The sequence below is a fragment of the Acinetobacter sp. yr461 genome, from assembly GCF_900110445.1.
Lineage (GTDB): Bacteria > Pseudomonadota > Gammaproteobacteria > Pseudomonadales > Moraxellaceae > Acinetobacter > Acinetobacter calcoaceticus.
The window spans coordinates 1-57,671 of the sequence record NZ_FODU01000016.1 but is presented as its reverse complement, the minus strand read 5'-3'; the positions used below and the strand labels follow the sequence as shown (position 1 = coordinate 57,671).

Here is a 57,671-nt window from a genome sequence, read left to right as displayed (position 1 = left end):
TTTCTAAAGAAGAAGGTGGTCGTCATACTCCATTCCTTAACGGCTACCGTCCACAGTTCTACTTCCGTACAACTGACGTAACTGGCGCAATCCAATTACAAGACGGCGTTGAAATGGTTATGCCAGGCGACAACGTTGAAATGTCAGTAGAATTAATCCACCCAATCGCAATGGACCCAGGTCTACGTTTTGCGATCCGTGAAGGTGGTCGTACTGTAGGTGCTGGTGTTGTTGCGAAAGTAACTGCATAAGCATAATATAGTGACGGATTACGTCTCAGGTTGAGGGCTTTGGCTCTCAACTTGCATTATAGGTCAGTAGTTCAATTGGTAGAGCGTCGGTCTCCAAAACCGAATGTTGGGGGTTCGAGTCCCTCCTGGCCTGCCATATTTTCAAATAAAAAGCTTGATGCTGGCTTAGTTGTTCATATAATAAGTCGCGAGTTCTACGACGAGTACAAAAATGTCGAATGATAAATCGCGTGACGCATTGAGCGACGCGCCAATTCCTCAAAGAAATAATTCTGCTGAAGTTGTTCGTTCTGGTTCGCCTCTAGATATTATTCTATGGGTGATTGCGATTGCATTATTGGTTTTAGCTGTTATGGCGAATCAGTATTTGCCAGCGCATTGGGCACCTGCAAACAATATTTGGGTGCGCGTTGGGGCAATTTTTGCTTGTGTCGTTGTGGCTTTAGGTTTATTATACGCCACCCATCAAGGTAAAGGCTTCGTTCGTTTGCTAAAAGATGCACGAGTCGAATTGCGTCGAGTAACTTGGCCAACAAAACAAGAAACAGTCACTACATCGTGGCAGGTTCTATTGGTTGTAGTTGTTGCATCATTGGTTTTATGGTGTTTTGACTATGGTTTGGGTTGGTTAATTAAGTTGATTATCGGGTAAAAGAGCTATGAAACGTTGGTACATTATTCATGCCTACTCTGGCTATGAAAAACAAGTGTTACGTTCACTTACAGAACGAATCCAGCGTAGCGCTGTTGCTGATAGCTTTGGTGATGTCCTTGTTCCTACCGAAGAAGTGGTAGAAATGAAGGATGGTAAGAAACGTAAATCTGAGCGCAAATTCTTTCCTGGCTATGTGTTAGTTGAAATGGAAATGAATGATGATACTTGGCATATCGTTAAAGAATGTCCAAAGGTTCTAGGTTTTATCGGTGGTACACCTGAAAAACCAGCACCAATCACTCAGCGTGAAGCGGATGCGATTCTTGCGCGTGTACGTAATACTGGTGAAGCACCACGTCCTAAGACGATGTTTGAGCCAGGTGAAGAATTACTTGTTATTGACGGTCCATTCACAGACTTTAAAGGTGTGGTGGAAGAAGTTCAATACGAGAAGTCGCGTTTAACGTTGACGATTAACGTATTTAATCGACCAACTCAGGTTGAACTCGAGTTTCGCCAAGTCGAAAAAACGATTTAATCTTAATTGGTTGAAAAACGCCCGATTTTATCGGGCATTGTTGTTGTAATAAAAGTGTAGCGTAAACATTGGGGAGCCTAGCGGCGTTTGTACCCAGAGGTATTTAAAATGGCTAAGAAGATTGACGGCTATATCAAGCTGCAAGTTCCAGCTGGTAAAGCAAATCCATCTCCACCAATTGGTCCTGCATTAGGTCAACGTGGTGTAAACATCATGGCATTCTGTAAAGAATTCAATGCTGCTACACAAAAAGTTGAACAAGGCCTTCCAATTCCTGTAGTGATTACTGTGTACAACGATAAGTCGTTCACATTCATCATGAAAACTCCACCAGCTTCTATTCTTCTTAAGAAAGCTGCTGGTATCCAAAAAGGTTCACCTGTACCAAACAAAACTAAAGTTGGTAAGTTGACTCGTGCTCAGTTAGAAGAAATTGCGACTACTAAAGAACCAGATTTAACTGGTGCTGATTTAGACGCACGTGTACGTACCATCGCTGGTTCTGCGCGTTCTATGGGCTTGGAAGTGGAGCTATAAGACATGGCAAAGTTAACTAAACGTCAAAAAGCCATTGCTGCTGCTGTTGAAGCAAACAAAGTTTACACTTTGGAAGAAGCGGTTCAAGTTCTTAACAGCTTACCTGCTGCGAAGTTCAAAGAATCTTTAGATGTAGCTGTAAACCTTGGTGTAGACCCGCGTAAATCTGATCAGGTTGTTCGTGGTGCGACTACATTACCTGCTGGTACTGGTAAAACTGTACGTGTAGCGGTATTTGCTCAAGGCGCGCAAGCAGAAGCTGCTAAAGAAGCTGGTGCAGACATCGTAGGTTTTGATGACCTTGCTGAAAGCATCCAAGGTGGAAACCTTAACTTTGATGTTGTAATCGCTGCTCCTGACGCTATGCGTGTTGTTGGTAAGCTCGGTACAATCCTTGGTCCACGTGGTTTAATGCCAAACCCTAAAGTTGGTACTGTAACTCCTGATGTAGCGAATGCTGTTAAAAACGCTAAATCTGGTCAGGCTCGTTACCGTGTAGACAAAGCGGGTATTATCCATGCTGCGATCGGTCAGTTAGGCTTTGATGCTGCTGCTATCCGTCAAAACGTTGAAACCTTAGTTGCTGACTTGAAAAAGTTAAAACCTGCAACTTCTAAAGGTGTTTATATCAAAAAGATCACTTTGAGCTCAACTATGGGTCCTGGTCTTACTGTTGATGTAAGCAACGTTTCTAACTAAGTTTTAAACTTAGTCAAGAATTTTAAAGTCCTGATTGAGGGCAGGGTGTAAGAAGTCATAGATTTTTTACACCCATTCAAAGTAATGCTTTGTTTCCTCACTCATCAGGCGGACTTTGAATTGATAAATGTAAATTTATCAGCGTCAAAGACCACAGGCGAAGAGACTTCTTTTGAATATCTTCTTAATAGCCCAGCCTGCGTAGACGCGGTGGTGTGATTTATTCCTCCTCCGCGTGTAAGTCAAATCTTTGTTGACTTGCGAATTGGGAGTGTACTTTTTTGAGTACATAAATCACCGTTAGGAGGTTTTACAATGGCTCTTCTTATTGAAAGCAAAAAACAGATCGTTGCTGAAGTGGCTCAAACTGCTTCTACAGCGTTCGCTGCCGTTGTTGCTGACTATCAAGGTTTAACTGTTGAGCAATTAACTGCTCTTCGTGTTGAAGCTCGTAAACTAGGTGTTGCTACACGTGTTGTACGTAATACTTTGGCTAAACGTGCTCTTCAAGATACGCAATTTGCAATCTTGAATGACAACCTTGTTGGCCCAACAATCTTAGCATTCTCAACTTCTGAAGACGATATGGGTGCAGCTGCACGCTTGTTTGAAGAATTTGCTAAAACTAACAAAGCATTTGAATTAAAAGCTGCTGCATTTGACGGCAAACTTTATCAAGGTGCTGAAGTTAGCGTTATCGCAAACCTTCCAAACCAAGAAAAAGCGCTTACTATGCTCGCATCTGTTCTTCAAGCTCCTATTTCGAAATTGGGTCGCTTACTTACAGCGCTTCAAGAGAAAAACGAGTCAGAAGCTGCTTAAGCTTAAATCTACTTCCACACCATTCAATACCCATTTGGAGTTAATCTCATGGCTTTAACAAACGAAGAAATCCTAAACGCAGTTGCTGAAAAAACTGTTCTTGAACTTGTTGAACTTATTTCTGCTTTTGAAGAAAAATTCAACGTATCTGCTGCTGCTGTAGCTGTAGCTGCTGCTCCTGCTGCTGCTGCTGCTGAAGAACAATCTGAATTCAACGTTGAGTTGACTTCTTTTGGTGCTAACAAAGTAGCTGTAATTAAAGCAGTTCGTGAAGCAACTGGCCTTGGTCTTAAAGAAGCTAAAGACCTAGTTGAAGGTGCTCCTCAAGTTCTTAAAGAAGGCGTTTCTAAAGAAGAAGGCGAAGAACTTAAGAAGAAACTTGAAGAAGCTGGTGCTACAGTTACACTTAAGTAATTGTAAAAGGAGTCGGTTTTTAAATCGGCTCCATAAAATGGCTGATGGCTCTTGGGTCATCAGCCTTTTTGCGTTACAATAATCGGCTCGATTTTTGTTTGTTCTGTACAATAATTGTCGTGTTTTAGAATAATCAGAGTAATTTCAAATGTTTACCAATATTTTTCTTTTTAAAAAATATTGTTAAGCGTTTTAATACCACTAAAAATTGCAGCATTTGTAAACAGTGGTGGCCATATCGGCCTGTGTAATTCCTTCTGAGCCCGTTCTGCAGGCGGGCTTGGTTTACTTTCCGAGGACTCCAGATGGCATACTCATATACCGAAAAGAAACGGATCCGTAAGAATTTTGGTAAATTGCCCCAAGTAATGGAAGCACCGTACTTACTTTCGATCCAGGTCGATTCGTATAGAACGTTCTTGCAAGGTGGCAAATCTCCAAAAAACCGCGAAGATATCGGTCTCCAAGCCGCATTTCGTTCAGTTTTCCCTATAGAAAGTTATTCTGGCAATGCTGCTTTAGAATTTGTTGAGTATAGCCTTGGTAAGCCTGAGTTTGATGTGCGTGAATGTATTTTACGTGGTTCGACTTATGCGGCACCAATGCGCGTAAAAATTCGTTTGATTATTAAAGATCGCGAAACTAAATCTATTAAAGACGTACGTGAACAAGAAGTCTACATGGGCGAAATGCCACTCATGACAGACAATGGTACCTTTGTGATCAATGGTACTGAGCGTGTAATCGTATCTCAATTACACCGTTCACCTGGTGTGTTCTTTGATCACGATAAAGGCAAAACACATTCAAGTGGTAAAGTACTTTATTCTGCACGTATTATTCCTTACCGTGGTTCATGGTTAGATTTCGAATTTGATGCAAAAGATTTAGTTTATGTACGTATTGACCGTCGTCGTAAATTATTAGCAACTGTTGTGTTGCGTGCATTGGGTTATAACAATGAACAAATTTTGAATTTGTTCTATGAAAAAGTGCCTGTATATCTTGATATGGGTAGCTATCAAATTGACCTCGTTCCAGATCGTCTGCGTGGCGAAATGGCGCAATTTGATATTGCAGACAATGATGGCAAAATCATTGTTGAGCAAGGTAAACGTATTAATGCACGTCACGTACGTCAAATGGAAGCTTCTGGTTTAGCTAAGCTATCAGTTCCTGATGAGTACCTGTATGAGCGTATCACTGCCGAAGATATTACTTTACGTAATGGTGATGTGATTCCTGCAAATACATTGTTAAGCCATGAAGTGATGGTGAAACTGGCAGAAGGCGGTGTTAAACAGTTCAATATCTTGTTTACGAACGATATTGACCGTGGTTCATTTGTTGCTGACTCATTACGTGCTGACACAACATCTGGTCGTGAAGAAGCATTAGTTGAAATCTATAAAGTAATGCGTCCAGGCGAGCCACCAACAAAAGAAGCTGCTGAAAACTTATTTAATAACTTATTTTTCTCTTCTGAACGTTATGACTTATCTCCAGTAGGTCGTATGAAATTCAACCGTCGTTTGGGTCGCCCATACGAAGTTGGTACTGACCAGAAGTCACGTGAAGTAGAAGGTATTTTATCGCACGAAGATATCATCGATGTATTACGTACATTAGTTGAAATCCGTAACGGTAAAGGTGAAGTCGATGATATCGATCACTTAGGTAACCGTCGTGTACGTTCTGTTGGTGAAATGACTGAAAACCAATTCCGTGTTGGTTTGGTTCGTGTTGAACGTGCTGTTAAAGAGCGTTTAAGCCAAGCAGAAACAGATAATTTATCTCCGCAAGATCTCATTAACGCAAAACCAGTTGCAGCTGCAATCAAAGAATTCTTTGGTTCAAGCCAATTGTCTCAGTTTATGGATCAAAACAACCCATTATCTGAGATTACACATAAACGTCGTGTTTCAGCGCTTGGGCCTGGTGGTTTAACGCGTGAACGTGCGGGCTTTGAAGTACGTGACGTACATCAAACTCACTATGGTCGTGTATGTCCAATTGAAACGCCGGAAGGTCCAAACATTGGTTTGATCAACTCGCTTTCTGTTTATGCAAAAGCAAATGATTTTGGTTTCTTGGAAACACCTTACCGTAAAGTGGTAGATGGCCGAGTAACTGATGCTGTTGAATACCTTTCTGCTATTGAAGAAGTAGGTACTGTTATTGCACAGGCCGATTCTGCGATAGATAAAGATGGTAACTTAACAGAAGATTTTGTTTCTGTTCGTCACCAAGGTGACTTTGTACGTATGCCACCTGAAAAAGTGACGCATATGGATGTATCTGCACAGCAGGTTGTATCTGTAGCTGCATCACTTATTCCATTCCTTGAACACGATGACGCGAACCGTGCATTGATGGGTTCAAACATGCAACGTCAGGCGGTTCCTACTCTACGTGCGGATAAACCGCTTGTAGGTACAGGTATGGAAGCGAACGTTGCACGTGACTCAGGCGTATGTGTGATCGCAAACCGTGGTGGTGCGATTGAATATGTAGATGCTTCTCGTATCGTTATTCGTGTAAACGAAGATGAAATGATTGCAGGTGAGGCTGGTGTAGATATTTACAACCTCATTAAATATACACGTTCTAACCAAAATACTTGTATCAACCAAAATATTATCGTGAATTTGGGCGACAAAGTTGCTCGCGGTGACATTCTGGCAGACGGTCCGTCAACAGATATGGGTGAGCTTGCGCTTGGTCAAAACATGCGTGTAGCGTTCATGACGTGGAATGGTTACAACTACGAAGACTCGATCTTATTATCTGAGCGTGTACTTCAAGAAGACCGTTTAACTTCTATTCATATTCAAGAATTATCATGTGTAGCGCGTGATACTAAGTTAGGTGCAGAAGAAATTACTGCCGATATTCCTAACGTAGGTGAAGCTGCACTTTCTAAACTTGATGAATCGGGTATCGTTTATATCGGTGCGGAAGTTACTGCTGGTGACATCCTTGTTGGTAAAGTAACGCCTAAAGGTGAAACTCAGTTAACTCCTGAAGAAAAATTGCTTCGTGCAATCTTTGGTGAGAAAGCAGCTGACGTTAAAGACTCATCTTTACGTGTTCCATCTGGTACTAAAGGTACAGTTATCGATGTTCAAGTCTTCACTCGTGATGGCTTAGAGAAAGATGACCGTGCGATGGCAATTGAAAAAGCACAGCTTGACGCTTACCGTAAAGACTTGAAAGAAGAATACAAGATCTTTGAAGAAGCAGCTCGTGAGCGTGTAATTCGTTTGCTTAACGGCCAAGAGTCTAACGGTGGTGGTTCGACTAAACGTGGCGACAAGCTCGTTGCAGATATGTTGTCTGGTTTAGAACTTGTTGACTTACTTGAAATCCAACCTACAGACGAAGCAATTGCTGAACGTTTATCTCAAATTCAAGTGTTCTTGAAAGAGAAGAGCGCAGAAATTGATGAGAAGTTTGCAGAGAAGAAACGTAAGCTTTCAACTGGTGATGAGTTAACAACTGGCGTTCTGAAAGTTGTTAAGGTTTACCTAGCAGTTAAACGTCGTATTCAGCCTGGTGATAAAATGGCTGGTCGTCACGGTAACAAAGGTGTTGTATCTAACATTTTACCTGTTGAAGACATGCCACACGATGCTAACGGTGTGCCGGTAGATATCGTATTGAACCCATTGGGTGTACCATCTCGTATGAACGTGGGTCAGATTCTTGAGACTCACTTGGGTATGGCAGCTAAAGGGCTTGGTGATAAAATCGAAAAAATGTTGAAAGAACAGCGCACAGTTTTAGAACTTCGCGAATTCTTAGACAAGATTTATAACAAAGTCGGCGGCGAGCAAGAAGATCTTGATAGCTTAACTGATGCTGAAGTCTTAGCTCTTTCTGGCAACTTACGTGCTGGTGTGCCTTTAGCTACTCCTGTATTTGATGGTGCTGAAGAAAGCCAAATTAAAGACTTACTTGAATTAGCTGATATTTCGCGTACTGGTCAAACAGTATTGTTTGATGGTCGTACGGGTGAGCAGTTTGATCGTCCTGTAACTGTAGGTTACATGTACATGCTCAAATTGAACCACTTGGTTGATGACAAAATGCATGCGCGTTCAACTGGTTCTTACTCACTTGTTACACAGCAACCGCTTGGTGGTAAAGCACAATTCGGTGGTCAGCGTTTCGGTGAGATGGAGGTCTGGGCACTCGAAGCTTACGGCGCAGCATATACACTTCAAGAGATGTTAACTGTTAAGTCGGATGACGTTGAAGGTCGTACACGCATCTATAAGAATATTGTAGATGGCAACCATTATATGGATCCGGGTATGCCTGAATCGTTCAACGTATTGACCAAAGAGATCCGTTCTTTAGGTATCAACATTGAACTGAAAAATGGTGACTAAGTCGTAAGACTCACGATTTTTTAGGAAAAAACAATATTTGTGACCCAGTCGGGTAAGCGTTGCTTCCCGACACACGGAGAAAAAAATTGAAAGACTTGCTCGATATCATGCGTAAGAAAACGGACTCAGATGGTCATGCACCAATTGAGTTTGACCGTATCCGTATTGGTCTTGCGTCACCAGAAATGATTAAGTCATGGTCTCATGGTGAAGTTAAAAAACCTGAGACAATTAACTACCGTACTTTCAAACCTGAACGTGACGGTTTGTTCTGTGCCAAAATTTTTGGTCCAGTAAAAGATTACGAATGCTTGTGTGGTAAATACAAGCGTATGAAATACAAAGGCGTCATTTGTGAAAAATGTGGCGTTGAAGTAACTACAGCGAAAGTTCGTCGTGAACGTATGGGTCACATTGAACTCGCTTCTCCAGTTGCACATATCTGGTTCTTAAAATCGTTACCATCTCGTATCGGTTTATTACTTGATATGACGCTTCGTGATATCGAACGTGTATTGTATTTCGAATCATACGTTGTAACTGACCCAGGTATGACTCCGTTTGAAAAGTATCAACTTTTAACAGACGAAGAATACTTCAATGCACTTGAAGAGCACGGTGATGAATTCACTGCGAAAATGGGTGCAGAAGCGATTCAGGACTTATTAAAAGATATCGATCTTGAAGCTGAAATCGCACGTTTACGTGAAGAAATTCCTCAAACAACTTCTGAAACGAAGTTGAAAAAAGCGTCTAAACGCTTGAAATTGATGGAAGCATTCAACGATTCAAACAATAAGCCAGAATGGATGGTGATGAATGTACTTCCGGTACTTCCACCTGATTTACGTCCATTAGTTCCACTTGAAGGTGGTCGTTTCGCGACTTCTGACTTGAACGATTTATATCGTCGTGTCATTAACCGTAACAACCGTTTGAAGCGTCTTCTTGATCTTGCAGCACCAGACATTATCGTACGTAACGAAAAACGTATGTTACAAGAGTCTGTAGATGCATTGCTTGATAACGGTCGTCGTGGTCGTGCAATTACTGGTTCTAACAAACGTCCGTTAAAATCTTTGGCAGATATGATCAAAGGTAAACAAGGTCGTTTCCGTCAGAACTTACTAGGTAAGCGTGTTGACTATTCTGGTCGTTCGGTAATTACTGTAGGTCCTACTTTACGTCTTCACCAATGTGGTCTTCCGAAGAAAATGGCACTTGAATTATTCAAGCCATTCATTTTCGCGAAACTACAAGCTTCAGGTCAGGCAACAACCATTAAAGCTGCGAAGAAAATGGTTGAGCGTGAGACTCCAGAAGTTTGGGACGTTCTTGCTTCTGTAATTCGTCAACATCCAGTAATGTTGAACCGTGCGCCAACACTTCACCGTTTAGGTCTTCAAGCATTTGAACCTATTCTTATTGAAGGTAAGGCCATCCGTCTTCACCCACTCGTTTGTGCTGCGTTTAACGCCGACTTCGATGGTGACCAAATGGCGGTACACGTTCCATTGACACTTGAAGCACAGTTAGAAGCTCGTGCATTGATGATGTCAACAAACAACATCTTGTCACCAGCAAATGGTGAGCCGATCATCGTTCCTTCTCAGGACGTTGTCTTGGGTCTTTACTACATCACACGTGATGCAGTAAATGCTAAAGGCGAAGGCATGGTGTTTGCTGATACTCACGAAGTAAACCGTGCACTTGCAACTGGTCAGGTTGCGATTCATGCTCGTGTTAAAGTACGTGTGCATCAAACTGTTATCAATGAAGATGGTGAACGTGAACACGGAACTATTATTGTTGAGACAACACCAGGTCGCTGTTTGCTTTGGGAAGTTGTTCCACAAGGCTTAAGCTTTGACATGATCAACCTTGAGATGACTAAAAAGAATATCTCAAAGTTAATCAACTCTTGTTACCGTAAACTTGGTTTGAAAGATACAGTTATCTTTGCTGACCAATTAATGTACTTGGGCTTCCGTCAAGCGACTCGTTCAGGTGTATCTGTAGGTATGGAAGACATGCTCATTCCACCTACTAAGCACACAATTATTGATAAAGCAGAAACAGAAGTTCGTGAAATCGAACAACAGTTCGAACAAGGTTTCGTAACTGCTGGTGAGCGTTATAACAAAGTTGTCGATATCTGGGCGCGTACAAACGACCAAGTTGCTAAAGCAATGATGGATAACTTGTCTTACACCGTTGTGAAAAACAAACAAGGTGAAGACGAGAAGCAAAAATCATTCAACAGCATCTATATGATGTCTGACTCTGGTGCCCGTGGTAGTGCGGCACAGATTCGTCAGCTTGCTGGTATGCGTGGCTTGATGGCAAAACCGGACGGTTCGATTATCGAAACGCCGATTAAAGCGAACTTCCGTGAAGGTTTGACAGTACTTCAGTACTTCATTTCAACACACGGTGCGCGTAAAGGTTTGGCCGATACAGCATTAAAAACTGCGAACTCTGGTTACTTGACACGTCGTCTTGTAGACGTAGCACAAGATTTGGTAATTACCGAGCCTGACTGTGGTACAGCGGGTGGTTTAGTAATGACTCCATTCATTCAAGGTGGCGATGTTATCGAACCATTACGTGACCGTGTATTAGGTCGTGTAACTGCTGAAGATGTACGTCGTGCATCTGATGATGAAGTTGTATTACCTCGCGGTACGTTAATTGACGAAAAAATCGCAGCTCATCTTGAAGAAGCGGGTGTGGATGAAGTCAAAGTACGTTCAGTAATTGCTTGTGAATCTGCTTTTGGTGTATGTGCTAGATGTTATGGCCGTGACCTTGCACGTGGTCACTTGGTTAACCCAGGTGAATCAGTAGGTGTAATGGCAGCACAGTCTATTGGTGAACCAGGTACACAGTTAACGATGCGTACGTTCCACGTTGGTGGTGCTGCGAGCCGAACTTCTGCTGCAAACAGTGTTCAAGTACGTAACAAAGGTACTGTACGTTTCCATAACGTGAAAACTGTACAACATGCAAAAGGTCACTTGGTTTCAGTTTCTCGTTCAGGTGAAATTGGTATTGCCGATGATTTAGGTCGTGAACGCGAGCGCTATAAACTTCCTTACGGTGCAAGCATCTTGTTGAAAGATGGTGAATCTGTAGAAGCTGGCGGTATTGTGGCGACTTGGGATCCGCATACGCATCCACTTGTTACAGAAGTTGCTGGTAAAGCACGTTTCAGCCAAATCGCTGATGGCGTAACTGCAACATCAAAAACTGATGATGCAACTGGTATGACTACTGTTGAAATCTTACCTGTAACAGCTCGTCCTGCTTCTGGTAAAGATTTACGTCCTGCAATCGTGTTGGATACAACAGATGGCGGCGAACAGTTCTACTTCTTGCCACAAAACACAATCGTAACTGTTCGCGATGGCGAAACGATTGGTGTGGGTGACGTTATTGGTCGTGTACCACAAGAAACATCACGTACTCGTGATATTACCGGTGGTCTTCCGCGTGTAGCTGACTTGTTCGAAGCACGTAAGCCGAAAGAACATGCAATTCTTGCTGAAGTTTCAGGTGTTGTAAGCTTCGGTAAAGAGACTAAGGGTAAAAACCGTCTGGTAATTAGCCCTGATGATGGTTCTGAGATCTACGAAGAGTTGATTCCAAAATGGCGTCAAATCAACGTGTTCGAAGGCGAGCATGTGAACCGTGGTGAAACTGTTTCTGACGGTCCACAAAACCCGCATGACATCTTACGTTTGAAAGGTGAAGTTGCATTAACTAACTACATCGTGAACGAAGTTCAAGACGTATACCGTCTCCAAGGTGTAAAAATCAACGACAAACATATTGAAGTTATCGTACGTCAAATGTTGCGTAAAGTTGATATCACCGATGGTGGCGATACAAGCTTCATCAAAGGCGAGCAAGTGGATTACATCCGCGTTGTTCAAGAGAACCAAGCTGTCTTGGCTCAGAACAAGTTCCCTGCGAAGTTCGAACGTCTATTGATGGGTATCACTAAAGCATCGCTTTCTACTGACTCGTTCATCTCTGCTGCATCGTTCCAGGAAACAACTCGTGTGTTAACTGAAGCGGCTGTAACAGGTAAAGAAGATGATTTACGTGGCTTGAAAGAAAACGTTGTAGTAGGTCGCTTGATTCCAGCTGGTACTGGTCTTGCATACCACCTAGAACGTCGTCGTCAAGAAGCAGAAGCTGCTGAACATGAGCTTCACAATGACTTCAGCGAAGTAGACCAAGCATTCAGCCAAGCATTAAACTCAGAACAATTCTAAGTTTAGACTGGCAATAAAAAAGGCACCTAAGGGTGCCTTTTTTATTTATAACAATTAAAAGTGGTAATTACAAAAACATATTGAAGAGCCATTATTTCATTACTTAAGCGGGATAAACCCTCCACAAAAACGTATTAGGCTACATCCTTATGAAGACTGGAGTAAATCTAATGAAAAAAATGATGATGATTGTTAGTGTTGGCCTGATGTCAACAACTTTGTTTGTTGGTTGTCAAAATGCAAGCCCAGAAAGTAAACGTATTGGTTCAGCTGCGATTGGCGGTGGTGCAGGTGGTGCTGTCGGAAAACATGTGGGCGGTAATATTGGTGCCGGTTTAGGAGCGGCACTTGGTGCAGGGGTTGCAGCTAATGCAAAAGGGTCTAACAGTAAAACAGTACGTAATAGTGCAATTGGTGCCGGTGTGGGTGCCGTGTTAGGTGGCGCAATCATTGGCGGTGACGCTGGTGCTGCTGCAGGCGGAGCACTAGGTGGTAGTGCTGGCGCAGCTTATGAAGAGAAGAAAGGGAAGTACTAAAAGTACACTTAATAATGTTTAAACCTTAGAAGTCTTTATCTTATTAGAGACTTCTTTTTTATGCCTTTTTTATAATTAAAATTGCAATGAATAAGTGTAAAAGGAAGAGCTTTACAAAATATCAATCGATTAGGACAGACGAATAACACAATCTGATCAAATTCCTCATAAAAGAGGATTATGCTTTTTATTAGAACAGATAATAGTGAGTATGGTCATGAAAAAAACAATTGGATTAGTTTCTGCTGTGATGCTGTCTACGCTTATGTTTACAGGTTGTCAAAATATGAGTCCATCTGACCAGCGTATTGGTGCAGCAGCAGCAGGTGGTGCACTAGGTGGTGGCTTAGGTAACCATGTAGGTGGCGGTGTTGGTGCAGGTTTAGGTGCAGCAGTAGGTGCTGGTGTTGGTTCAAATACCCAAGGCGGTAGTAAGCAAACCACGACTAAGAGCGCGATCGGAGCGGGTATTGGTTCTGTAGTAGGTAAAGCAATATTGGGTGGTGACTCTGGTGCTGCAATTGGCGGTGCGATTGGTGGTGGTGCTGGTGCAGCGATTGAAGAGAAAAAATAAAAATTTAGCACATTAATAAAAATAAGCGCTTATTCAGCGCTTATTTTTATTGTTGAAAGGGTTTTGCTTTTTTACGTCTGATATAAAGCGTTTTTTGAACTTCAGCAATTCTTACTCCAGTTTCATCAAAAATGTTTAAATGATAGGTTCTTAAAACAGGTTCGAAGTTGTCGGCAAGTTCACGAATTTGCTCAATTTCAGCCAAGTCGACTCGAATATCTGCATGCACAGTGCTTCGACCAGGGGAAAGAAAATTAATCTCAGCAGCTTTATCCCAAACAATATATTTTGATCCGAGATGATGCAGCAGAATCATCATATAAAATGGATCAACCATTGAATAAATACTGCCCCCGAAATGCGTTCCAACCAAATTTTGGTTTTTCCAAGTCAGAGGCATTTTTACTCGTACATGACAAAGTTCTAAATTCATGATTTCAATATAAATCCCTGCTCCCCGATAAGGTGGGTAGTGATTAAATAGAAATTTTGAAATCGTAGGATTGTTCTGAAGTCTTCTTAAAATAGCCATAATAGTCAATTTTTTTTATTGAAACAGTATTCATACTAGATAAGTATCATCTTTTTTATATTGATAGCAATGCTCTATCCGACTAACGACATGATCGATTGAAAAACAAGATAGGAAATGATTATGCAGCCAAAAGTTCATACAGTAACAACAAGTGACCAACAAACGCTTTGTGCCAAGACATGGGGCGACGAAAAAAATACACCGTTGGTTTTAGTACATGGTTATCCTGACAATCAAGAAGTATGGGAATCCATCATTGAACATTTAATCAATGACTTCTACATTGTCACCTATGATGTACGTGGGGCGGGTTTGTCTTCTATACCAAAACGTATACGTGATTACCGTTTGGAGCGTTTATCTCTAGACTTACAAGAAGTCGTTGATGAATTATTACCAAATCGTCAATTTCATATGGCTGCGCACGATTGGGGTTCGATCCAGTCTTGGGAGTCGGCAACAGAGCCTAAATTTAAAGGGCGTTTATTGTCATATACAACAATTTCTGGACCATGTCTTGATCATGCCGCTTTATTTTTGCGTGATAAATTTAAATCTTCACCAGGTCAAATCTTAAAAATATTAACCAAATCTTGGTATATCGGTGCATTCCATCTTCCTCTACTAGCACCAACAGTGTGGTCTCTTTTTAGTCCTGAAAAATGGGGGAAAGTGCTGACTCAGTTAGAGAGGAAAAGTAATTTACCTTTAAATAATAATATTAATGCTGATGGTAAATATGGCATTAATTTATATCGTGCCAATTTTATTCCTCGTTTAACTGGCCCACGTCAACGTTATGCGCAATGTCCAGTCAAAGCGGTTATTTTAAAATATGATACTTTTGTGAGCCCTGAATATATCACTGAGGCTATGCCAAAATGGGTAGAAAAATTTGAATATGTAGAGCTTGAGGCAAATCACTGGGCAATTCTGAGTGAGCCTGCGAAAATTGCAGATCATATTCGTCAGTTTATTAAGGCTCAAGCTTAATGATTGAGTGACTGCATAAAACAGTTAATTCGGCGATATTTTCGGCTTCATAGATCTGAATCTGATAGAATATCGCCTTTTGTTTTGCTCTGAATTTATTCATGAATGCTGTCGTTATTGCGATTGCAGTGATGTTTTTATTATCACTGGCACGCGTTTCTGTCGTACTGACTTTAGTGGTTTCTGCCATTGTAGGCGGCCTCGTAGCAGGTTTAAGCCTTTCTCAAACCGTTGATGCCTTTAACGCTGGTCTTGGTGATGGTGCTGAAGTCGCACTTGCCTATGCAGTGCTAGGAGCATTCGCTCTAGCACTGTCAAAATCTGGTTTACCTGATTTACTTGCTCATAAACTTATTGGTTTGTTGGGAATGGAAGCGGGGAAAAGCCGTCAAACTAAAGTGAAATATCTACTATTAGGTATTTTACTTATTTCAGCTATTTTCTCTCAGAACCTTATTCCGGTTCATATTGCCTTTATTCCTGTACTCGTTCCGCCATTATTACGGGTAATGAACCATTTAAAGTTAGACCGTAGAGCCGCAGCCTGTGTGCTTACTCTAGGTTTAGTCGGAACTTATATTTTCCTTCCAGTTGGGTTTGGTGCAATTTTCCTTGAACAAATTTTGATGGGAAATATCAACAAGGTCGGTGCGGCGTACGGCTTGCATGTAGAGCGTGGGATGATGTCAATTGGCATGGCCATTCCAGTTTTGGGGATGGTTTTAGGTACTTTGGTTGCTGTATTTATTAGCTACCGTAAACCAAGGATTTATGCCGATCGTGCTATTACGCCAACCACAACGATTGATTTAGATAAGCCTCTTCGTGCAACTACTCAAGTTGAAACAGCTGACTTAAAAGCAGATGCTGAAGAGTTAAAGCATGAGGCAGAGCAGGCGCCAGTGATTGCCAAGAAAACCATTTTTATGGCACTCCTTGCAATCGGTCTGACACTCGCTGCACAGCTTTATTCAGGCTCAATGATTTTGGGTGGTTTAGTCGGTTTTGCTGTTCTATCTACTGCTGGAATTTTTAAGTGGCAAGATGCAGATGATGTCTTTGTACAAGGCATGCGGATGATGGCCCTGGTGGGTTTCATTATGATTTCCGCTGCGGGCTTCGCATCAGTGATGACCCATACGGGAGATATTAATCAGCTAGTGAACGGTGTAGTCGATATTATCGGAGATAATCGTGCACTCGCAGCTTTCTTAATGCTATGCATTGGTTTATTTGTCACAATTGGTATTGGTTCATCTTTCTCAAGTGTACCTGTACTTGCGGTCATTTATGTACCTTTATGCGTACAGTTTGGATTTTCACCATTAGCGACTATTGCTCTTATTGGGACAGCCGCAGCATTAGGTGATGCAGGTTCACCAGCTTCTGATTCAACCTTAGGACCAACAGCTGGTTTAGGTGTAGATGGGCAACATGATCATATTTGGGATACGGTTGTACCTACATTTATTCATTTTAATATTCCGCTATTAATTTTTGGCTGGATTGCTGCAATGGTTTTATAAATTTTTTATAAAATATTGAATGATTAACCTTCTTAATGATGATCTTTAGATTTAAATTAAGAGGGTTTTTTATTAACTAAATAAAAGATGTATTTAAAATAAATTATATTAAAATACTCAGAATTAAAAAGTATATTAAAATGGTTGGTAATATAAGATAATCTTGATTAATAAGGTTGGTTTTAAAACCTATTAAAATAGTTGGTTAATATATAATTTTATTTAAAACAGTTATTTAAAAATAAAAAATAAAATAGTTTTATAATGAGTATTGCATGATTTTAAAATACGTGTTTATTATAAATATAAATAAGTTTGGAGATATTAAAGTGTTCAAAAAAGCTTTGGTTGTTGCATTAATGGGGATGTCTTCTTTTACTTTTGCTGGTAACTGGCAAGTTAAATTTGGTGGAAGTGTTATTGCTCCATCAGAAGACACAACAACTGCATTAGGTGTCGTAAAAGCAGATCATGAATATGCATTTACACCATCAGTTGAATACTTTTTTGGTCAATCGCCTTTTTCAGCAGAATTATTATTAGCTGCCCCAGTTAATCATGATGTGTTGTTAGACGGAAACAAGGTAGCGCGTATTAAACAGTTACCACCAACGATTACTGCAAAATACCATTTTAAAAACTCGACGCGTTTTACGCCGTATATTGGTGTTGGTGCAACCGCATTTATTCCTTGGGATGAAGAAGGGGTTGCTGACAAAGTTAAAGAAGATTTTGGTGTAGCAGGGCAAGTTGGTTTTAACTTCCAACCTGCTGATGCTAAAAACTGGGGAGTATTTGTAGATGTTCGTTATATGGATATTAGTCCGGAAGTTACTTTAACAAATGGTGCTAAGTTTGATCTAGATATTAATCCATTTGTTTATACTTTAGGTTATAGCTATAAATTTTAAGCATAATAATAAATAGAACAATATAATAATAAACCTAGACTCAGGCACCTCACATATATTTTATGTGAGGTTTTTTTATGAGTTTTACTTGCACTAAAAAAAGCATAAAACAGACAGTTTTCTACACATCTTATGCATATTTTTTTCTAAACTAATTTTTATTCATTACAAACATGGGAATAAAATCATGAATAACAAATTAGCGATTTGCTTGGCGCTTTTTAGTAGCATAGCTTTTACACAGAATTTACAAGCAGCAAGTTTTTCTTGTGATGCTGCAAAAACTAAAACGGAAAAGAGTATTTGTAAAAATCGTTCCTTAAATGATGCAGATGTAAAAATGGCAACAACCTATCAAATTGTTCTGCATGCTTTACCAATGGGTGGGCGTGATAGCCAGAAAGATGCTCAATACCAATGGCTGAAAAAAAGAAATGCTTGTGCTGCTGGTGTAAGTTGTATTGCTAAAGCTTATCAACAACGTCAAAAGCAGTTAGACACAATATTGCAAGATAGAGTGCTAAGCCATGGTCCATTTTAATTAGAGTAAAAATTTTTAATATTCAGGATTGAAAAATTCTAGAAGTCCTCCATTCATAAAGCATTCGAGAACAAACAGACTTCAAAATTTAAGGAGTGATTTATGAGTGAACAAGCATCACAAAATTATAGTTTCCAAGCGGAAGTTGCACAGCTTTTACATTTAGTGACGCATTCTCTCTATTCTAACCCTGAGATTTTCTTACGCGAGCTTATCTCTAATGCATCAGATGCATGTGATAAGTTGCGCTTTGAAGGAATTAATCATCCTGAATATTATGAAAATGATCCAGATTTACATGTACGAGTTATTTTAAATAAAGAAGATAAAACTTTAACAATTTCTGATAACGGTATTGGCCTAAACCAGCAAGAAGCGATTGATAACTTAGGTACGATTGCAAAATCGGGTACTAAAGATTTCATGTCAAAATTGACTGGTGATCAAAAAGCAGATGCTCAGTTGATTGGTCAATTTGGTGTGGGCTTTTACTCAGGTTTTATTGTTGCCGATAAAATTACAGTGGAATCACGCCGTGCAGGTCTAGATGCATCTGAAGGGGTGCGTTGGATTAGTGGTGGTACAGGTGAGTTTGAAGTTCAGCAAATTGATAAGGCTTCACGTGGTACAGACATCATTCTTCACTTGCGTGATGACGCTCTTGATTATTTAGAATCTTATAAAGTTAAGCAGATCGTTAATAAATACTCTGACCACATTAGCTTGCCAATTGAAATGCAAAAAGAAGTTTGGCAAGAGGAAGAGGCAGCTGAAGGCGAAGAGTCTAAAGGCGGTCAAATGGTCAAAACTGGCGAGTGGGAAGCGATCAACTCGGCAAGTGCTTTATGGACACGTAACAAGAGTGAAGTGACTGAAGAGCAGTACATTGAGTTCTACAAAAATTTAACTCACGACTTTGAAGCGCCATTGGCTTGGGCGCATAACCGAGTTGAAGGCAGTACCGAATATACCCAATTACTTTATATTCCAAGTAAAGCACCACATGACATTTTTACTCGTGAAGCAAAAGCGGGCATTAAGCTTTATGTAAAACGTGTGTTCATTATGGATGATGCAGATAATTTAATTCCAAATTATTTACGTTTTGTTCAAGGTGTGGTGGATAGCGCCGATTTACCGCTTAATGTAAGCCGTGAGTTGCTACAAGAAAGTCGTGATGTAAAAACGATTCGTGAAGGTAATGCACGCCGTGTATTAACTGTGCTTGATGGTTTGGCTAAATCGACAGATGAAAAAGACCAAGAAAAATTCAAGACTTTCTATAGTGAGTTTGGCTCAGTCATTAAAGAAGGCTTGGGCGAAGACTTTGGTAATCGCGAACGTATTTTAAAATTATTACGTTATGCAACTTCAACAAATGATGAAGTGACGACTTCTTTCGCTGACTATAAGGCACGTATGAAAGAGGGCCAAAAAGCCATCTATTATGTGACTGCTGACAGTTTAGCGGCAGCGAAAAACTCGCCACAGCTTGAGTTGTTCAAGAAAAAAGGCATTGAAGTATTATTAATGGCAGAGCGTGTTGACGAATGGGCAATGAACTTTGTTCAAGAGTTTGAAGGTACGCCATTAAAGAATGTCTCTAAAGGCGCGGTTGATTTAGGTGATTTGCAAGATGCTGAAGAGAAAAAAGCACTTGAGCAAGCAGCTGAACAATTCAAACCTGTTGTTGATAAGCTAAGTGATTCATTGAAAGCGAAAACCAAAGAAGTACGCGTAACTACGCGTCTGGTCGACTCTCCTGCGTGTTTAGTAACAAGCGAAGGTGAGTTATCACCTCAACTTATTCGCATGTTAAAACAAGCGGGACAAGAAGTTCCTGAAATCAAACCAATTTTAGAAATTAACCCTGAGCATCCATTAGTGAAAAAACTTGAAGGTTCAGAACATTTTGATGATTTGGCAAATGTGATTTTCGATCAGGCCGTTATTGCTGAAGGTGGTTTACCAGAAGACCCAGCAGCTTATGTAAAACGTATTAATAGCTTACTGTTGAAATAATTCAGTATAAAAAAAGCCTCTGAACCTTCAGGGGCTTTTTTGTGGATAAAGAAAGAGTTATCCACAATTTGATAATTTTTGGCTAAAAATTAGCTTCTAGATTCATTTGAACGCTGAGTTGATGTTTCGGATCGTCATCAATATGGTTAAAAAAATTCAGGTCATTTTGCATAAAAAGCCAATTTCGCCACACAGGCTGGCGCCATGAAATATAAGGTCCCCAGCTATTTAGTCGCATATCATTTTTGGTATATACGCCACCACTATAGACACCGTAAGTCAGACTATTATCTTTTACAAACTCAAATTGTTGAAAAGTCCAATTTCCCCAGTTGTAATCTTCATTTTCGCTCTTGTTTACATTAAATTTATTAGAAAATAATGTGTTATCTTGCATTTTCTGCGTTAGATTGAGAGTGGTTTCAGTGTAGTGCCGGCTGGTCGAACCGTAACGAAATATCTGCTCTGTATCTAAACTAACGTTATGTCTTAAGTTCCATTTTTTCTTTGCCAAAAATTGTACATAGACATCACTTTCTGAGTTTGAACCTAGATCAAGATTATTTTCAAAAGGCATCCAGGTTGAAATGGTGGCCCAGCTTGCACTGAGTGGATTAGTTGGTGCAGCTTGATTTGATGATGCTTTCTTCTTTTTCTTACCCAAGGCTTTATAAGGGTGTTCAGGCTGGGTTGCACGCTTCCATAACGTATCATTTCCGAATACAGCCATAAGTTCTTGAATTAAGGCTCCATCGGGTAAAGAATTATTTGTCTCTATTTCACAAGGAGAGAGTGCAAATGGCAGAGATAGTCTGTTTGCTTTGCTGAGTTGATTCGACGAGTAGGAATGTCGTCTTGAACGTTGGTGCTTTATAGAACTGTAAAAAAATTGAGTATGCGGAAGTAAAGCCAATACGCCCAGACTATAAATACAAACTAAGACAGTTGATCTGTAGTGAAATGAAAAAGAAGAGAATTGATTCATCGTTCAGAATAAAAAAGAATCAAAAATTAGAATAATATTTTAAGAGGCTAAGCTTAAATTTTTATTTAAAAGTGTTTTATTATTCATCACCTTGAATGAAGTTTCCAAGGTGATGTTTACAGGCTTAAAAAAGTGCTTCTAGACGTAAGAATGTGCTGACGAAATGGTTGCGATCTTCACGATGGTCATTAAAGTAATTTACATCTCCTTGAACAAAGAACCATTCACGTAAAACAGGTTGACGCCATGAAACAAAAGGCCCCCAGCTATTTAAACGTAAGTCATTGTCGTTGTAATAACCACTGGTATAAATACCATAGTTAAAACGGTTATTTGCAAAGAAACTATGCTCGCGGAAAGTCCGGTTTTCCCAAGCTAGATCATCATCTTGATCATCGGCATAGGTCAGGCTGAATTGATTCGATAAAATTGGCTGATTTGGTCTGGCATGTGTAAGTTCAAGATTGGTACGTAAGTAGTTTTCGCTGTCTATGCCATAACGATAAATTTGCTCTGCATAAAATTTAAAATCATTACGTAATTGCCAATCTCTCGATGCTTTTAAACGAACGTAAATATCATCTCCAGAACGAATACCTAAGTCAGCATCTGTTTCAAAAGGCAATTTTTTCGAGAAATCTGACCAACGTAAAGCAATAGAACTGTTGTCATCTCGAGTTTGCTTACCGTCTAGTTTCTTATTTGAACCTTGATTTGGGTTCTGGTTAATATTGGCTGGACTGTTATTAAATTCGTTATCTAAAGAGTCATCACCAAACACGACGCTTAGACGTTTTTCTAGAGTAGGTAGCTTAATCCTACCTCGTATTCTGGGCTTAATTTCAAAGTTATCGTATTCATTCCAATAATTATCGACCATTACGCGAATAGTTGCTGTTGCAGGTTTCTTTGGATCGACTTCACCAAACCAGTTGTCAATTTTTTCAGAAGTACGATCGGCCCAATTACGAATGTTCTTTTGTTTACGGTCAACCCATGTCTGGTCTTCTGTTTGTTCAGTAGGTGGAACAATAGGTTGATTGGACTGCTCTGGAAAAATGGTGGGGGTCGCGTCCACCCAGCGCGGAATCTGATCTAGAAGATTTTCATCTGTTGTGACTTCGGTTTGTACTCCAGAGCTTGAACCTCCTACCTGCTGGTTTGAGGAAGAAGAGATGGTCTCTGCATGAGTAATGCATACTGAACCGAATCCAAGCGTTAAAAGTGCAAAAATCTGCCGGTACGGCATTACATGAAATGTTTTCATATCTATCTTTATGTTTTGTTGTTGTTTCCACTTTTGTTGATTTTTCTAATAAAATCAAGAGGGCGACACAAAAGTTAAGTAAATTTAACTTTTCTTACATATTTGAAATAAATTAAAAAGTTTAAGCTAGTAGCGATTATTTTTACATAAAAAAAATCCCCCAGTTAAGGGGGATGATAGATCAAGGAAACTTCAAATTCCGATCATTAAACACATAAAAAACAGAACATTACAGCGCGAATATTCTAAGCGGCAATGATAAACTGATTTTAAACAATTAGATAGTTCTTTTTTTAGAACGCTCTATTGCTAAAATGGTGATAAAACATACGATTTAATCACACTTTTAATTGTGCTGATTTATTTCTGTGGAATATCACATGATTCATCATTACAAACAGCCGCATCATCCTGTTCAACTTCTTCAGCATTTGCTTTGAGCTGTGCTTGCTCTAAGACGTTTAAAAAGACTTCACGTGGTTGAGCACCTGCAAGCGCAATTCTTTGATCAAATACAAAAAATGGCACGCCAGTAACATTTAACTGCTCTTTCGCAATTTTTTCATCATGACGAACAAAGTCAGAGAGTTCATTTGTATCTAATACAAATTCAACTTCGGCATTATCAAGACCAATACGAGAAGCGATTTCTTCAACAACTTCACGTTCACCAATTGCTAGACCTTCGGTCATATAAGCATGGAAAAAAGCTTCTTTTGCTTGGTTACCCAAACCTTTGCTTTGCGCAAGGTGAATAATACGGTGTGCATTGAAACTATTGCCAGAGTTAGCCTTTTGCCATTGGAAATCAATACCTTCAGAGGCAGCCATGGCCGCAATATTGCGCTCCATTTCTTCCATCTCTTCATAGGTACGGCCGTATTTTTTAGCCAAACGTTCTGTATTTGATGTGTCATGTTTTGCTGGCGCATCAGGATCTAATTCAAAACTATGCCAGTGAATTTCAAGTTCAATACCTGCTTCAGCAGCTACATGTTCAAGGCGTTTTTTGCCGATATAACAGAAAGGACAAACTACATCAGACCAGACATCAACACGCATGGGAGAATCTCATAAATTTTAATTACCCATCATAATAGGGATGATGTCCAAGGATTTAAAGCTTTGAATAGCGAATAGAGTGTTGCGTATTGTGAAATAAATGGCATATAAAGAAGATATAAGCTCTATTTCATAACTATAAAGAGCAAAACTATAAGAAGGGAAATAGGAGGTGTGTATGCGCCGAGTTTTGATTGCAATTGCAAGTCTGGTTGTTATCACGAGTATTATTTTTTTCACCTATCAACATATCAAACAGCAACAGGCCAAAGACAGTAGCCAAATGTTTGATGTGGTCATGACTGAAAAAATGAACCAGCTTTATGACCAAGCACAAGACTGGTCTAAACCCATCCAACTCGATATTCACGATAAACGTTTGGCAGGTCACTATAAGCAAATTTCAGAATTTCTCTTAAGTTATTGGATTCAAAATATAAATGCACGTAATGAATATTTAAGAGAATTAAAAGCAGCAAAGTGGGATACTTTTTTAAATGTTGATCGTTTAGATCTTGATAAAAAACAGAAGTATGTGGAAACAGAAAAAATGTTAGCCGATGTTCGTACGGCTTCAGATAAATATCAAACTCAATATGAAAAAATTCATAAAACTTTCTTAGCAAAAGTTCAGGAATTATCTGTGGATGCAGAGATGAGGCAACTGCTGGAAATGAAATTGGGGTCTCAACAAAAGGCTGATCAAGATCATGCAATTTTTATGATTGAACTGCAAATTTTAGATAAAGCAGCAGAAATGTTTAAACTTCTAAAAAACTATCCATGGCAAAAGAAAGACCAAATGATTCTTTTTCATGAAAATGCCCAAGTCAAAAAATTTAACCAGCTTTACCAAGATGTTTTAAAGCTGAATGCAAAAGTTGAAAAAATTAAGAAAAGGAACGTAGCTGCATTAGAGGGAGATTTAAAAGAATAAATTGAACGTGAGCATCAAAATTTATGGATTGGTGCTCTCAGCTTTCCCTTTTGTTAAAAAAGATTGTAATAAACTTTGAGAAGATTGTAGTTTGATTAACTGCTGGGACACGTGCATGAGCTCAGTTTGCAGCTTTTCTTGAACTACTGAACATAGCGTAAATATGCGTTCATCTAAATCAAAACAAGGTAACAAAGCCGGAATGTCTTTTAGATTCATTCCTGCATCATTCAATATTTTAATTTTCTTAATATTTTCAATATCTTTTTGCGTATAACTTCGATAGTTATTACTCGCCCGATGAGGCTGTATAAGCCCTAAACTCTCATAATAACGTAGCATACGAGGGCTTACTTTTGTGAGCTCGGCAACTTTGGCAAGGTTCATAAAATAGGGTTGACCTTAACAGTGGTGTCATAGTTTAGCATGTTTATATCTTTCAAAATGGTACTTGTTCCATGATTAGAAAACTCATTTTATTAATGTTATTCGGCTTCATGTCATTCGTTGCAAATGCCAAAACAATTGAACTTCGGGAGAACAACATGCGTCAAATATTTGTACTTCATGGTTACTCTGCTTCTATCGACGATCACTGGTTTTTAGATCTAAAACATCAAATAGAAGATGAAGATACAACCGTTACCTTAATTCCATTTCCAGATTCTGAACATCCGGATGTGGAAGCATGGCAGAAAGTTTTAGATCAATATATCCCTACTGTGGATGAAAATACGTATTTCGTTGCTCACAGTTTAGGTGTTATTACTTTACTGCACTTTTTGCAAAGACATGATTATCAAAACATGGGAGGAATGATTTTAGTATCCGGATTTTCTGGAACTATTTCAGATTTTTCTCCACTCGATGCTTATATAACAAAAAGCAAAGTCGATATGAGTTACTTTCATGACATAAAGAAAAAACTCGTTTATTTGTCTGATAACGATGATTTGGTTCCACCAAAACTTACGATTCAATTGGCTAAAGAAATTGATGCGCCGTACATTACTGTTCCTAATGGTGGGCACTTTTTAGGTAGAGAAGGTTATACGACGTTTCCACAAGTGGTGAATTCTTTAAAAGAGATGTTAGAGAACTAATAAAAATCCCCGTATTGATCGGGGATTTTACTTTTTTAAAACTCATTATTGTCATTGAAAGTTTATTAAGGCTGATAAATGATACCTATGACTTTCGCAGGTAAAGCGATAATATCGAAAGTTAAGGGGAACGGAAGCAGTGGTAAATTTCCTAACTTCTCCTTAGTTGATAATGGTACTTTGCCACTCTTATAGTGAAGATATTGAATCTTAACGTGATAGGGTTTTGACAATGGCTTTAGTGAGTTAAGGTTACTTACAGTAGGATAAACAGTTCCTTCAAGATTAAGATCAAATTTATGTGACTCTAACTTTTCTGTGCAGTCACACTGAACCACGCCATATTGTTTGAATAAAGCTAGTTCCTTTTCATTCAATTTTCCATGAGGCGGATTATAAGAAAATCTAATGTGCCCGCTAAAATGATTACTGTTGGAAGCAGGTGCAATAAAATCCAGATCATTACTTATTTGAATATATTGTGGATTTAACTGGCTAATTAATTGAATGAAATCGTTACCGCCTTTACTAATGACATAACTATATTTTTTACCTGCGATGACAATACTGTTCTCAGGTTCATTAGGGAGAGATATTGAGGGTTTTCCGAATGCGATTACATTATCTTCAACTAAAGTGATCCATTCATGGCCTGACTCATATTTTGTAAATAGCTCTCGTGTACTTTCACCAATAACGCGATTACTCGCACAACCAGTGAGAAATAAACTGACTAGCAGGCAGCTCATGAGAATGCTCTGATTTAATATTTTAAAGTTCATTATTTCTGTTGAATTCAATGGATGTATAAAAGTCTGACTATAAACAAAAGATCTTAATATTTAAATCTAACAGTATGATCTGACTTAGTCACATTCAGGCTAATTTCTAAAATATTTTTATAAAGTTCCTTACTATTACATTAAAAAATTTAATTATATTTACCGTTTATCTGAGCATTACTGAATCAAATTCGACTTTGTTGTAGCCTATTTATAGATACTTTTAATTTAATCATCATCTTTTTAATTTGAATAGGGTGACTGATTTTTGGAGCAAGTTATGAACTTTCTAAAACAATCAGCTTTGATCGCTGCATTTGCTTTTATGGGGTTGCCGACTGTTCAAGCTGAAGAGGTCGCTACTTTACCAACAATTCGCGTTATGGCTGAATCTGAGCTACGTGAAGAGGTGGGGTTTGTACCATTTCAAGAAGATAAAAAAGTGCGTCAGGCTCTGCAACACCGTGAGTATAAAACTCATAATGATATACAGAATGCTTTGGTCCCTGAAGGCATGACTACGGTAGATTATCAGCCAGTTATGGCACAACCAGATTTGTCTCAACTTTCTCCATTCTTACAACAATACATTTTAGCGGTAGCCGGTGGAATACAGTCTTCTGATCCAACCAACGGTATTTTTGAAATGTTAAGACCTCTGAACATTAACCGAAGTAATGTTGATGCTTATCGTGATGGGACGATGAAAGTGAATATTAATGACCTCATAAATTTACAACAGCAAATTCAAGATGGTTTAAAAGGCCGATAAAAAAATCCCCGCATTGAGCGGGGATTTTTTTATCGTGGTGTTAATTAAACACGTTCGATAATCGTTGCAATACCTTGACCAAGGCCGATACACATCGTCGCAAGACCAATTTGAGTATCTTGTTGTTCCATTACGTTCAACAACGTAGTGGTGATACGCGCACCAGAACAGCCTAGTGGGTGACCCAAAGCAATCGCACCACCATTTAAGTTAATGATGTCTTGCTTGTCATAAACGCCTAAGCCTTTCATTACTGATAAGCCTTGAGCAGCAAATGCTTCGTTTAACTCGATAGTTTGAATATCAGCCATCGTTAAACCAGCACGTTTAAGCGCTTTTTGAGTTGCTGGAACTGGACCGTAACCCATGATTGCAGCGTCGCAGCCTGCAACTGCCATAGAGCGAATTACAGCGCGTGGTTTTAAACCTAACGCTTGTGCGCGCTCAGCAGACATAAGCAACATTGCAGAAGCACCATCAGACAAAGCTGAAGATGTAGCCGCAGTTACAGTACCGCCTTTTGGATCGAATACAGGACGTAATGCTTTGAACGATTCAAGGTTTGCATCTGGACGAATCACTTCATCGATGTCGCAAAGGATTTTAAAACCATTTGCATCGTGGCCTTCAACACCAACGATTTCATTTTTGAAACGACCTTCTTGTGTTGCAGCCCAAGCACGGCGATGAGATTCAACACCAAAAGCATCTTGCTCTTCACGGCTAATGCCATTCATACGACCTAACATTTCAGCTGTTAAGCCCATCATGTTAGATGCTTTAGCGTAGTGTTTAGATGCTTCTGGGTTAAGGTCGATGCCATGCATCATACCTACGTGACCCATGTGCTCTACACCACCAATAATGAAGATATCACCTTGGTTAGTTGCAATCTGTGCGGCAGCAGTATGAAGCGCTTGCATAGAAGAACCACAAAGACGGTTTACCGTTTGACCTGCCACAGTTTTTGGTAAGTCAGCCAATAAGCCAATGTTACGGCCAATGTTCATACCTTGCTCTAGAGTCTGGTTTACACAGCCCCAGATCAAGTCTTCAACTTCATTGGTATCAAACTGGTTACGAGCAACGAGTGCACGAACTAATTCAGCAGATAAGCTGTCAGCACGTACATTGCGGAACATACCGTTTTTGGTTTTACCCATTGCAGAACGTACGCCATCAACGATGACAACGTCACGTGGATTTAAAGTAGCCATTCACGTTGCTCCTTAACCGTAGAATTTTTTGTTGTTAGCAGCCATGTCACGCAACATTTGTGGCGCTTCATAAGCCTTACCTAAGTGTGCATATTTGTTGCAAAGCGCAACGTATTCAGCAACACCTGTTTGGTCGATATAACGACATGGACCACCACGGAATGGAGGGAAACCTACACCCATAATCATTGCCATATCAGCTTCAGCTGCAGTTGCAACGATGTTGTCTTCTAAGCAACGAACTGTTTCGTTACAGAAAGCAAGCATCATGCGGTCAATGATTTCTTGGTTATCAAACTCGCGTTTTTCACCAGTGACGAAAGGAGCAATGATTTCATATGCTGTTGGATCAACAGTTTTTGCTTTCTTGCCTTTCTTGTCGAGTTCGTATTTGTAGAAACCAACGTCATTCTTTTGACCAAGACGTTTAGCTTCGTACATTGCTTGGATTGAACCTTTGTAGTCTGGCTTCATACGGTCTGGGAAACCTTCAGCCATAACTTCTGCACCATGTACACCAGTGTCGATACCAACAACGTCGATGAGGTAAGCAGGACCCATTGGCCAACCAAACTTAGACATTACATTGTCAACTTGCTGGAAGTCTGCGCCGTCTTTTACAAGAAGGTCAAACGCACCAAAGTAAGGGAACAATACGCGGTTAACCAAGAACCCTGGGCAGTCGTTTACAACGATTGGTGTTTTACCCATTTTTTGAGCAAGAACAACAGTAGTTGCAATTGCTTCTTCAGAAGTCTTTTCACCACGAATTACTTCTACAAGCGGCATCATGTGAACAGGGTTGAAGAAGTGCATACCTACGAAGTTTTCAGGACGTTGTAAAGCTTTCGCTAAACGCGTAATTGAAATTGTAGACGTGTTAGACGCAATAATCGTATTTTCACGAACATGCTTTTCAGTGTCTGCGAGAACGATTTCTTTAACTTTTGGATTTTCTGTAACTGCTTCAATCACGATGTCGACTTCTTTAAACTCATCGTAGCTTAAAGTAGGACGGATACGTGCAAGGGTTTCACCCATTTGTGCAGGTTTCATTTTCTTACGTTCAACTTGTTTAGTTAACAAGCTGTTCGCTTCTGACATACCTAGTGCAAGTTGTGGGTTACCAATATCTTTCATGATAATTGGTGTGCCTTTGCTTGCCGCTTGGTAAGCAATACCACCACCCATAATACCAGCGCCAAGTACAGCTGCTTGGTTTACAGGGTGAGCACCTTTTTCATGTTTCTTAGCAGTTTTCTTAACAACTTGGTCATTGAGGAATAAACCAATCAATGCACCAGCTTGTGGAGTAATTGCTGCTTTAGCAAAACCTTCAGCTTCAGCTTTTAATGCTTCGTCACGCGCAAGGCTTGCACCTGCTTGTAATGAATCAAGTAATAATTTTGGAGCAGGGTACTGAGCCGGATTCGCTTTAGCAAGTACTGCGCCTTTTGCTGTGTTGAACGCCATCATTTGTTCAAGCGGGTTCAATTTCACAGCATCAAGTTTTTCTTGACGCTTTGCTTTCCAGTTCAAACGACCAGAAATTGCTTGCTTAACTAAATCAGTTGCAGCATCAAGTAATTTATCAGCAGCTACAACCGCATCTACAGCACCATCTTTTAGCGCAGCAGCCGGTTTTTTCGGAGCAGCCATTGCCATCCATTCAACCGCGTTGTCGATACCGATAACACGGCTTAAACGTACGCTACCACCGAAACCTGGGTAAATACCAAGTTTAATTTCTGGTAAGCCAACCTGTGCAGCTTCTGACATCACACGATAGTCACACACTAAACACATTTCAAAACCGCCGCCTAACGCCATACCGTTAATAGCAACAACTTTTGGAATCTCTAAATCTTCAAAACTATTGAAGATTTCGTGAACAGGCATAAGCCAGTCAACAATCGCTTTTTCACCTTGAGCGAAATTTTCACCAAACTCGGTAATGTCTGCCCCAACAATAAATGTTGATTTGCCAGAGGTAACAACTAAGCCTTTAATATCATTATTTGCTTTTACCGCAGCAATAGCAGCTTGGAAATCTTCAATTGTTGCACGGTTAAATTTATTGACCGACTCACCTTGTAAGTCAAAGCGGAATTCTGCAATTCCGTCCGAAAGCATTTGGACGGTAATGGCATTGCCAGCGTGGATCATGCCTGATCTCCTTGGTTTTGGAGGACTTCTAAATTGATGTTATGAAGCGTGTGCACAGCTTTGGTACACATTTATGCTTCGCTAATCTTACGATAACTATATCTAAAAAAAACCTGACAAGTTGTATCAAGCCGTGACGCAAGGGTCATCAATTTTTTTTTAACAACTTTCTTCAACTATATATATGAAAAACATATTTTTATTTAAAGAACTGCTTAATAGATAGGAGTTCAAGAGAAAGTAAGGGAATGTAGCAGATAGTTGATTACCTTAGTTTTTGAATTGGTAATGAAAATTAAGATTTTTTGTGAATTATTAGACAGAAAGTATTGTCTATTTTTTTATCTTTGGATAAACTTTGTGTTATAAAAATGTTCAATAAAGTATGTATTATGTTAAAAAATAAATTTATGATTTTCGCCATCCTTCCTTTTATGTTGAGTGCATGTGGAGGCGGTGGTTCTAGTGATGATAATTCAGCGAATAACAACCAAAGTGGTAATTCACAAGATTCCATCGCAGATGGTGCCCGTTATTATTTTATGGATTACAATACTGATGAAAAAACAGATGAGTTAAATAATACTTATTTCGAAATATTTAATAAAAAATCAACAGATGGCTCCTCTAATCAAGCTTTAAGCGAATATCTGTTAACTGAGAAAAAACTCTATTTCCCAACTGATAAAGCAATTAATGTTATGAATTTTAATTCGCTCACAGATTGGAGACTAGACATCATTGGAGATGTTAAAGAGGATTGGAAATTTCAAAGAGTTGACCTCTCTAATAAGAATATGTTTGATACAGTTTTACCTGGTTATCGAGCAGTAGGCTTTTCAGTGAGTGATGAAAGTACGACTAATGGGCGTATATTTCTTAATACCTATGGACAGAATAAATTCCCTCAAGGAAGTAGTTGTTATCGCTTAGTTTCAAAAAAATCTAATCAAGAGACATTTGCATTTAATGTTGATCAAAATTACGAAATTGATCAAAGTTTTGAGGATTTTGATGCTGAAAATGGCCCGTATCTTAATTATTTGAACCAAACGAATCCATTTGGTTTGACTTATAAAGCAGTTAAGGGGACATGGCAAAATGTTCAGTGGACAACAATTTATGATGCTAGTTTAGGTTTTGCTGAGAATGATGGTGTTGCGGTGCAATATCAAGGTAAGACATATGCAGCAGATTACACGAGTAACATTGGTTGGACAGCTGATCAAGAAATTAAGCATTGGGAAATATTCTTAAAAAATGCTGATACGCCTGAGCGTATCCGTGTTGCTCAGTTAAGAATTGCACAATTGAAATCTGGTTGTTATGTCTACAATGAAACCGCGGCAAGAGCACTCGATTCTCTGACAGCATTAAATTGGAAAGCATATCAAAACTAAGTTAAAAGCTGAGTTTAAGAAATCTCAAGAATGAATATTTTTGAGATTTCTACTTATTAAAAATAATACTTGCCGATCTATGTCTGAATTTTCTTCTAGAGTTTGTTATTATTCCTGCCAATTTCAAATTTCTTCAAAGTATCTTTAAAGGTACTTAAATGCGGGTAACTATATGATTAAGTGGATCATATTAGCGATTTTTATCATTTCAGCGTTGTATATTCAGCATCGTGGGAAAGTAAAGCATTCGTTTTATCGTCAATTTTTTGACCATTCAACTTTGCTCGCACCGATTAACTTTTTAATGTACATCTTTTCAAAGGTGCCGAATCAACCTTATATCGACACCCAGCATTTTAAAGATTTAAAAGTGTTGGATGAAAATTGGGAAATGATTCGCGATGAAGCAAAAGCTTTATATGATCAAGGTGGGATTAAAGCATCGAGTACTTATAACGACTTAGGTTTTAACTCGTTCTTTAAAACAGGCTGGAAACGTTTTTATTTAAAATGGTACGAATCAAGTCATCCATCTGCTGCTGAGCTTTGTCCAAAAACCACAGCTCTTCTTAAAACATTGCCAACGATTAAAGCCGCAATGTTTACTGAGCTTGCACCCGATAGCCGTTTGGTAAGACACCGTGACCCATATGCAGGTTCATTGCGTTATCATTTGGGTTTAATTACACCAAATGATGACCGTTGTTTTATTGATGTCGATGGTGAAAGATACTCTTGGCGTGATGGTCAAAGTGTCGTCTTTGATGAAACGTATATTCATTATGCTGAAAATAAGACCGATCAAAACCGTATCATTTTCTTTGCAGATGTTGAACGTCCAATGAAAGTGAAATGGATGGAACGTTTCAACCATTGGTTCGGTCGTAGTGTGATGACCGCGGCAAGTTCACCGAATGAAACAGGTGACCAAACAGGGGGCTTAAATAAAGCGTTTGGTTATGTCTACCAAATTCGTATTAAAGCCAAAGCATTAAAAGCTAAAAACCGTAAGTTATATTACTTTTTAAAATGGTTCCTGATGCTTGGGATTTTCTTCCTAATTTTTGTTCGACCATATGTATTTTAATTAAAGCGCCCGAAAGGGCGTTTTTTGTTTGTGGATGATAAATTTTTTATGGGGGATTTTATTTTTTATCCAACCCCTCCCTCTTATTAAATGGTATTCCTCCTTTGTATAGAAAGATAATGCTGAGTATGAATATGACTGGAGGCATAATCATAAGAATCTTTGAATCTTGATTTTGTCTGCTTGTGATATATTTAATACTTCCACGCTCGTTCAATGGAGTTGAATGCGTCGAGGTTGGTTGATTCTTTCCCATGTTATGATAGGATATTTTTAATTTTGATGAGTAATGTGCGGATAGAATAAATATAATAAACAAGATGATACCAATATTGTATGAGTTTTTTTCATAATTTTATTATCCATCATAGTTTCATTTTATTCTATTCAAAAGCATTGTTAATTAGTCGATAATAGCAGTGAGATATCTTCTCTAATTATATAGTTTTGGTTGGTTTGATATTAAGTTTTATAGAATTATTCTTAATAAAACTATAGTACCTCTCATCTGAATTATTTAATTTTTACATTGCCAAAAAGAGCAAATTATTGATAATAAAGATTACATTATATTAATAATTTAGGAACATAATGAAAAAGTTAATACTTTCATGTTTATGTATATTAAGCCTTTCGGCATGTAATGATGAGACAGAGGAACAAGGTGAGAGACTTGTTGGTTTTTCTGCGAGTCAGATCGCTGGAAATCCAATGATTGAGAAGAAAAATTATAAGATTCAGGATAATAAGATTTATATAAGCTATCCTGATAATCATCCATTAGGTTATGAACTTAGTCAGCATTATTTCACTAATCAGGGAGTGACCTTAGATCCGATTAAAACAACTGATGGCACATGGTATTTGTTAGGTTCTCAAGTCCAGTTTTCTGATACAGCTTTAAACTATCAGCCAGCCAACTTAGTGAAAGGTGATAATTTATTTTTAAATCAAGATTTAGTTAAAATTGATATTTCAGGTCAACCAGTGACTAAATATTTAGGTCAGTGGATTTATGAATCATTGCCACTTAGTCAGCAGGGGTTTTTGAAGATTATTACAATGCATTATTACAGCAAAATGTAGCTAATTTTCCTAAGGGTTCAACCTGTTGGATGATTAATAAAACCTACAGCAACAAAGATTATATTGAGTTCTCTAGTAACGGTACTGCTCCTTTATATGTTGGTTCAAATGCTACTGCGCCTGCAATGGGAACATGGCAAGGTATTAACTGGTCGCGCGATGAGTTATTATTAGCAATGAAATTTACAATAAATGATACCGAATATTCTGGGCAGTACCACCATAAGTCTGGTGTGGACGAGTATGTTCCACCTTATGCCGGTAAATATTGTGACTTTGTCACTGAAAATGCTGCGGATGCTATGATTAAGACTTGGAAAGGTGAATCTTTAACCCAGTAATTATAGATAAATAGTTTTATTTATTAAGCCCGAAAGAGCGTTTTTTTATGCTGTATAGTATTTAATGAATTTTGTGACTCACTTCACAGTGCTAGGAAATTGTTACAACTATTAAAAGCCAATAAGCAATTTTGATTCTACAATGGCGCGGTTTTTTCGAAGACTGGTTAGCGGAAGTAGGTTTTTAAAATGGCTCATGCTCATCACGCAGTTCATGCACATATTCATCATATCAAAGTGAGAAAAGAAGATAGTTCTCAAAGCGATTTAAAAACGAAAGTGATGTTACGTAAAGCAGCTTCGATGACTGAAAAACATAAAAAATCTGATGCTAAAAGACAGCCATCTGAAGATCAAAATATTAATTTGCATAAGTTTTCAAGTAAGCTTGAAAGCATGTCGGCACAGCATAGCAAAGAAAAGTGTGCCAAAAATATTCGTATTGCTTTACAAGCCGCAGGAGCCGATGTGTCTAAACATCCAGTAGCTGCCTCTGATTGGGGGCATACGCTTGAGAAGAATGGCTATAAGAAAATTAAACCTGCTTTTAACCGTCCCCAAGAAGGTGATATCTATATTATTGAGCGGACAAGTGGCCACACATATGGTCACATTGCGGGATATACAGGCAATGGCTGGTTCTCGGATTTTCGCCAAAAAACCTATGCGGTCTATAAAGAAAAAGATGTGAAATATAGCTACTATCGTCTCGATTCTTAAGCGAATACGACATAGTCTGTCGGGGCCTATCAAAATCTCTTTTCAAATTTGGCTTCTGGCACAGTAAAGCACTTGAAAAGTAGGGGTGAAAACATCACATTAGCTATTCAGTATTAAGCCATGTCTGCCAATAGTGAATCAAAACGTTCGTCCCCACATTGAAAAAATTTTAGCCCACATGACCCAACTTCCAGGCGTTTATAAAATGTTAGGGAAAGAGGGCGAATTGTTATATGTCGGCAAAGCAAAAAACCTAAAAAATCGGGTATCGAGTTACTTTGTTAAAACGATTGAGCATCCTAAAACTCAGGCTTTGGTTGCACGAATTTATAATATTGAAACTTTGGTGACTCGTTCAGAAACCGAAGCATTACTTTTAGAACAAAACCTAATTAAACAACATCGTCCGCCTTATAACATCATGCTGCGGGATGACAAGTCATATGTCTATATTTTTGTTTCGTCAGATAAGCCCTATCCTCGGCTTGCTAGCGGTCGTGGCAAAGGGAAGCATCAAATTGGTAAGTTCTTTGGACCTTATCCAAGCGCCTATAGCGCTCGCGATACTTTACTGGTTTTACAAAAGCTTTTTAATGTTCGTCAGTGTGAAAATAGCTACTTCTCACAGCGCAAGCGCCCATGTTTGCAATATCAGATCAAGCGTTGCTCTGCACCTTGTGTAGGTCTGATTTCACCCGAAGATTATAAAGAAGACGTTAATAACAGTATTCGTTTTTTGCAAGGCGACACCAAAGAGTTAAATCAAGAGCTCATTGCTAAAATGGAGCAAGCTGCGGCTGAACTTGAATTTGAAAAAGCTGTTTTTTACCGCGACCGATTGTCTTTGCTTCGTGAAGTACAAGCACAACAGGCTGTTTTTAAGGTTAAAGGTGAGGCGGATATTCTGGCAATTGCATATCAGGCTGGCGTGACTTGCGTGCAAATTATGTATGTACGCAATGGACGAATGTTGGGAGGTAAAAGCTATTTTCCCGACATGCTAGGCGATGACCTTGGTCAAATGCTCAGTGACTTTATGGCTAACTTTTACTTTCAGGTTGCAGATGAAGTTCCAAATGAACTCATTGTGAATATTGCATTACCTGATCGTAAAGAGTTAGAAGAAGCATTGGCACAGCAGTTTGGTAAGAAGGTCCAAATTAAGAGTAGTGTGCGAGAAACTCGTGCGGAGTGGCTAGAGCTTGCTGAAATGAATGTTCAACATGCCATTAAGGGACAGCTGAGTAATCATTTAGAACTCAATGAACGTTTTCATCAGTTAGAACAAGTGATTGGAAGACCAGTCGATCGTATTGAATGCTTTGATATTAGTCACACCATGGGTGAAGCTCCAATTGCATCATGTGTGGTATTTGACCAAGGTGGTGCTCGTAAGCGTGATTACCGCCAATTTGCCATTCAAGATATTACCGGTGGCGATGATTACGCTGCCATGCGCCAAGCCTTAACACGACGTTATAAAAAAGCCATATTGCCTGATCTGTTGTTGATTGATGGCGGTAAAGGTCAACTTCACATGGCGATGGACGTCATGCAAGAACTTGGGCTCGATGCTTTTATGGTGGGGGTATCGAAAGGTGAGGGGCGTAAACCTGGGCTTGAAACCCTACACTTTACTGATGGCACGAAAATTCAATTACCAGAAGACAATAAAGCATTGCACTTGATTCAACAGGTGCGTGATGAAGCCCATCGCTTCGCAATTACTAAACACCGAGCTAAACGTGATAAACGTCGTAGTACATCGGTTTTAGAAGCAATTCCGGGGTTGGGACCGAAACGCCGTCGAGATTTATTGACTCATTTTGGTGGGATTCAAGGTGTTTTGAAAGCCTCGGAAAAAGACCTCACACTTGTGCCTGGTTTTGGTGAGATGATGGCCAGAACGATTTATAAAATTCTCCATGAATAATCATGCGAATAATGTGAGTGACAAAATAATTCGCCAATTACTAAATGATTGACCATTCACATTCCAATCAAAATGATGAAAGATATTTCCTAATAAAACTTTCGTTTTAGGGAAAGGAATGTCATTGCTGCAATTATTTAAAGAAATAAAAGAAAAGGAATGGATTGAAATACCTGAAGGATGGTTACAAGGCCGCACGGTTTTTGGTGGTTTTGTTGCAGGGTTGTTGATGCAAAAAGCATGTTCAAATATTCACGACCTAAATAAAAGATTATTAAGTTGTAGCATTACTTTTGTGGGCCCTGTACAGCAGGGACCTGCCCAATTGACTATTGAAATTTTAAGGGAAGGAAAGTCGGTCACTACGCTTGAAACTCGTTTATGGCAAGATGGCGCAGTACAAACTATTTTGGTTGCAAGCTTTGGTGTGCCTCGTACTTCGAATATTGAAGTACGACAAGAACCTATAGTTCCAGTTTATGCGCAACCGGAAGACTTACAACCTCTTCCTTTTGCTAGACAAATGCCAGAATGCTATCAACATTTTGATGTATGCTGGGCAGAGGGTCATCATCCTGTTACAGGAAGTCAGTATGCTGACTTTGGAGGATGGTCAAGATTTTCTCCAGAAAAGCATGAAAATCGTCAAATGACTTTGCCAGATTTAATTGTTCTGATGGATATTTGGCCACCCGGTGTATTGCCGATGTTTAAACAAGTTGCTCCTGCAAGTTCTTTAACTTGGCACATCACCTATGTGCATCCGATCCAGCATCAACTATGTGACTGGTTTAAATATAAAGTGGTAACTGAATATGCTGGTGAAGGTTATTCCACAGAATATGCGCATTTATGGGATCAAAATGATCATTTAATTGCAATTTTACGGCAAACTGTTACGGTATTTACCTAAGCAGTCTACTTCCTCGATTCATATATTTCGTATAAAGTGGCTGTTACAGATAGATACAATATTGAAGAATGTATTTTTGTCTGTTACAAGATGCTTGAAGACTAAATTGGCGGTGTTTATGACCACAGGGCGAATCCTGAATATCCCAAATATCCTAACTTTGGCGCGTATCGCGCTTATTCCTGTATTTTTGGTGATTGCGTATTGGCCGCCTGCAATGGGTATTGGTGAGCAAGAAGGAAGTATGAGTCGTCATATTATCTTGACTGCAATTTTTGTGTTTGCTGCTATTACCGATTGGTTTGATGGCTATTTGGCACGAACTTTAAACCAGACTTCAGCATTTGGCCGTTTTTTAGATCCAGTTGCAGATAAGCTTATGGTGGCAGCAGCACTGATTGTTTTGGTGCAGTGGAATCCCACCATATCAATGGCTTTTGCTGCAATTGTCATTATTTCAAGAGAGATTACAGTTTCTGCTTTACGTGAGTGGATGGCAGAACTTGGCGCAAGAACGAGTGTAGCTGTATCGACAGTAGGCAAATATAAAACAGCTTTTCAGATGATTGCTATCAGTGTGTTTTTACTTAATTGGCAGCCCTTAGAAATGCTGGCATATGCCTTGTTATATACCGCTGTGATTCTTACTTTATGGTCAATGTTTATTTACCTAAGAGCCGCTTGGCCTTATTTAAAGCAACCTTAATTTCAGATTGAATGATTAAGCCTTTCTATAATGAAAGGCTTTTTTATTTTCGGTTAGTGCAAGAATCGGGTCGTCACCGAGCTTTAGGTACTTTAATGTAAGATATAAGTGCTAAGGAGGTGACACATGCAAATGCTTTCTTCTCGGCAATTTGCTGTAATTGCCACTGTAATTGAATATTTATATGAACATCTGGACCAGCAACCCAGTCTGGACGATGTTGCGAGCCATATGAATTTAAGTTCAGGTTATATTCAACGCCAGTTTCAAGAATGGGTGGGTATTAGCCCGAAAAAATTCGTTCAATATATGAGTTTGCAGCAGGCTAAATACTATCTGATGCAGCAACGCAGCTTATTAGACACTGCTTTAAACACGGGTTTGTCTGGTACTGGTCGTTTACATGATCTGTTTATCCAGCTTGAAGGCATGACGCCTGGTGAATATAAACTGCAAGGTGAAGGGGTTACACTTAATTATTCGATTGAGGCAAGCCCATTTGGTGAGTTGTTGGTTATAAGCAGCGAAAAGGGAATATGTTCTGTTCGCTTTATCAATACTCGTGAGAATATCGAAGAAATAATTAAACAGCAGTTCCCTAAAGCCCAATTAAAAAATCAGGCACCGATTTGGCATCAACAAATTGCACAGTGGTTTGAACAAGATTTCTCAGAACACTTGCAGCACAAGCTTCCGCTTAATTTGGCTGGAACTCCATTTCAATTGCAAGTCTGGGAAGCGCTACTGACCATTCCAGAAGGTCAATTGCGGACTTATCAAGATATTGCAGAGCAAATTGGCAAACCTAAAGCCGCTAGAGCCGTTGCTACAGCGATTGGGCAAAATCCGATTGCATATTTAATTCCTTGCCATCGGGTGATTCGTGCAACGGGCATGGTCGGAGAATATCATTGGCAAAAGGGGCGTAAATTGGCATTGTTAGCTTGGGAGATGTCAAAGCAACATGGAGAGACCGCATGACCTTGGATTTATTTGCTCCAGAGCCTTGTGAAAATTTATTACCTTATGATGGTGAAGTTCAGGACTATGGTTGTATTTTAAGCTCAGAAGAAGCTGAACAATATTTTCACTATTTTTACCAACATCTCGCGTGGAAACATGACGAGGCTAAGTTGTATGGCAAGCACTTTATCACTCCCCGAAAAGTGGCATGGTATGGAGATAATTATTATCAATATAAATATTCAGGTATCATTCGTGATTCTTTACCTTGGGATCGAGCGCTTGCCAAACTAAAAAAATTTGTAGAACAGCGGCTTTCAGAAACATTTAATTCCTGCTTAGCAAACCTTTATGAAGATGGAACACAAGGTATGGCTTGGCATAGTGATTCGGATGTTTCTTTAGCAAAGACCACAACGATTGCATCTTTAAGTTTTGGAGCTACCCGTAAATTTTCTTTTAGACACATTCAAAGTAAAGAAAAAGTTGAATTGTGGCTACAGCCAGGCCAACTCATCGTGATGCGTGGTGAAACGCAACAACATTGGCAACATCGTTTAAATCGCTCAACAAAGATTTTACAGCCGCGTATTAATCTTACTTTTAGGCAGTTTCAGTTTTCATGATTTTCATTAAAAATTGGACAAGAAAAAAGCCCATGATGGCAACATGAGCTTATTCCTCTGAGGGGGATGCTTCTATTGATGAGCTGCTGATGAAAAGAATCATCAATAAGAGCTAAAATCATAATATGAGAATATTGTGAGATATTCAATGCATTAAAATGTAAGAAAAGGTTAAATTATCATAAAGTCGGGTTTTAAATTTCACCTTTTTCAGATAACTCCATAAAACGTTGTTCAATAAGTGCTGCATTTTCTTGCAAAATTTCAGTGAGCTTTTCAACATTTAAAAAATCAAAACGATTTTTAGAAGCAACTAAAGTTAAAGCTAAAGGTACCTCTTTGTTTGAAAAACGAACTGGAACGGCAAGGCCAGAAACATTCGGGTCAATCTCACCTTGTGAGAAATAGAATCCTTGTTTTTTAATTTTACGCATACGCTGAATAAAGCTTGATTCATCTTCAGCAAAACCTGATTGTTTTAATTCTTGCTGGTAACGATGATAGTAGTCTTGCATCCGTTGTTTGCTTAAATGTGAAACCATTGTTTTGGGAGATGACCCTACGTAAATAGGTCTTGGGCAGCCTCGGCCATATGAGAGTAATTCGGTGTCTTTGAATATTTCATGGTGAATGTCAATGCAATAGTCATCGTTTAAATAGGTGAGCAAGCAGCACAGTTCGGTACGCTCCACAATGTTTCGCATAAATGGTGTGCTGATTTGAACTAACGGATCAGTGGTTCGGGAAATATAATCAAGAACTGCAATTTTTGAGCCTAAGGTATAATCGCCAGACGTTCCATTAATGCGTTTTAATAGATCGGTAGACACCAGTTCTTTCAGGTAACGGTAACTGGTTGGTTTAGACAAGCCAAGCTCTTCGCAAATAATATCGACATTAATGATTGGACGCGAAACTGAAAATAGGTCCAGTACGGTTAAAATTTTGCCAAAACTTGAAATTGCCATAGCGTCTTGTTCGTATCCTTTAACAAAGAGTCATGTTTGAGTTCTTATAACAGAAAAAAAGAAAATTTGTCTCAATTCTAAAATAAATGCCTGATTTGAGTATTTTACTCTGACAAAGAGAAAACTTCTCTTGGCTTATACATCATATATGATTATCAAAAAATATATCAAATTATCAAATAGAGATATTTTAGTTGACTAAATAGCTTTATTTTGAAAAAATTGCCAAACAAAATATCTAATCGAGAAATTGGTCGATTCTAGGCGAATTTCTTGATGCCTCTTCTTTCCAAAGTTTGGCCGTTTAAATAACGTCCAAATTGAAATCATCTGGGCCAATCAGGCAGGATGTGGAAAAATCATTGTATTGAAGGATGCTCCTCATCTCATTTGCTTTTAGGCAAATGGCACAGTTTTGTTGTCTCTAGAAAGGCAATTTAACATTGAAGGGCATGCTCATCAGTTCAAATCTGTATTTGAGATGAGTTCATGTTATTAAAGCAAATACTGGCGTTTCGCCCGAGTAGGCTTGATCTGATCTTTGCAATAAAAACATTTATTGCCGGAATGCTGGCGTTATTTGTTTCATTTGAATTAGATCTGATTAACCCGATGTGGTCGATTGGTACGGTCCTGATTATTGCCAATCCTTATTCAGGAATGGTGTCCTCTAAGTGCGTCTACCGTGTGGTAGGGACGATTGGTGGGGCTGTGATTGCCTTAACGCTAACGCCACATCTAATTAATACACCTTGGTTGTTTACCGTGGTGTTGTCGTTGTGGGTAGGTTTTGCACTTTATGTGTCTTTACTCGATCGGACTCCACGCAGTTATGCTTTTATGCTGGCGGGTTATTCGACAGCCATGATTGTCTTCAATGCGATTACGTATATTGATCAATACAATATTTTTGATATTGCTTTAGCTCGGGTCATAGAGATTTCGATTGGGGTGATTTCAAGCGCTGTGGTTTCTGCCACTATTCTTCCAATGCACATTGGTTCTGCGATTAAGCAACGCGTCATCAAAACGCTTAAAGATACAGAGAATCTGTTTGCCAATTTATTAATTGCTGACCCGCAGCAAAACAATACTCAACTTTTAGCGACCATTACTCGCGACACCACAGATATTCATGCTTTGGCAGTACATTTGAGTTATGAGAAGGGTGAGTTGCATGGCATGACCAAACCTTTGCAAGAAATGCTTCATCAAATCTCAATGGTAGTTGCTAATCTGGTCGCTTTGTCTGAGCGTATTAAGCAGCTTCAAGAACTTAGATTCATCGAGACTCATGCAGAAAAACTGCAACAGCTTTCGGCTCATGTTGTACAGTTTTTAGAGCAAAAAGATCTAATTATTGATGAAAATATTTTGCAGTTACCTGATGAGTTTGAATGTGATTTTGCAAGTTTGATGGAATCGGCTTCTACACATCAGCAAGTTTTAGTTGCAGCCATGAAAATGGATGTACGTCATTTCATTAGCAATGTTTTGGCAGTTAAAGTCTTGTGGCAGCGAATTCAACAAGGGAATAAAGAAATCCCTGACAACATTACCCCAATGACCACTAAATATCCAAGTTTACACCGTGATCATGGTGTGGCTATCCGAGGTGGTATTAGTGCAGTCCTTATTACATTTATTGTGACTGGGGGCTGGATTGTTTCGGGGTGGAAAGCTGGATTTATGATGGCGCAAATGGGTGCAGTGACTGCCTGTATTTTAACAGCCTTAGATAACCCAGTTCCGGTTTTGCGTATTTTTATCTGGGGCAGTATCGCTTCAGCAGTTTTAGTCTTCGTTTATGCATTTGGTATTTTTCCTCATGTCACCACATTCTGGGAACTTGGACTGGTTTTATTACCTATGTTCCTGTTTGCTGTGTCTATGATGGCCAACCAAATGCTTATGCCAGTAGGTATGGTCTTGGGTATTAATACCATGATGGGCCTAAATCTACATAATGCTTATAGCATGGATGCAGTGTCTTATCTTGATGGTTCTTTTGCCATGATCTTGGGTGTCTTAGTGTCTTTAGTTGTCATTGACGTGGTTCGTGCAATGTCTCCAGACACCAGTGCCAGCCGTATTTTGGCCTTGCATTATCGTGCAATGAGACAGGCGATTTATTTGCCATATGGTCTTGATTTTAAAGTTCACCTACGCAGCATGCTAGACCGAATTGGGATTCTAAACAGCAAAATGGTGCAATCTAGCGAGATTAAAACCTCAATTCATCAAGCATTGATTGAGTCGAGCAGTATTGTCGATTTAAGTAGATTACAAGAACTGGCGAATCAGTTCCCTCAAAATTCAGAACTGGCTCATCACATCGGAAATCTGCAACAAAATCTGGATGAACTGTTTAGAGCTAAAGAAAATGATGCAGACAATACTGCGGCTTTAGTGGAAAAAATCCATCGAGATTTATTTGAATTAAAACAGTTTGCTTCAAATGTTGACGATATGACTATGCGACAAAGATTACTCATTTCACTTAACAATATTGCTTATAGCATGTGTCATGTTTCATCAGATCAAATGAGTGAAAACAGCACCTTTAGAGGAGCCACAGCAAATGGGTGAGTTTAATGTTTATGGCATTTACGTGCCTTCTTTGCTCGTTCAAGCCCTTTTGGCATATATATGTTTCCGTGGATTAAGTGTTTTAACCAACAAGTGGATTGCACAAGGCTGGATTGCATTACCTAGTATTTTTAATTTGTGTTTTTACCTTTTATTGCTCTTGGTGATACATCAAATTTTTGTTGGGGTTGGTGCATAGAGATGATTGCGAAATTAAAGATTGAGTTAGGTGAGTGAAATGAATCAGGTGGATTTGAAAAAAGTCATCCGTCCAGTAATTTTGATTGTCGCATTAATGGTTGCGGTCTATACCATTGTGCATTTGTGGAACTACTATAATGCAGCGCCGTGGACACGAGATGGTCGAGTTCGTGGTGACGTTATTCAAGTATCTTCGGATGTAGCGGGTCTTGTCACAGAAGTTTTGGTTCAAGATAACCAGAGTGTGAAGAAGGGGCAGGTACTCTTTAAAATTGATGTGTCTCGTCGAGCTTTAGATGTAGAGCAAGCAAAATCTGATTTAGCGAAAGCGAAAGCAGCATTTGCTCAATCACAAGCAGGCTTAGCTCAAGCAAAAGCAAATCTGATTAAATCAGATACCAATATTCGTTTAGCTGAAAAAAATGCGAGCCGCTATTCAAACTTAATGGATGGAGCGATTTCAAAACAAGAACAAGATCAGGTTTTTGCAACACGTGATCAATCGCATGCAGAGCATGAGCAACTACAAGCAGCAATTGAGCAAGCAGAAGCAACTGTTAAGCAACAGCAGGCTTTGATTGAGGCAGCAACGAGCAGTTTACATTTGGCTGAGCTTAATATGCATCGTGCCGCAGTGGTTGCACCAGCGGATGGTACTTTATCTAACTTTGATATGAGCCCAGGTAACTATGTTCAAGTAGGCCAAGCGGTTGCTGCATTACTTGACCGTAAACAACTTTATGTTGTGGGATACTTTGAAGAGACCAAATTAAATCGTATTCATGTCGGTGATCAGGCCACTGTACAGTTAATGGGTGATAACCAAAAAATTAAAGGCCATGTACAAGGTATTGCATCGGGAATTGAAGATCGTGAGCGTTCAAGTAGCTCTAAGCTTCTTGCCAATGTAAACCCAACCTTTAGCTGGGTTCGTTTAGCACAGCGTGTACCCGTGAAGATCATGTTAGATGAAACACCGAAGAATCAGCTTGCTTTTGTCTCGGGACGAACTGCTACCGTACATATTGTTGAGAAGTAAAAAAGAAGGAAGGCTTTAGCCTTCCTTCTTTTTTAAAATCTTAGGGTGTTAAACCGACTGGATTTCGATACCAACTCTGAATGAGTAGTGCAGCTGCAAAACTATCTGCTGATAGCTTTTTTGCTCGACCTTGTTCTTGGTAAAAACCTAACTCTTCTCTTGCTTCACGTGTCGTTAAACGCTCATCTACCATCAACGTTTCTATGTTGGTTTGATGACGTAAACGTCTCGCAAATTTGCGAGCACGTGTAGAGAGTTCTGACTCGCTATCGTCCATATTTAGGGGAAGGCCAACCAAAAATAAATCGGGTTGCCATTCTTTCACGATTTTTAAGAGTTGATCCCAATTCGGGATACCATCTTTCATGACAAATAGAGGGAGAGGGTTGGCACTTTCAATTGAAGACTGGCCAATCGCCATTCCCATTTTTTGAGTGCCAAAGTCAAAAGCCATAATCGATTTTGATTGTGTTTCGGTCATTAAGCGTGTCCGATTTCAGATGCTAGCCACGCACGATCTACACCAATTTTTTTATAAGCTGCATCCCAACGATCGTCATAAGGCAGGTTGAAAATCAGATCCATATCGGCATCACAAATGAGCCAGTCACCACGCGTAATTTCGTCTTCTAACTGATTTTTGCTCCAGCTCGCATAGCCCAATGCAATTTGGTATCGACCTACACCTTCGTTATGAGCAATCGCATCGAGAATATCTTTACTGGTCGTAATACAAACATTTTCACCTACAGCAATAGATGAATGCCATGTTGGTTGCCCAGTATGTAGAACGAATCCAGCTTCAGGACGTAAAGGACCACCTTGTAAAACCGCATGTGGATTTACATTGTCAGCTTCAATGTCGAGATCGTTGAGTAATTCTTTAATTTGAATACCGGAAGGACGATTAATAATAATGCCTTGAGCACCTTCCTCATCATGACGTGCAAGATAAATTACAGTGTTTGCAAAAAAGTCATCTGCCATTTCTGGCGGGGCAATCAGACAACGGTGAGTCAGATATTGTTTGGTCACCTAAGCGGTTCTCCCTCAAAAAATGTCACTAGAGGGCCTCTCGACCCTTTTATCTATATAGGTTCTTTTTATCAACATACAAGAGTTAATCGGATTTCGCCAATCTTTTTCTCTCATTTTCTTTATTAATTTGAAGAAGCCTGAAATTTAAGTTGGCGTAATTGTTTTGCGTGCTGCAAGGTTGTTTCATTAATTTCAACACCACCTGACATGCGAGCTAACTCAAAAATGATTTGATTTTCATCAAGTTCTATAATTGTACTGCTGGCTGGGTCAGTTTGTTGTTTTTTCACTAATAAATGTTGATCAGATTGTGCAGCAACTTGTGCTTGGTGAGTAATACATAAGAGCTGGACATGTTGCGCTAAGTCGGCAAGTAAACGTCCAACAACTTCTGCGGTGCCACCACTAATCCCGACATCAATTTCATCAAACACCAACACTTCGGATTCGGTTTTTTCAGCATTCATGACTTGCATCACGAGTGCAATACGAGAAAGCTCACCACCTGAGGCCACTCGTGCCAATGGTTGTGGAGGAATACCCTTATTGGCCGTAAATAAAAGTTGAATAAAGCTTAAACCCTCTGCACCTGGTTGTTCTAATGGTTCGAACTTAAACTCGAAGTGTGCTTCTGGTAACGCTAAAGGTTTCACTTGTTCAGTTAATTGTTTAGCAAGCGGAGCGGCAGCTTCACGACGTATATTGTCTAAATGCTGAGCTTTTTCTAAAAACTCCTCATGCGACTTTTCAACTTGCTCTGCCAGTGTTTCTGGGTCTTCAAGTTGATGCAATTGCTCAAGCTCACGTTGCCAAGCTTCATATTCTTCTTTAAGGGTTTCCGGTTGAGTCCGGTATTTGCGTGCCAGACGATGAAAAACCTCAAGTTTAGAGTTGAGTTCTTCCATTCGCTCTGGATCAAAGCTCTGACGATCAATAAATTGACGCAAGTTTGCCGTTGCATCATCTATTTCACTTTGAGCATTGAGCAAAGAGTTATAAATCTCAGAAAGTTGATCACTACGCCCGGCATGAGATTCTAGACGGCGAATAATCGAAGACATTTCTTGAGTAATATTCTGTTCAGCTTCATCTAAAACATTTAAGCTATAGCTACAGTCTTGCATGATATGTTCATGATGACTAAGACGATCAAATTCTTGCTCAATTTCTTTATAGTCGGTTTGAATGACGTCTTCGAGTTCCTCGATTTGATGCTCTAAAGTACCAATACGCTGCAAACGTGTTGCTTGTGCATCTAAGGCAGCTTGATGCAAACGAATCGTGCGTTGCCACATACTATAGGCTTCACGTACATCATTCGCTTCAACATAAAAATTGTTATAACGATCTAGCCAATGCTTTGGATATGGTGGCTCAAGAAGCTGCTGCTGGCTGTGTTGACTATAGAGTTGAACGAGCAAACGGCCCAATTCTTTGAGTTCAGATAAACTGCTAGGGCGGCCATTGACCCATGCTTTACTACGTCCAGTTGCAAAAATAACACGGCGTAAATGAATTTCCCCAGAATCATCATCTAGCTCGTGTTCTTGTAGCCATTTTTCTTCAGGGCTATTATTTTGATAGGTAAAAACAGCGGTGATATCCGCTTTGTCTGAACCATAACGGACATAATTCGTATCGGTACGTTCCCCTAGACAGGCAGAAAGTGCATCCAGTAATAATGATTTTCCGGCACCTGTTTCGCCTGTTAGAACATTAAATCCTTGTTCTATATCAATAGCTAAATGATCAGCTAATGCAAAATTAATTAAAGTTAAATGTGTGAGCATAAACGCATCCAACGCGCCAAATTATGGGTTAAAGATAGAGAAGTTTTGAATTTGCTACAAGTGATCTATTATTCTAACTGAAATTATAGAACAGCAAGATTGCGGATATTTACAATGAAAAAAACATTAAGCTTACCGAAACCACCAATAGGGATGATCAACCGTCATAAAAAAAACAATCCTGCGGAAATGAATAAAATTTTAAATCAACATTTTAATGCATTTAAACAGGCAGCCGCACAAGGAGATTATGCCAAAGCTTATCAACATGTTAAACAAGCTGTTAATTTAGTTCCCAAGCATCCGGGAGCATTATCCGATTTGGCATATACCGAGCTACGCTTACGCCGTTATAGCGATGCCTATCAACACTATTTGCAAGCGATTCAGGTAAGTGGTTCCGCTGTAAATACAAATTTATATGATGGATTAACAGAAGTTTGTCATCATTTAAATAAAAAAGAAGAAACAATAAAATTTGGACGCTTGGCAATTACAACTAAAAAAGAATTGGCTAAGAACGAACCTGTTTTGCCTATTCCCAATCATGCGCCCCCAGAGTTTAGTTCAAACCCTCAAGAAAATATTATTGCCTTTTCATTGTTTGGAGCAAATCCTCGTTATTGTGAAACTTCTATTTTAAATACTGAGTTAGCCAAACAAGTTTATCCAGAGTGGACGTGCCGATTTTATGTCGATGATACCGTTCCAGTGCTTGTGCAACAGCGCTTAAAAGAAAAAGGTGCGCAAGTGGTACAAGTGACGGACTCCCAAAAACAACTATCAGGGCTGTTCTGGCGTTTTTTTGTGATGGATGATCCAACAATTAAGCGTTTTCTTATACGTGATGCCGACTCGATTGTGTCGTACCGTGAAAAGGCGGCTGTAGATGCGTGGCTCAAGAGTGAGAAGTGGTTTCATTTAATGCGAGACAACTATTCCCATACCGAACTAATTCTGGCTGGAATGTGGGGCGGATGTACGGGGATTTTTCATAATATTGAAGCACATATCAGAGATTATGTTGCCACCGGACGTTATCTGGATAATCGGGTGATGGATCAGCATTATTTGCGTTATTGTATTTGGCCGACTTTAAAACAGAGTGTGCTTATACACGATAGCCAGCAATTCGATTCAGATGCTATTGATTTTCCAGCTTATGATCTGGTGTTAATGCAAAATGACAGTGAAAATTTTCATGTAGGAATGAATGACGGTTCACCGGTGGTTGCTACAGCAGTTGCCCATCCAACAGCGCAAAGAGTGTGTTGGGTACTCCTAGATGAAAATCAGGTCGAAGTTTGCAGATATGATGCAATTGTGTCGAATAGTCGAAATATTGAGATTAATTTACCTCATGCTTTTGCCAAAAAAATTCAGGCCGAGCAGTGGAAATTACAAGTCTATCCGTATGAAAACTGATTGATTAGTTATTTAGGCACAATTAAACTACATTCATCATAATTTATATAAATATGGCATTATCTGGAGAATGTGCATGAGTACAAACCAATTTGATCATGTAACGGTCATCAAAAAATCTAACGTTTATTTTGGTGGAGCATGTATCAGCCATACCGTGCAATTTGAAGATGGAACGAAAAAAACACTAGGTGTTATTTTGCCGACTGAGCAAGCCTTAACTTTTGAAACGCATGTCCCTGAGCGTATGGAAATTATTTCAGGTGAATGTCGCGTAACAATTGCGGACAGTAATGAAAGTGAATTGTTTCGTGCAGGCCAATCATTTTACGTGCCTGGAAATAGCGTTTTCAAAATCGAAACTGATGAAGTCCTCGATTATGTGTGCCATTTAGAAGGCTAAGAAATTCCTGTTCAAATCGGGTACACTATGCCCAAAGAAATCCTGTGAAGTTGGCTTTGCAGGATTTTTATTTTTTTGCTCAAACGTTGTTAGAGGTCATGCATGGCAAAACAGGAATATTATTATGGCGTTCATTCAGTGGAGTCATTGCTAGAACTTGAGCCGGAGCGTGTGCTAACTCTGTTTACTTTAAAAGGACGAGATGATCAGCGTTTGCAAAAGATTTTGCAATTGGCAGAGCCTTTTGGAATTAGTGTACAAAAAGCAAGCCGTGATAGTCTTGAAAAACTTGCAGGTCTACCATTTCATCAAGGCGTAGTTGCAGCAGTACGTCCGCATCCTGTCTTAAATGAGCAAGATCTTGATCAAATCTTAAGTGAAACTCCAGATGCCTTGTTGTTGGCATTGGATCAGGTGACAGACCCACATAACTTAGGGGCTTGTATTCGTACTGCCGCTGCGATGGGCGTGCAAGCGGTCATCGTGCCTCGTGATCGTGCGGCAAGTTTAACGCCAACTGCTCGTAAAGTTGCAGCAGGTGGAGCCGAGAAAGTTAAATTCATTCAAGTCACAAATTTAGCTCGTACATTGGCTCATCTCAAAGAAACAACTCATGTGCGTGTGATTGGCACCATGCTTGATGAAAGTGCATTACCACTTCAAAAATGCGATTTTTCTGGCCCAGTTGTGATTGTGATGGGAGCCGAAGATACCGGTTTGCGTCCTATTACACAGGCACAGTGTGATCATAAAGTTTATATTCCTATGTCAGGAAATCTACAAAGTCTAAATGTCAGTGTAGCGACTGGTATGGCTCTTTATGAGGCTTGCCGCCAGCGTTCTGAGGTATAATTTAGCTGCCTTTTTTAGTTTTTAAGTCATCTTGATATGTCTCCCCGTAAGCAAGGTTATTTCTTTGTATTGGTGACCATGTGCATTTGGGGCGGGTTTACGCTTTTTGCCCGTTTAAATGCACAGTGGCACATCAGTGCTTGGGATATTGCCGCACTGCGCTTCGCTATAGCCTTCTTAATTTTAATGCCTATTCTGATCTATAAAAAAGATCTGGCTTTTTTATGGAGTAAGCATGCGGTTATTTTGGCCTTGATTGGTGGGGTCATTTATTGTCTTACCGTCTATACCGCTTTTCTCTATGCTCCCGCCGCTCACGCTGCAATTTTCTTAAATGGCTGTATCCCAATTTGTACTGCGTTCGCAGCATATATTTTATTTAGACAACCATTTGATAAACATACATGGGCTAGTCTGGCAATCATGATCACTGCTTTAGGTCTCATGAGTGTTTTGATGCTGCAAGGTAATGCTTCTGCTTTTGGAATAGGTGATCTGCTACTTTTTATTAGTGCGATTTGGTGGGGTATTTTCACTGTGTTACTTAAACAGTGGAAACTGTCTGCATGGCACTCAATGGCAAGTGTTGCGATTTGGTCTGCAATTATTTATTTGCCCATCTATGTTTTATTTTTGCCTAAGCATTTCATGGAAGCCAGTCCTGTTCATTTAGCCATACAAGGCATTTTCCATGGTGTGTTTGTCGTTATTATTGCAACTTTGACTTATGTGGCAGCCATTCAGCGACTTGGTGCTTTTAAAACTGGAAGCATTGTGACTTTGGCACCTTTTATTGCAGCCATATTGGCCGTACCTCTGTTAGGGGAGGCGTTAAGCCCATCTATTGTCGTAGGTTTAGTTGGAATGGGAGTAGGTGCCTTACAACCTTGGCGATGGTTTCGACCAGATAGCTTGGCACAAAAAATTAAACAGCAAAATGAGCCAGATTAGTCTGTACGTTTCAAATAACTTTGATGTAAAGGCTCTAATTGTTGATGTAAATGTTCGAGTAATCCATCATTAAACACAATGTCATTGGCAAGTTCGCGTTTACGCTCACGTGGCATTTGCGCTGCAATAATTTTCTGAATTTGTTCTTGGTTTTGCCCATCGCGTTGGCTTGCACGCTGAATTTGAGTTTGTTCACTAGCATCAACTAATAACGTGTGGTTAACCAATTCATGCTGGTTGGTTTCAAAAAGTAGTGGTGAAACTAAAATCACATAAGGACTTTTTGGGTTTTGCAACTGCTGAATAATAGATTGGCGGATTGCAGGATGAGTGATTTGCTCAAGTGTATGGCGTGCTTGTGGATTCTGAAAAATGTGCTCGCGTAGGGCACGACGATCTAGGCTTCCATCAGGTTGAAGTACCCAATCTCCAAAAGTTTGTTGAATTTTTTGAAGGGCAGGTTGGCCTTTTTCAACCACTTCGCGAGCAACGATGTCGGCATCGATGACTTGTATTCCTTGGGATTCAAACCATTGTGTTGCAGCAGATTTCCCGCTACCAATTCCACCTGTGACTCCCAGAATAAAAGCCATTTTAACCTCCCAAATAGATTTTCATAATCTGGTCACCCCATAAAAAGGCAACCCAGCCAGCAATGGCAATATACGGCCCAAAGGCAAAGGGCTGATTGTCATTGCGTAATTTTAGTAAAATGATGCCAATAATTGCACCTAGTAAAGATGACAATAGCACAATTAATGGCAGCATCAATGGCCCCATCCATGCACCTAATGCCGCAAGCAACTTAAAGTCGCCGTAGCCCATGCCTTCTTTGCCGGTAATTACTTTAAATAGGTAATACACAATCCACAGGCATAAAAAACCAATTAAGTAACCCCAAATGGCTGAGGTGGGTGTGGTGTAGATGCTAAAGGTATTAATGCCTAAACCCAGTGCGGCCAAAGGTAAGGTAAAACGGTCAGGTAGCAGCTGAGTATCAAAATCAATAAATGTTAAAGCAATTAAAACCCAAGTCAGGACTAGTCCAAACAGCATTTGTATGGTTGGGCCAAATACCATGATGACCACCAGTGAACATAGCATGGTGAGTAGTTCTATGGCTGGGTAGCGCATGCTAATTGCATGCTCACAATGCCCACATTTACCTTTTAAAAGTAGCCAACTTATGACAGGAATATTTTGATACCAGCGAATGGGCTGATGACATTGGGGGCATGATGAAGCGGGCTTACTTAATGTTAGCTTTTCATGGTCAATGATTGGTTGTTCAGGATCGAGTAGCATTTGACATTCTTGGTGCCAATCTTGTTCCATCATTTTGGGGGTGCGATAAATCACCACATTCAAAAAGCTACCAATACACAGACTCAATAATGCAACCGCAATATAAAGTGCAGTTAAGTTTTGAATAAAATAAGCAATAATTTCTTGCATTACACGACTGAGCCCATTTGGAAAATTGGAAGATACATAGCAATCACCAGACCGCCTACAAGTACCCCTAAAATTGCCATAATTAAAGGTTCCATCATTGAAGTTAAGCCATCAACGGCATTATCAACTTCATTTTCATAGTACGTCGCAACTTTATCGAGCATGCTGTCTAGTGCACCAGATTCTTCACCAATTGCGACCATTTGTATAGCCATAGATGGAAAACGATTTGAAATGCGCATCGCAAATTGGAGTTGTTGACCTGTAGCAACATCTTCACGAATTTTCATTACAGCTTGTTCATAAATAATATTATTGGTTGCACCAGCCGTTGATTCAAGCGCATCAATGAGAGGAACACCAGCTGCAAAAGTTGTTGCTAAAGTACGGCTGTAACGGGCAATAATCGCCTTATAAACCAGATCACCAAAAATAGGTAGTTTTAGGGCAAGTTTGTCTAAACCATCACGAAATTTTTTACTGCGCTTTTTAGCTTCCAGAAATGCGGCAATGATTGTCCCAATCACAAAAATCAGAATGAACCAGTATTCCTGCATCCATTTCGACATATTTACGACCATTTGTGTAAAAGCAGGCAACTCTGCACCAAAGGAGGAAAATAGATCTTGGAAGACGGGAACTACTTTAACCATCAAAATAATAGTCACAACCACAGCAACCACAATAACCGTCGCTGGATATTTCATAGCTTTCTTAATTTTCTGCTTAAGCAACTCACTTTTTTCTTTGTAAATTGCCACGCGGTCCAGCATGGTTTCAAGCGCACCAGACTGTTCGCCAGACTCTACAAGAGAACAAAACAGTTTGTCGAAGTGCTGAGGATACTTTCTTAAAGCTGAGGCAAAAGTACCGCCACCTTCAACTTCACCTTTAATACCGAGCACCACCTCGCGCATCGCTGGGTTTTCTAAACCTTCCGCCACAATTTCAAAGCCTTGTACCAGTGGAACACCAGCTTTCATCATGGTTGCAAGTTGTCGGGTAAAAATCGTGATATCGAGCGTTGATACTTTTTTCTTAAATAAACCTTCAAGAATATTTTTACGCTTTTCCCGAATATTACGGACAGTTACACCTTGTTTGCGTAGGGTTACTTTAGCTAAAGCCATATTTTTAGCTGGAAGTTCCCCCTTAATTTTTACGCCTTTACGGTCAACCCCTTCATAAGCAAAAGTCGGCATCAACTGTGCCTTTTTGACAGTCATGACATTATCCTTATTTTAAATTGTCTTTTATTCACTAGTCACGCGGTTGACTTCTTGTAAAGAAGTAACACCTTGCATGACTTTCTTTAAACCTGAGCGACGCAGATTACTAAACCCCAATTTTTCAGAAGCAGCAGCGATTTCTAAAGCATTGCCATCTTCCATAATAATCTTGGAAATCTCAGGTGTGACTTTCATTACCTCATAAATACCTACTCGACCTTTGTAACCCTCACGACATTCAGGACAACCGACCGGTTGAAAAACTTGAAAATCGGGATGTGTTAGATCTTGTTCGGTAAAACCCATTTCTAATAGGCTTTGTTTAGGAATGTCACTAGGCACCTTACATTGAGGGCATAATCGACGTGCCAAACGTTGAGCAATAACCAAATTGACCGATGTCGCAATATTAAAAGATGGAACTCCCATATTGCGTAGACGAGTAAGTGTTTCAGGGGCACTGTTAGTATGTAGTGTGGACATTACCATATGGCCCGTCTGAGCAGCTTTAATCGCGATTTCAGCTGTTTCTAAATCACGAATCTCACCGACCATAATAATGTCAGGGTCCTGACGTAAAAATGATTTAAGCGCAGCCGAAAAAGTAAGACCTACTTTAGGGTTCACGTTAACCTGATTAATACCTTCAAGGTTAATTTCGACCGGATCTTCGGCAGTAGAAATATTGGAGCTTTCAGTATTTAAAATGTTGAGGCCCGTATATAAGGATACTGTTTTACCAGAACCTGTAGGACCAGTAATTAAAAGCATACCTTGTGGCTTATCCAATGCTTCCATAAAGAGTGTTTTTTGCTCTTCTTCATATCCTAGAGCATCAATTCCTAGCATGGCACTAGACGGATCGAGAATACGTAGAACTAGCTTTTCACCAAATAAAGTCGGAAGAGAGTTCACACGAAAATCAATTGCTTTAGATTTCGATAGCTTGAGTTTGATACGACCATCTTGAGGAACACGCTTTTCGGAAATGTCCATTTGAGACATAACTTTCAAGCGTGAAGCCAAACGGTTAGCCAGTTGTAAAGGTGGGTTTGCAATCTGACGCAAAACGCCATCGACCCGATAACGGACCCGATACGATTTCTCATAGGGTTCGAAATGCAAGTCTGAAGCCCCCATACGAATCGCATCTATTAATAACTTGTTAACATATTTAACAATAGGTGCTTCATCGCCCTGAGGAGTGTCATCATCCTCTTCTGGAGCGGTTGAGGTATCAAGATCTACATCCAGATCAAACTCTTCATCACTAAATTCGAAACTACTTTCTTCAGTAAATTGCTGCGCCAGAATTTTCTCAAGTTTATGGTGCTCGACAATAACCGGCTCAACCATAAGCTTGCTGTTGAAGCGAATAGCATCAATAGCATCAACATTGCTGGGATTACTGGTTGCAACATATAAAATCTGTCCTCTTTGTACGAGAGGCAAGACCCGATGTTTTAAAATCAGTTTCTGGTCGACCAAATCTTTAGGAATCTGGCTGGTATCGTAAACGTCCAGATCAAAATATGGTTCAGCAAATTCAATAGAAATTGTTTCAGCTAATAAAGAAGGGGAGAGATTAACCTCTTCAATCAGGTACGCAACAGTATCCTGTTTAGCTCTTTTTGCTGCATCTAATGCTGTTTGCATGGTCGCTGCCGACACATGTTTTTCTTCGACTAATCGTCGAAAAAACCCCGAAAATTTTGGAGATGTATGTATGACTGACATCTGCCTACCTGTGCTCATATGTTTATAATTGGTATATAAAAAATTATACTTTTGTTATCTAAAATTACTACCTGAGAAAATGATGCTCTCGTCTTGATCCGCTTATCAAAGCTTGAACCAGTCGAAGTTTTTATTCATTAATTTTTAAAAGCTAAGGCTTTGGGCTCAATAAAGTTTTATTACTGATTTCAAATAGTAGAAAAGATATGAGCAACCCCGTTAAAGAAAAGTATCTGAAATTTGTAGAAATGCGTGTAGAATGTGCTGCATTTTTGATGAAAGGTGAGCCGTATGTCGGGTTCGACGATTACGCCTTGGGTAGTTGGCAACTGGAAAATGAACCCAATGCGTGCCAATGCCAAACAACTTATAGAAGAATTTAAACAACTATTGCAACAAAACCAAATTGCAGATGAAAGCTGCCATGTCGGGGTTGCTCCAGTTTCTATTGCACTTGCAATGGTACAAACACAATTGCAAGATGCTGCAAGAACAGTATATACAGTTGCACAAGATGTATCGCGTGTAGCAGGTACAGGCGCCTATACTGGTGAAGTCAGTGCAGAATTATTAAAAGATAGCCAAATTAATTTTGTATTGGTGGGTCACTCTGAACGCCGTGATTTATTAGGTGATAACGTTGAAACTTTGAAGGCAAAACTCCAAAATTCTTTAAATGCAGGCTTAACTGTCATTTATTGTGTGGGTGAAAGTCTCGAACAGCGTGAACAAGATTTGGCAGAGCAGGTTGTATTGCAACAAATCTGTGATATAGCTCCTGTAGTTACCGCAGAACAATGGCAAAAGCAAATTGTAATTGCTTATGAGCCAATCTGGGCAATTGGTACAGGTAAAACTGCTTCACCACAAGATGCACAGGCAATGCATGCTAAAATCCGTGAAGGTTTAAGTCAGATTACTTCAGCGGGTCCAGATATTGCGATTTTATATGGCGGTAGTGTAAAAGCTGAAAATGCAGTCGAGTTGGCAGCATGTCCAGATATTAATGGCGCGTTGGTTGGAGGTGCTTCGTTAAATGCAGCATCTTTTTATCAAATCGTAGAAGCCTTTGCACAAAGTAAATAACGAGGATAGGGTATGCACTCTTTTGTACTGATCGTACATATTATTTTAGCGGTACTGATGATTGGCTTGATTCTAGTGCAACACGGTAAAGGTGCGGATGCGGGTGCCTCTTTTGGCGGCGGCGGAGCAGCCACTGTATTTGGTGCATCGGGTTCAGCTAACTTCCTTACTCGCCTTACTGCTGTGTTAACAGCCTTGTTTTTTGTGACTAGTTTAACCCTAGCTGTTTTTGCGAAAAAGCAAACTACAGAGGCTTATAGTTTAAAAACTGTACAAACTACCGCGCCAACACCAAGCACATTGCCTGAAACTTCGCCAACTGCACCAAAAACCAGTCAATAATTCGAAATAGGGCTTTCCTTTTGTGGTGGGAAGCACTAGAATGCGTCCCACAAGCTGCGGTGGTGGTGGAATTGGTAGACACGCTACCTTGAGGTGGTAGTGCCTTCGGGCGTGGGGGTTCAAGTCCCCCCTTCCGCACCAGCTTTTAACCAGAAAGTTGATGCGTGTGGTTTGTTTTTGTTGCGGGATGGAGCAGTCTGGTAGCTCGTCGGGCTCATAACCCGAAGGTCGTTGGTTCAAATCCAGCTCCCGCTACCAATTTGATTAAGGTG

At 39.6% G+C, this 57,671-nt stretch carries 54 protein-coding genes, 3 tRNA genes and 1 pseudogene (1 of these 58 running past the window's edge); 42 read left to right on the top strand and 16 right to left on the bottom strand.

Annotated elements, in window-relative coordinates; translation table 11 throughout:
• From tuf to BMW38_RS16535, 12 genes are all read left to right on the top strand, one after another.
• On the top strand, nt 1-251 hold part of the coding region annotated (gene tuf / locus BMW38_RS16590; RefSeq protein WP_139193548.1) for an elongation factor Tu (this coding region is incomplete at its 5' end). 694 nt of the annotated region lie to the left of the window's left edge; 251 of 945 annotated nt are visible.
• 60 nt (nt 252-311) lie between these two features.
• Nucleotides 312-387: transfer RNA gene (locus BMW38_RS16585), tRNA-Trp, on the top strand.
• 75 nt (nt 388-462) lie between these two features.
• The gene (secE, locus tag BMW38_RS16580; protein ID WP_092710102.1) at nt 463-903 is read left to right on the top strand and encodes a preprotein translocase subunit SecE; all 441 of its coding nucleotides are present in this window, start codon (nt 463-465) and stop codon (nt 901-903) included.
• 7 nt (nt 904-910) lie between these two features.
• Entirely contained in the window at nt 911-1,444 is a 534-nt protein-coding gene (gene nusG, locus BMW38_RS16575) for a transcription termination/antitermination protein NusG (protein ID WP_003654499.1), read from the top strand.
• A gap of 108 nt (nt 1,445-1,552) precedes the next feature.
• A complete protein-coding gene (rplK, locus tag BMW38_RS16570) occupies nt 1,553-1,981 on the top strand; it encodes a 50S ribosomal protein L11 (RefSeq protein WP_003654500.1) in 429 nt (142 codons plus the stop codon).
• Between the two features lie 3 nt (nt 1,982-1,984).
• Nucleotides 1,985-2,680, top strand: a complete 696-nt coding sequence (gene rplA, locus BMW38_RS16565) for a 50S ribosomal protein L1 (protein ID WP_003654501.1) — start codon at nt 1,985-1,987, stop codon at nt 2,678-2,680.
• A gap of 315 nt (nt 2,681-2,995) precedes the next feature.
• A complete protein-coding gene (rplJ, locus tag BMW38_RS16560; RefSeq protein WP_005037259.1) occupies nt 2,996-3,502 on the top strand; it encodes a 50S ribosomal protein L10 in 507 nt (168 codons plus the stop codon).
• 48 nt (nt 3,503-3,550) lie between these two features.
• Nucleotides 3,551-3,916 (top strand): 50S ribosomal protein L7/L12, encoded by a 366-nt coding sequence (gene rplL / locus BMW38_RS16555; protein ID WP_005037257.1) that lies wholly within the window; start codon nt 3,551-3,553, stop codon nt 3,914-3,916.
• A gap of 305 nt (nt 3,917-4,221) precedes the next feature.
• The gene (gene rpoB, locus BMW38_RS16550) at nt 4,222-8,310 is read left to right on the top strand and encodes a DNA-directed RNA polymerase subunit beta (protein ID WP_092710099.1); all 4,089 of its coding nucleotides are present in this window, start codon (nt 4,222-4,224) and stop codon (nt 8,308-8,310) included.
• A gap of 86 nt (nt 8,311-8,396) precedes the next feature.
• Nucleotides 8,397-12,590 carry a DNA-directed RNA polymerase subunit beta' gene (gene rpoC, locus BMW38_RS16545; RefSeq protein ID WP_017391399.1) on the top strand — a complete coding sequence of 1,398 codons (4,194 nt, stop codon included), beginning with the start codon at nt 8,397-8,399 and terminating at the stop codon, nt 12,588-12,590.
• Nucleotides 12,591-12,760: 170 nt separating this feature from the next.
• Nucleotides 12,761-13,126 carry a DNA transfer protein p32 gene (locus BMW38_RS16540; RefSeq protein ID WP_092710096.1) on the top strand — a complete coding sequence of 122 codons (366 nt, stop codon included), beginning with the start codon at nt 12,761-12,763 and terminating at the stop codon, nt 13,124-13,126.
• Nucleotides 13,127-13,343: 217 nt separating this feature from the next.
• On the top strand, nt 13,344-13,700 hold the full coding sequence (locus BMW38_RS16535; RefSeq protein WP_003654509.1) for a hypothetical protein: 357 nt from the start codon (nt 13,344-13,346) through the stop codon (nt 13,698-13,700).
• A gap of 46 nt (nt 13,701-13,746) precedes the next feature.
• Here BMW38_RS16535 and BMW38_RS16530 read toward each other — a convergent pair whose 3' ends face one another.
• Nucleotides 13,747-14,232 carry a DUF4442 domain-containing protein gene (locus tag BMW38_RS16530; RefSeq protein ID WP_005045166.1) on the bottom strand — a complete coding sequence of 162 codons (486 nt, stop codon included), beginning with the start codon at nt 14,230-14,232 and terminating at the stop codon, nt 13,747-13,749.
• 117 nt (nt 14,233-14,349) lie between these two features.
• On the opposite strand from BMW38_RS16530, the gene BMW38_RS16525 reads away from it, so the two are divergent.
• From BMW38_RS16525 to htpG, 5 genes are all read left to right on the top strand, one after another.
• Nucleotides 14,350-15,228 carry an alpha/beta fold hydrolase gene (locus tag BMW38_RS16525; RefSeq protein ID WP_080592996.1) on the top strand — a complete coding sequence of 293 codons (879 nt, stop codon included), beginning with the start codon at nt 14,350-14,352 and terminating at the stop codon, nt 15,226-15,228.
• A 101-nt stretch (nt 15,229-15,329) separates the two neighbouring features.
• Nucleotides 15,330-16,754: a Na+/H+ antiporter family protein gene (locus tag BMW38_RS16520; RefSeq protein WP_004640760.1), complete on the top strand. Its 1,425-nt coding sequence runs from the start codon at nt 15,330-15,332 to the stop codon at nt 16,752-16,754.
• 329 nt (nt 16,755-17,083) lie between these two features.
• Nucleotides 17,084-17,665: an OmpW/AlkL family protein gene (locus BMW38_RS16515; protein WP_092710107.1), complete on the top strand. Its 582-nt coding sequence runs from the start codon at nt 17,084-17,086 to the stop codon at nt 17,663-17,665.
• Between the two features lie 187 nt (nt 17,666-17,852).
• Nucleotides 17,853-18,206, top strand: a complete 354-nt coding sequence (locus BMW38_RS16510; protein ID WP_092710093.1) for a lysozyme inhibitor LprI family protein — start codon at nt 17,853-17,855, stop codon at nt 18,204-18,206.
• A gap of 102 nt (nt 18,207-18,308) precedes the next feature.
• A complete protein-coding gene (gene htpG, locus BMW38_RS16505) occupies nt 18,309-20,228 on the top strand; it encodes a molecular chaperone HtpG (protein WP_092710090.1) in 1,920 nt (639 codons plus the stop codon).
• An 82-nt stretch (nt 20,229-20,310) separates the two neighbouring features.
• Here the strand turns inward: htpG and BMW38_RS16500 are convergent, their stop codons facing one another.
• The 3 genes from BMW38_RS16500 to BMW38_RS16490 all read right to left on the bottom strand — a co-directional run bounded on the left by BMW38_RS16500 (nt 20,311) and on the right by BMW38_RS16490 (nt 23,542).
• The gene (locus tag BMW38_RS16500; protein ID WP_092710087.1) at nt 20,311-21,213 is read right to left on the bottom strand and encodes a selenocysteine synthase; all 903 of its coding nucleotides are present in this window, start codon (nt 21,211-21,213) and stop codon (nt 20,311-20,313) included.
• Between the two features lie 124 nt (nt 21,214-21,337).
• Nucleotides 21,338-22,480, bottom strand: coding sequence for a hypothetical protein (locus tag BMW38_RS16495; RefSeq protein WP_092710084.1), 1,143 nt, complete (start codon nt 22,478-22,480; stop codon nt 21,338-21,340).
• 360 nt (nt 22,481-22,840) lie between these two features.
• Nucleotides 22,841-23,542 (bottom strand): DsbA family oxidoreductase, encoded by a 702-nt coding sequence (locus BMW38_RS16490; protein ID WP_003654526.1) that lies wholly within the window; start codon nt 23,540-23,542, stop codon nt 22,841-22,843.
• Nucleotides 23,543-23,720: 178 nt separating this feature from the next.
• On the opposite strand from BMW38_RS16490, the gene BMW38_RS16485 reads away from it, so the two are divergent.
• Nucleotides 23,721-24,479, top strand: coding sequence for a hypothetical protein (locus tag BMW38_RS16485; protein WP_092710081.1), 759 nt, complete (start codon nt 23,721-23,723; stop codon nt 24,477-24,479).
• 21 nt (nt 24,480-24,500) lie between these two features.
• Here the strand turns inward: BMW38_RS16485 and BMW38_RS16480 are convergent, their stop codons facing one another.
• On the bottom strand, nt 24,501-24,866 hold the full coding sequence (locus tag BMW38_RS16480) for a MerR family transcriptional regulator (RefSeq protein WP_092710078.1): 366 nt from the start codon (nt 24,864-24,866) through the stop codon (nt 24,501-24,503).
• Between the two features lie 71 nt (nt 24,867-24,937).
• Between BMW38_RS16480 and BMW38_RS16475 the strand changes: the two genes are divergently transcribed.
• On the top strand, nt 24,938-25,582 hold the full coding sequence (locus BMW38_RS16475; protein WP_092710074.1) for an RBBP9/YdeN family alpha/beta hydrolase: 645 nt from the start codon (nt 24,938-24,940) through the stop codon (nt 25,580-25,582).
• Nucleotides 25,583-25,647: 65 nt separating this feature from the next.
• Here the strand turns inward: BMW38_RS16475 and BMW38_RS16470 are convergent, their stop codons facing one another.
• Nucleotides 25,648-26,364, bottom strand: coding sequence for a hypothetical protein (locus BMW38_RS16470; RefSeq protein ID WP_092710071.1), 717 nt, complete (start codon nt 26,362-26,364; stop codon nt 25,648-25,650).
• Nucleotides 26,365-26,644: 280 nt separating this feature from the next.
• Between BMW38_RS16470 and BMW38_RS16465 the strand changes: the two genes are divergently transcribed.
• Entirely contained in the window at nt 26,645-27,136 is a 492-nt protein-coding gene (locus BMW38_RS16465; RefSeq protein WP_213031187.1) for a hypothetical protein, read from the top strand.
• A 44-nt stretch (nt 27,137-27,180) separates the two neighbouring features.
• On the opposite strand, the gene fadA is transcribed toward BMW38_RS16465, so the two are convergent.
• Both fadA and fadB read right to left on the bottom strand, forming a co-directional pair.
• Nucleotides 27,181-28,353, bottom strand: a complete 1,173-nt coding sequence (gene fadA / locus BMW38_RS16460) for an acetyl-CoA C-acyltransferase FadA (protein WP_004640802.1) — start codon at nt 28,351-28,353, stop codon at nt 27,181-27,183.
• Nucleotides 28,354-28,365: 12 nt separating this feature from the next.
• Entirely contained in the window at nt 28,366-30,519 is a 2,154-nt protein-coding gene (fadB, locus tag BMW38_RS16455; RefSeq protein ID WP_092710067.1) for a fatty acid oxidation complex subunit alpha FadB, read from the bottom strand.
• 392 nt (nt 30,520-30,911) lie between these two features.
• On the opposite strand from fadB, the gene BMW38_RS16450 reads away from it, so the two are divergent.
• From BMW38_RS16450 to BMW38_RS16410, 10 genes are all read left to right on the top strand, one after another.
• On the top strand, nt 30,912-31,919 hold the full coding sequence (locus BMW38_RS16450; RefSeq protein ID WP_170834087.1) for a hypothetical protein: 1,008 nt from the start codon (nt 30,912-30,914) through the stop codon (nt 31,917-31,919).
• Nucleotides 31,920-32,091: 172 nt separating this feature from the next.
• On the top strand, nt 32,092-33,006 hold the full coding sequence (gene lpxO / locus BMW38_RS16445) for a lipid A hydroxylase LpxO (protein ID WP_092710062.1): 915 nt from the start codon (nt 32,092-32,094) through the stop codon (nt 33,004-33,006).
• A gap of 591 nt (nt 33,007-33,597) precedes the next feature.
• The gene (locus tag BMW38_RS19670) at nt 33,598-34,092 is read left to right on the top strand and encodes a hypothetical protein (protein WP_244524356.1); all 495 of its coding nucleotides are present in this window, start codon (nt 33,598-33,600) and stop codon (nt 34,090-34,092) included.
• Nucleotides 34,093-34,121: 29 nt separating this feature from the next.
• Complete coding sequence (locus BMW38_RS19665) at nt 34,122-34,433, top strand: hypothetical protein (protein WP_244524355.1); 312 nt, start codon at nt 34,122-34,124, stop codon at nt 34,431-34,433.
• Between the two features lie 189 nt (nt 34,434-34,622).
• Nucleotides 34,623-35,153, top strand: a complete 531-nt coding sequence (locus BMW38_RS16435) for a CHAP domain-containing protein (protein ID WP_092710060.1) — start codon at nt 34,623-34,625, stop codon at nt 35,151-35,153.
• A 133-nt stretch (nt 35,154-35,286) separates the two neighbouring features.
• Nucleotides 35,287-37,086 (top strand): excinuclease ABC subunit UvrC, encoded by a 1,800-nt coding sequence (gene uvrC, locus BMW38_RS16430; RefSeq protein ID WP_092710058.1) that lies wholly within the window; start codon nt 35,287-35,289, stop codon nt 37,084-37,086.
• Between the two features lie 118 nt (nt 37,087-37,204).
• Complete coding sequence (locus BMW38_RS16425) at nt 37,205-37,999, top strand: thioesterase family protein (RefSeq protein ID WP_092710055.1); 795 nt, start codon at nt 37,205-37,207, stop codon at nt 37,997-37,999.
• A 118-nt stretch (nt 38,000-38,117) separates the two neighbouring features.
• A complete protein-coding gene (pgsA, locus tag BMW38_RS16420) occupies nt 38,118-38,705 on the top strand; it encodes a CDP-diacylglycerol--glycerol-3-phosphate 3-phosphatidyltransferase (RefSeq protein WP_004640822.1) in 588 nt (195 codons plus the stop codon).
• A 126-nt stretch (nt 38,706-38,831) separates the two neighbouring features.
• Nucleotides 38,832-39,686, top strand: coding sequence for a methylated-DNA--[protein]-cysteine S-methyltransferase (locus BMW38_RS16415; RefSeq protein WP_092710053.1), 855 nt, complete (start codon nt 38,832-38,834; stop codon nt 39,684-39,686).
• A complete protein-coding gene (locus tag BMW38_RS16410; protein ID WP_092710050.1) occupies nt 39,683-40,294 on the top strand; it encodes an alpha-ketoglutarate-dependent dioxygenase AlkB family protein in 612 nt (203 codons plus the stop codon). The genes BMW38_RS16415 and BMW38_RS16410 overlap by 4 nt, the downstream gene beginning before the upstream one ends.
• Nucleotides 40,295-40,488: 194 nt before the next feature.
• On the opposite strand, the gene BMW38_RS16405 is transcribed toward BMW38_RS16410, so the two are convergent.
• Nucleotides 40,489-41,262, bottom strand: coding sequence for an IclR family transcriptional regulator (locus BMW38_RS16405; protein ID WP_092710048.1), 774 nt, complete (start codon nt 41,260-41,262; stop codon nt 40,489-40,491).
• 367 nt (nt 41,263-41,629) lie between these two features.
• Between BMW38_RS16405 and BMW38_RS16400 the strand changes: the two are divergent.
• The 4 genes and pseudogenes from BMW38_RS16400 (at nt 41,630) to BMW38_RS16385 (ending at nt 45,091) form a co-directional block, all read left to right on the top strand.
• Nucleotides 41,630-41,761, top strand: a pseudogene (locus BMW38_RS16400) (hypothetical protein).
• Nucleotides 41,752-43,851, top strand: a complete 2,100-nt coding sequence (locus BMW38_RS16395) for an FUSC family protein (protein ID WP_092710045.1) — start codon at nt 41,752-41,754, stop codon at nt 43,849-43,851. The pseudogene BMW38_RS16400 and the gene BMW38_RS16395 overlap by 10 nt, the downstream one beginning before the upstream one ends.
• Nucleotides 43,844-44,050: a DUF1656 domain-containing protein gene (locus tag BMW38_RS16390; RefSeq protein WP_004640831.1), complete on the top strand. Its 207-nt coding sequence runs from the start codon at nt 43,844-43,846 to the stop codon at nt 44,048-44,050. Before BMW38_RS16395 ends, BMW38_RS16390 begins: the two co-directional genes overlap by 8 nt.
• Nucleotides 44,051-44,089: 39 nt before the next feature.
• Nucleotides 44,090-45,091, top strand: a complete 1,002-nt coding sequence (locus BMW38_RS16385; protein ID WP_092710043.1) for an HlyD family secretion protein — start codon at nt 44,090-44,092, stop codon at nt 45,089-45,091.
• Between the two features lie 40 nt (nt 45,092-45,131).
• Here the strand turns inward: BMW38_RS16385 and ruvX are convergent, their stop codons facing one another.
• The 3 genes from ruvX to recN form a co-directional block, all read right to left on the bottom strand.
• Nucleotides 45,132-45,572 (bottom strand): Holliday junction resolvase RuvX, encoded by a 441-nt coding sequence (ruvX, locus tag BMW38_RS16380; protein WP_002115066.1) that lies wholly within the window; start codon nt 45,570-45,572, stop codon nt 45,132-45,134.
• Complete coding sequence (locus BMW38_RS16375) at nt 45,572-46,126, bottom strand: YqgE/AlgH family protein (RefSeq protein WP_003654562.1); 555 nt, start codon at nt 46,124-46,126, stop codon at nt 45,572-45,574. The genes ruvX and BMW38_RS16375 overlap by 1 nt, the downstream gene beginning before the upstream one ends.
• Nucleotides 46,127-46,251: 125 nt before the next feature.
• Nucleotides 46,252-47,919 carry a DNA repair protein RecN gene (gene recN, locus BMW38_RS16370; protein ID WP_056483137.1) on the bottom strand — a complete coding sequence of 556 codons (1,668 nt, stop codon included), beginning with the start codon at nt 47,917-47,919 and terminating at the stop codon, nt 46,252-46,254.
• 114 nt (nt 47,920-48,033) lie between these two features.
• Between recN and BMW38_RS16365 the strand changes: the two genes are divergently transcribed.
• The 4 genes from BMW38_RS16365 (at nt 48,034) to BMW38_RS16350 (ending at nt 51,550) form a co-directional block, all read left to right on the top strand.
• Nucleotides 48,034-49,344, top strand: a complete 1,311-nt coding sequence (locus BMW38_RS16365; RefSeq protein ID WP_092710040.1) for a tetratricopeptide repeat protein — start codon at nt 48,034-48,036, stop codon at nt 49,342-49,344.
• A 76-nt stretch (nt 49,345-49,420) separates the two neighbouring features.
• Nucleotides 49,421-49,747 carry a pyrimidine/purine nucleoside phosphorylase gene (locus BMW38_RS16360; protein ID WP_003654567.1) on the top strand — a complete coding sequence of 109 codons (327 nt, stop codon included), beginning with the start codon at nt 49,421-49,423 and terminating at the stop codon, nt 49,745-49,747.
• A gap of 102 nt (nt 49,748-49,849) precedes the next feature.
• Complete coding sequence (gene rlmB / locus BMW38_RS16355; RefSeq protein WP_005037200.1) at nt 49,850-50,599, top strand: 23S rRNA (guanosine(2251)-2'-O)-methyltransferase RlmB; 750 nt, start codon at nt 49,850-49,852, stop codon at nt 50,597-50,599.
• Nucleotides 50,600-50,635: 36 nt separating this feature from the next.
• On the top strand, nt 50,636-51,550 hold the full coding sequence (locus tag BMW38_RS16350) for a DMT family transporter (protein WP_092710038.1): 915 nt from the start codon (nt 50,636-50,638) through the stop codon (nt 51,548-51,550).
• Here the strand turns inward: BMW38_RS16350 and coaE are convergent.
• From coaE to pilB, 4 genes are read right to left on the bottom strand one after another with little or no spacing between them, the layout of a single operon-like run.
• Nucleotides 51,547-52,143: a dephospho-CoA kinase gene (gene coaE / locus BMW38_RS16345; protein WP_092710035.1), complete on the bottom strand. Its 597-nt coding sequence runs from the start codon at nt 52,141-52,143 to the stop codon at nt 51,547-51,549. The two genes, BMW38_RS16350 and coaE, sit on opposite strands and share 4 nt — an antisense overlap.
• A gap of 1 nt (nt 52,144) precedes the next feature.
• On the bottom strand, nt 52,145-53,005 hold the full coding sequence (locus BMW38_RS19725; protein WP_092710033.1) for a prepilin peptidase: 861 nt from the start codon (nt 53,003-53,005) through the stop codon (nt 52,145-52,147).
• Nucleotides 53,005-54,231 carry a type II secretion system F family protein gene (locus BMW38_RS16335; protein ID WP_092710030.1) on the bottom strand — a complete coding sequence of 409 codons (1,227 nt, stop codon included), beginning with the start codon at nt 54,229-54,231 and terminating at the stop codon, nt 53,005-53,007. Before BMW38_RS16335 ends, BMW38_RS19725 begins: the two co-directional genes overlap by 1 nt.
• Nucleotides 54,232-54,258: 27 nt before the next feature.
• Nucleotides 54,259-55,971, bottom strand: coding sequence for a type IV-A pilus assembly ATPase PilB (pilB, locus tag BMW38_RS16330; protein WP_092710028.1), 1,713 nt, complete (start codon nt 55,969-55,971; stop codon nt 54,259-54,261).
• A 291-nt stretch (nt 55,972-56,262) separates the two neighbouring features.
• Between pilB and tpiA the strand changes: the two genes are divergently transcribed.
• The 4 genes from tpiA to BMW38_RS16310 all read left to right on the top strand — a co-directional run bounded on the left by tpiA (nt 56,263) and on the right by BMW38_RS16310 (nt 57,657).
• Nucleotides 56,263-57,057 carry a triose-phosphate isomerase gene (tpiA, locus tag BMW38_RS16325; protein ID WP_092710026.1) on the top strand — a complete coding sequence of 265 codons (795 nt, stop codon included), beginning with the start codon at nt 56,263-56,265 and terminating at the stop codon, nt 57,055-57,057.
• Between the two features lie 12 nt (nt 57,058-57,069).
• Complete coding sequence (secG, locus tag BMW38_RS16320; protein ID WP_092710024.1) at nt 57,070-57,399, top strand: preprotein translocase subunit SecG; 330 nt, start codon at nt 57,070-57,072, stop codon at nt 57,397-57,399.
• A gap of 56 nt (nt 57,400-57,455) precedes the next feature.
• Nucleotides 57,456-57,540, top strand: a tRNA-Leu gene (locus BMW38_RS16315).
• Nucleotides 57,541-57,580: 40 nt separating this feature from the next.
• A tRNA-Met gene (locus BMW38_RS16310) sits at nt 57,581-57,657 on the top strand.
• Nucleotides 57,658-57,671 lie beyond the last annotated feature (14 nt).

Coding starts and splice junctions, on each gene's coding strand:
- secE (WP_092710102.1), top strand. CDS start 463: ATGTCGAATGATAAATCGCGTGACGCATTGAGCGACGCGCCAATTCCT.
- nusG (WP_003654499.1), top strand. CDS start 911: ATGAAACGTTGGTACATTATTCATGCCTACTCTGGCTATGAAAAACAA.
- rplK (WP_003654500.1), top strand. CDS start 1,553: ATGGCTAAGAAGATTGACGGCTATATCAAGCTGCAAGTTCCAGCTGGT.
- rplA (WP_003654501.1), top strand. CDS start 1,985: ATGGCAAAGTTAACTAAACGTCAAAAAGCCATTGCTGCTGCTGTTGAA.
- rplJ (WP_005037259.1), top strand. CDS start 2,996: ATGGCTCTTCTTATTGAAAGCAAAAAACAGATCGTTGCTGAAGTGGCT.
- rplL (WP_005037257.1), top strand. CDS start 3,551: ATGGCTTTAACAAACGAAGAAATCCTAAACGCAGTTGCTGAAAAAACT.
- rpoB (WP_092710099.1), top strand. CDS start 4,222: ATGGCATACTCATATACCGAAAAGAAACGGATCCGTAAGAATTTTGGT.
- BMW38_RS16540 (WP_092710096.1), top strand. CDS start 12,761: ATGAAAAAAATGATGATGATTGTTAGTGTTGGCCTGATGTCAACAACT.
- BMW38_RS16535 (WP_003654509.1), top strand. CDS start 13,344: ATGAAAAAAACAATTGGATTAGTTTCTGCTGTGATGCTGTCTACGCTT.
- BMW38_RS16530 (WP_005045166.1), bottom strand. CDS start 14,232: ATGGCTATTTTAAGAAGACTTCAGAACAATCCTACGATTTCAAAATTT.
- BMW38_RS16525 (WP_080592996.1), top strand. CDS start 14,350: ATGATTATGCAGCCAAAAGTTCATACAGTAACAACAAGTGACCAACAA.
- BMW38_RS16520 (WP_004640760.1), top strand. CDS start 15,330: ATGAATGCTGTCGTTATTGCGATTGCAGTGATGTTTTTATTATCACTG.
- BMW38_RS16510 (WP_092710093.1), top strand. CDS start 17,853: ATGAATAACAAATTAGCGATTTGCTTGGCGCTTTTTAGTAGCATAGCT.
- htpG (WP_092710090.1), top strand. CDS start 18,309: ATGAGTGAACAAGCATCACAAAATTATAGTTTCCAAGCGGAAGTTGCA.
- BMW38_RS16500 (WP_092710087.1), bottom strand. CDS start 21,213: ATGAATCAATTCTCTTCTTTTTCATTTCACTACAGATCAACTGTCTTA.
- BMW38_RS16495 (WP_092710084.1), bottom strand. CDS start 22,480: ATGAAAACATTTCATGTAATGCCGTACCGGCAGATTTTTGCACTTTTA.
- BMW38_RS16490 (WP_003654526.1), bottom strand. CDS start 23,542: ATGCGTGTTGATGTCTGGTCTGATGTAGTTTGTCCTTTCTGTTATATC.
- BMW38_RS16485 (WP_092710081.1), top strand. CDS start 23,721: ATGCGCCGAGTTTTGATTGCAATTGCAAGTCTGGTTGTTATCACGAGT.
- BMW38_RS16480 (WP_092710078.1), bottom strand. CDS start 24,866: ATGAACCTTGCCAAAGTTGCCGAGCTCACAAAAGTAAGCCCTCGTATG.
- BMW38_RS16475 (WP_092710074.1), top strand. CDS start 24,938: ATGATTAGAAAACTCATTTTATTAATGTTATTCGGCTTCATGTCATTC.
- BMW38_RS16470 (WP_092710071.1), bottom strand. CDS start 26,364: ATGAACTTTAAAATATTAAATCAGAGCATTCTCATGAGCTGCCTGCTA.
- BMW38_RS16465 (WP_213031187.1), top strand. CDS start 26,645: ATGAACTTTCTAAAACAATCAGCTTTGATCGCTGCATTTGCTTTTATG.
- fadA (WP_004640802.1), bottom strand. CDS start 28,353: ATGGCTACTTTAAATCCACGTGACGTTGTCATCGTTGATGGCGTACGT.
- fadB (WP_092710067.1), bottom strand. CDS start 30,519: ATGATCCACGCTGGCAATGCCATTACCGTCCAAATGCTTTCGGACGGA.
- BMW38_RS16450 (WP_170834087.1), top strand. CDS start 30,912: ATGTTAAAAAATAAATTTATGATTTTCGCCATCCTTCCTTTTATGTTG.
- lpxO (WP_092710062.1), top strand. CDS start 32,092: ATGATTAAGTGGATCATATTAGCGATTTTTATCATTTCAGCGTTGTAT.
- BMW38_RS19670 (WP_244524356.1), top strand. CDS start 33,598: ATGAAAAAGTTAATACTTTCATGTTTATGTATATTAAGCCTTTCGGCA.
- BMW38_RS19665 (WP_244524355.1), top strand. CDS start 34,122: ATGATTAATAAAACCTACAGCAACAAAGATTATATTGAGTTCTCTAGT.
- BMW38_RS16435 (WP_092710060.1), top strand. CDS start 34,623: ATGGCTCATGCTCATCACGCAGTTCATGCACATATTCATCATATCAAA.
- BMW38_RS16425 (WP_092710055.1), top strand. CDS start 37,205: ATGTCATTGCTGCAATTATTTAAAGAAATAAAAGAAAAGGAATGGATT.
- pgsA (WP_004640822.1), top strand. CDS start 38,118: ATGACCACAGGGCGAATCCTGAATATCCCAAATATCCTAACTTTGGCG.
- BMW38_RS16415 (WP_092710053.1), top strand. CDS start 38,832: ATGCAAATGCTTTCTTCTCGGCAATTTGCTGTAATTGCCACTGTAATT.
- BMW38_RS16410 (WP_092710050.1), top strand. CDS start 39,683: ATGACCTTGGATTTATTTGCTCCAGAGCCTTGTGAAAATTTATTACCT.
- BMW38_RS16405 (WP_092710048.1), bottom strand. CDS start 41,262: ATGGCAATTTCAAGTTTTGGCAAAATTTTAACCGTACTGGACCTATTT.
- BMW38_RS16395 (WP_092710045.1), top strand. CDS start 41,752: ATGTTATTAAAGCAAATACTGGCGTTTCGCCCGAGTAGGCTTGATCTG.
- BMW38_RS16390 (WP_004640831.1), top strand. CDS start 43,844: ATGGGTGAGTTTAATGTTTATGGCATTTACGTGCCTTCTTTGCTCGTT.
- BMW38_RS16385 (WP_092710043.1), top strand. CDS start 44,090: ATGAATCAGGTGGATTTGAAAAAAGTCATCCGTCCAGTAATTTTGATT.
- ruvX (WP_002115066.1), bottom strand. CDS start 45,572: ATGACCGAAACACAATCAAAATCGATTATGGCTTTTGACTTTGGCACT.
- recN (WP_056483137.1), bottom strand. CDS start 47,919: ATGCTCACACATTTAACTTTAATTAATTTTGCATTAGCTGATCATTTA.
- BMW38_RS16365 (WP_092710040.1), top strand. CDS start 48,034: ATGAAAAAAACATTAAGCTTACCGAAACCACCAATAGGGATGATCAAC.
- BMW38_RS16360 (WP_003654567.1), top strand. CDS start 49,421: ATGAGTACAAACCAATTTGATCATGTAACGGTCATCAAAAAATCTAAC.
- rlmB (WP_005037200.1), top strand. CDS start 49,850: ATGGCAAAACAGGAATATTATTATGGCGTTCATTCAGTGGAGTCATTG.
- BMW38_RS16350 (WP_092710038.1), top strand. CDS start 50,636: ATGTCTCCCCGTAAGCAAGGTTATTTCTTTGTATTGGTGACCATGTGC.
- coaE (WP_092710035.1), bottom strand. CDS start 52,143: ATGGCTTTTATTCTGGGAGTCACAGGTGGAATTGGTAGCGGGAAATCT.
- BMW38_RS19725 (WP_092710033.1), bottom strand. CDS start 53,005: ATGCAAGAAATTATTGCTTATTTTATTCAAAACTTAACTGCACTTTAT.
- BMW38_RS16335 (WP_092710030.1), bottom strand. CDS start 54,231: ATGACTGTCAAAAAGGCACAGTTGATGCCGACTTTTGCTTATGAAGGG.
- pilB (WP_092710028.1), bottom strand. CDS start 55,971: ATGTCAGTCATACATACATCTCCAAAATTTTCGGGGTTTTTTCGACGA.
- tpiA (WP_092710026.1), top strand. CDS start 56,263: ATGTCGGGTTCGACGATTACGCCTTGGGTAGTTGGCAACTGGAAAATG.
- secG (WP_092710024.1), top strand. CDS start 57,070: ATGCACTCTTTTGTACTGATCGTACATATTATTTTAGCGGTACTGATG.